Origin of the sequence: Actinocrinis sp. (assembly GCF_035650855.1) — a bacterium.
GTDB lineage: Bacteria > Actinomycetota > Actinomycetes > Streptomycetales > Catenulisporaceae > Actinocrinis.
Window position 1 is genome coordinate 1 of sequence record NZ_DASRGV010000047.1, and the last position, 46,339, is coordinate 46,339.

Below are 46,339 nucleotides of genomic sequence, written 5' to 3' on the forward strand. Positions count from 1 at the left end.
GTCGATGGTCGAGCAGCGGTAGTCGGTGCGTCCGCCGAGAACGGTGCCGACGCCGAGCGGCGGATCGACCGGCAACTCGACCAGCCTGCTGCTTCCGTCCGGCTGGATCAGCAGCGGCGGCATATGCCCGGCGTTCGCGAAGCTGCACGTGCGCCGCGCCGGATCGACGACGGCGACGACGCAGGTCGCGGCCCGGTCGAAGGAGAGCGCGTCGGCTATCCGCTCTGCCTCGGTCAGGATGCGCTCGGGCGCGTCGCTCTGCAGGGCCAGGGTGCGCAGCAGCGAGCGGAACTCGCTCATCGCGGCCGCCGCCTCGAATCCGTGGCCCATGACGTCGCCGACGACCAGCAGCGTTTTCCCATCGGGAAGCGCGACGGTGTCGTACCAGTCGCCGCCGATCTCGATGTCCGCACCGGTCGGTAGATAGCGGCTGGCGCACTGCACATCCGGGTGCGGGGTACGCGGCCGGGCGAGCAGGGCTTGCTGCATGACCAGCGCGGTCTGGTGTTCGTGGGCGTAACGCTTGGCGTGGTTGATGCTGGTTGCCGCGCGGCGGGCCAGATCGGAGACCAAGTCCACGTCTTCCTGCGAGAACTCTGATGACTCGCCGGCGCGGATGAGGATCACCGCACCGACCAGGTCGCGGCGTGCGGTTAGCGGTACGCAGATGGCGGAATGCATGTCGAGCTTGCGGTACAACGCGACGCGGTCTGCATCAGGCGCGTCAGCCGCCAGCTCGGTATCGCTCGGCACGTTGGAGATCACCGGGCGTTGCTCGGTAAGACAGCGTGCGACCGCGGACGAGGCCTGCGGCGCGATCACGGTCCCGGCCGCGCCGAAGTACTTCGCCGCCTTTCCGAGCCGGGGCGTCGTGGTCATCGCGACCCTGCGCAGCCGCAGCGCGCCGCGGGCGGGCAGCACTCCCGGAGCGCCGTCCACGTCGAGCACGTCGACCGCTGCGATGTCGGCCAGCCTGGGCACGAACAGCCTGGCCAGCTCCTTGCAGGTGTGCTCGACGTCGAGGGTGGTGCCGATCCGGGTGGCCGCCTCGTCGAGCAGCGCGAGGCGGGTGCGGGCCGTGTCGAGCAGTTGTCGCACCCGGTAGGTCTCGGTCACCTCGATGACGACGGCGACCAGGCCGAGCACGGCGCCCGCCGAATCCTCGAGCCGGTGGTAGGCGTTGATCCACCAGCGGGTCTCGCCGGCCGGATCGGCGGGAGTGCGGCCGGTGGCGGTGGCGAACTGCGGCCGGCCGCTGGCCAGCACGTGCCGCAGCACCTTCTCCATCGGCTCGTAGTCCAGGTCGGGCAGCACTTCGGGCACACGCTTGCCGAGGTGTTCGGCGGCCGGAACGCCGTTGAGCGTGGCTAGCGCCTCGTTGACATAGAGGTAGCGCAGGTTCGGATCGAGGACGCCGATCCCGGCCCCCGAGCCGTCGAGGATGGCGCGCGTGACCCGGTAGTCGTCGAGGACGGACGGCAGCAGCGCCGCCGCGCCGATCCCGCCGGCCAGCAAACCGTTGACCAGCTCGCGCGCCCGGTCGTGGCTGAGCACCGGGCCCTCTGTCGGCTGCGCGACCTGCACGGCCGGCCCTCCTGGGTCATCGAGACACAGCACAGTGCGATGTGATTCTGAGACTGACATATCGGATGATTCAGCTCAACCTGGATGCGTGAGGGAGCGAGTGTCGACCTCTGGTGAGTCCCCTGTCACTGACCCGAACGGGTGAAGTCGGCGGCGGGTTCAGTCCCCTCGCGCGTGTCCCCCCGGTTGAAGTGACCGTGAGCAAAAGCTTCGTGGTCAGGGCGGGAGCAACCTGCGCGGCGAGCATCATCCCGGGGATCCTCGCGGCCGGCCCGGCTGCTGCCGGGACCGAATATTCGGGCACGCTTCGTGCGGTGTTTGTCGCGTCCGGAGCCGCTGAAGCCACGCTGCTGGCCGAGAATCAGCTCCGCAGTGCAGACAGTGCACGCAGTACAGGTCGTGCAGGCAGTTTCGATATTGGAAGTGGTGGCCGAGGCGGCGGCGGAAGTTTCGCCTGCGTCGCCAGCCCTCTGCCCATGCTGAGCACACCACCCTCGTCTCCGAGCGCCTCGCCAAGCCGCACCGCACCCACTCCGGCCAGCCCGACCTCCCCGGCTTCCACCCCCCACATCTCCCCACTGACCGTTCTCCCCGCCATCCCAGTCGGTCGCGTCGAGCCCTTCTCCGCCTCCCCACCCGCCACGACCCCCTCCGCTGCCATCGCCCCGATTCCTCCGCCCGCGTCTGCCCCTGCCGCCACCGAGAAGTCTCGTGCACTGTTGCCGTTGATGGCACGTCACATGCGCCGCCACCTGCCGCTCTTGCTCATCCTGCTGCTGGTCGCGGTCATTCCGGCGGTGCTCGCCGCCACTCGTCGGGCTGGCTCGGCAAGCTCGCGCTGAACTTGCGCGGCAGGAATTATTGCGCGACACGCAAGTTTTGGATATCGTCGAATACATGAACGAACAAGAGGGGGGCTCGGGCGTCGGTCCGCCGGATCGGCCCGAAGCCGAGTCGCCACGGTGGCACGGGGATGCGAAACCGGGGTTGCGCGAGCGCAAGAAGCTGGCGACCCGAGAGGCGCTGACGGCCGCCGCCATGCGGCTGGCACTCGAACGCGGCTTCGACAACCTTCGTGTCGAGGACATCGCCGAGGCCGCGGGTGTGTCGCCGCGCACCTTCAACAACTACTTCCCCAGCCGGGAGGCGGCGATCTGCGCCGCCCGCGTCGGTCACATGCAGCGGCTCGCCGCCGCAGTGCGTGCCCGACCGGCCGAGGAGGCCCTGCTCGACGCGATCATCAACACGGTGAGCGAGAACCCGCGCGAACCGAACCGCGCCGAGTTCCTGATGATCCATTGCAATCCATCATTGCGCGCAGAGTTTCTGCGCACCGTCGCCGAGACCGAGTCGCCCCTGATCGAGGCGATCGCCGAACGCACCGGAACGGAACCGGGGCACCTGTTGCCCCAGGTCGCCGCCGCGGCAGTGTTCGGCGCTCTGCGCGCCGCCCTCCAGCAGTGGCTGCGCAACGAGCAGTCGCCGCCGTACCACCTCCTGCTGTCCGACGCGCTTAATCAGTTGCGCGTGCTGTCCACTCCGCCGCAGGCTTCTGCCTCGGAGCGTGCTGCTCCCGTCGAGACTTCCCCCGCCGACCCCGCCTCGGGACCTGAGCCGAACGCTGTCAGTCCTGTCAGCGGCGCGTCAGCGGAGCAGGCCACCATGAGTGGCCGAGCAGCCTGACCATCCCACCGGGAGCGGCCGCCGCCGTGCCCGCCACGAACTGAGAGTGTCCGCGTGCTGATCAAAATTCTGCGCGCCTTCCTGCGCCCGTACGGAAGGCCACTGGCGCTGATCGTCGTGCTTCAGCTCGCGTCGACGATCGCGACGCTCTACCTGCCCACCTTGAACGCCGACATCATCGACAACGGCGTGGTCAAGGGGGACACCGGCTACATCATGACCGCGGGTGGCGTCATGCTCGCCATCTCCCTCGGCCAGATCTGCTGCTCGATCGGCGCGGTGTATTTCAGCGCCCGCACCTCGATGGCCGTCGGCCGCGACCTGCGCGCCGCCGTGTTCACCCGGGTGCAGGACTTCTCCGCCCGCGAGGTGGGCAGGTTCGGCGCGCCGTCGCTGATCACCCGCACCACCAACGACGTGCAGCAGGTCCAGATGCTCACGCTGATGTCGTTCACGCTGATGGTCACCGCGCCGATCATGTGTGTCGGCGGGATCATCATGGCGCTGAATCAGGACGTCCCGCTGTCCGCGTTGTTGCTGGTCATCGTCCCGGTGCTGGCCATCGCAGTCTCACTGATCATCTCCCGGATGCGGCCGCTGTTCCGGTCCATGCAGACCCGGATCGACAGCGTGAACCGCATCCTGCGCGAGCAGATCAGCGGCATCCGCGTGGTGCGCGCCTTCGTCCGCGACACCGCCGAGCGCAACCGCTTCGACGGAGCCAACACCGAGCTGCGCGACGTCTCGCTCGGCGTCGGCCGGCTGATGTCGATGATGTTCCCGACCGTGATGCTGGTGATGAACCTCTCCAGCGTGGCCGTGATGTGGTTCGGCGGACACCGGATCGCCAGCGGCGGCATGCAGATCGGCGCGCTGACCGCGTTCCTCAGCTACCTGATGCAGATCCTCATGTCGGTGATGATGGCCACCTTCATGTTCATGATGGTGCCGCGCGCCGAGGTCTCCGCGGAGCGCATCAACGAAGTCTTGGGTACCGACAGCAGCGTGGTGCTGGCCGGCAGCCCGGTCCCGATCGGCGACCGGCGCGGCTATCTGGAACTGCGCGATGTCGAGTTCCGCTACCCGGGTGCCGAGGAACCGGTGCTCAAGGGCATCGACCTGGCGGCCAGGCCCGGCGAGATCACCGCGGTCATCGGCGGTACCGGAAGCGGGAAGACGACACTGCTCAACCTCATCCCGCGGCTGTTCGACGCGACCGGGGGCACGGTCCGCGTCGACGGGATCGACGTTCGGGATCTGGACGCCACCGCGCTGTCGGAGGCGGTCGCGCTCGTACCGCAGAAGCCGTACTTGTTCAGCGGAACGGTGGCCTCGAACCTGCGCTACGGAAAGCCGGAGGCGACCGACGAAGAGCTCTGGCACGCGCTGGAGGTCGCACAGGCCCGGGACTTCGTCGAGGCGATGCCGGAGGGCCTGGACGCGCCGATCGCTCAGGGCGGTACGAACGTATCCGGCGGCCAGCGCCAGCGCCTCGCGATCGCCCGCGCGCTGGTGCGCCGCCCGGACATCTACCTGTTCGACGACTCGTTCTCAGCGCTCGACTACGCCACGGACGCGGCGCTGCGCAGAGCGCTGGCCCGGGAGACCGCGGACGCGACCGTGGTGATCGTGGCGCAGCGGGTCAACACCATCCGGCACGCGGACCGGATCATCGTGCTCGACGACGGCCGCGTGGTCGGCGTCGGCACCCACCAGGAATTGATGCAGGACGTGGACGGAACGTACCGGGAGATCGTGCTCTCCCAGCTGACCGAGCAGGAGGCGGCGGCGTGAGCGGCCAAGCGGGGAACACCGCAGGAGGCGGCGAGAATGAGCGCCGCGCCTCCGGGGGCGGCGGGAACGGGACCGGCCCTGGAGGTCCGGGCAGTCCGGGCGGGCCCGGCGACACGGTGGGTTCGGCTTCGGCCAACGGCTCAAGTGCGCCAGCGGGTTCCGAGAGTTCCGGCATCACCGACGCTCGTCCGGTGACCGCCTCCGGCGCGCCGGGGCCAGTCAACGGCTCAATCGGCGCCAACGGTTCCGGCGGCGCCAACGGCTCCGGCGCGGCCGCGGGCACCGGCGAACGCGCCGTACCTAAGCGCGGCCCCGGCCCCGCTCCCGGCGGATTCCGCGGCGGACCCGCGGCGTTCATGGGCGGCCGGTCCACCGAGAAGTCGCTCGACTTCAAGAACTCGAGCCTGCGCCTGCTGCGCACCATGCGGCCCGAACGGGCGCTGATCGTGCTCGGCCTGCTGATCGGGGTTTTCTCGGTCGGGCTCAGCGTGCTCGGCCCGAAGGTGCTCGGCCACGCGACCGACCTGATCTTCGCGGGCGTCATCAGCAAGCAGATTCCGCCCGGCGTCACCCAGGCGCAGACGGTCGCCCGGCTGCGCGCGGAGGGCCAGAACAACCTGGCCGACCTGATCAACTCGCTGAGCCTGACCCCTGGCAGGGGCATCGACTTCACGCACGTGGGGCAGGTGCTCGGCGTCGTCGCGCTGATCTACGTCGGGGCCTCGCTGCTGATGTGGTTGCAGGGCCGGCTGACCACCACGATCGTGCAGCGCGCGATCTACCGGCTGCGTGAGCAGGCCGAGGCGAAGCTGGCCCGGCTGCCGCTGAGCTACTTCGACCGCCAGCCGCGCGGCGAGGTGCTCAGCCGGGTCACCAACGACATCGACAACATCGCGCAGAGCATGCAGCAGACGCTCAGCCAGGTGATCATCTCGCTGCTGACCATCGTGGGCGTGCTGAGCATGATGTTCTCGATCTCCTGGCTGCTCGCGCTGATCGCGCTGGTCACGGTGCCGATCTCGGTGTTCATCGCGGCCCGGCTCGGCAAGCGGGCGCAGCCGCAGTTCATCAAGCAGTGGGCGACCACCGGCAAGCTCAACGGCCACATCGAGGAGATGTACACCGGGCACTCGCTGGTCAAGGTCTTCGGCCGTCGCGCCGAGGCCGAGGAGCGCTTCCGCGAGCACAATGAGGAACTGTTCCAGTCCAGCTACCGCGCGCAGTTCGTCTCCGGGTTGATCCAGCCTGCGATGTTCTTCATCGGGAACATCAACTACGTGCTGGTCGCGGTGGTCGGCGCGCTGCGCGTGGCCTCCGGGGCGCTGTCGATCGGCGACGTGCAGGCGTTCATCCAATACTCGCGCCAGTTCACCCAGCCACTGACCCAGGTGGCCAGCATGGCGAACCTGATGCAGTCCGGGGTGGCCTCGGCCGAGCGGATCTTCGCGCTGCTCGACGCCGAGGAGCAGAGCCCGGAGCCGACCGCGCTGCGCCTGCCCGCGCAGGTGACCGGCCGGGTGAGCTTCGAGCACGTCTCGTTCCGCTACGAGCCGGACAAGCCGCTGATCGAGGACCTGTCGCTGAGCGTCGAGCCCGGCCACACGGTCGCCATCGTCGGCCCGACCGGAGCGGGCAAGACCACGCTGGTCAACCTACTGATGCGGTTCTACGAGGTGACCGGCGGCAGGATCACCCTCGACGGGATCGACATCGCGGAGGTCTCGCGGGAGGACCTGCGCTCGAAGACCGGCATGGTCCTGCAGGACGCCTGGCTGTTCGGCGGCACGATCGCGGAGAACATCGCCTACGGCGCGGACGACCCGTCGATGGAGCGGATCATCGATGCGGCAAAGGCGACGCACGTGGACCGCTTCGTCAGGACCCTGCCGGACGGCTACGACACGGTCCTCGACGACGAGGGCGGCAACGTCAGCGCGGGCGAGAAGCAGCTGATCACGATCGCGCGGGCCTTCCTCGCCGAGCCGGCGATCCTGATCCTCGACGAGGCGACCAGCTCGGTCGACACCCGCACCGAGGTGCTGATCCAGCGAGCGATGAACAAGCTGCGCGCGGGCCGCACCAGCTTCGTCATCGCGCACCGCCTCTCCACTATCCGTGACGCCGACCTGATCCTCGTTATGGAGGCGGGCCAGATCGTTGAGCACGGCACCCACGACGAATTGCTGGCCATAGACGGCGCGTACGCGCGGCTCTACGCGGCACAGTTCGCGCAGGCCGTGGCGGAGGTCGACTGACAAGAGCGGACTCGCGGTCGCGGACGTTCGCTGACAGACGTCCGCTGACAGAAGCGAATCCGACTCCGGCGCCGAGCCGGGGCGGCGCACGGATCGGCTGCGGCCTCCTCGAATTCGAGGAGGCCGCAGCCGAATGTGTTGGGGTTCTGGCGGCCCGCCAGCCGAATCAGCTCTTGCCGATTGACTTCGTGACGGTCAGCTGTCGCCGACCGACTCCGGGGCGGTCAGCTGTCGCCGACCGTATTCGTGACGGTCAGCTGCGGCCGATCGACTACGCCGAATCAGCTGTCGCTGATGGACTCCGTGACGATCACCTCGAACTCCTCGACGCTGCGGACCGTCGAGTGCGCCTTGCCGACCGCCTCGTCGCGCAGTTGGGCCACCGGGCCGCGCGACTGCGCGAGGGCAGTGCGGTCCTGGTAGATCACACCGATCGAGGAGCGGCCCGCCGAGCGGTTCATGAACATCGCCACGCCGATCACCCCGGGGATCGCCTTCAACCGGTCCATGACCATGCCGCGCATGGTCTCGGCCGCCAGGTCGGCGTCCATCGGGTCGAACTCCATGCGGCTCATCCGCATGCATGCACCGGAGGGCAGCTGTTCCGGCCGCTGGGCGGCGATCACCTCCCAGTTGTCGATCGTCATCGCCGTGGCGAATGCGTGCAGGATCTCCGCGCGCCGGGTCCGCAGCGCGTCGTCGCTGTCCTGCCTGGCCTTCTCGCTGTCCCACCACGTGCCGATGGAGAGCTTGCCGAGCTCCCGGTCCGCGAATAGCCCCATGCCTCGGTAGCCGGGTTGCGCGGCCAGCAACATGCGGCCCTCGTCCTTGAGCGCTTCGATGGCCGCGTCGATCTTCTGCGGATCGCCCACCGCATAGACAGTGCGCACGAACATGGCGCCTCCTGAGGGGAATGCGGCACCCTGCCGGCAGAGTGCCGACGAAACCTCGCCAACACCGCAAGGGTCGTTGGCGGGTGGACAGCACGCAGTCTTGTCAACGCCATGAGGGGCGACAATAGGCTATTCAGGTGGCCCGCGGGCACGTTCGGTTACCATCGAGCCCTGATTCTTCGGTGCCTCGAGTGGGCGTGTGGGGCGCGCCGCCGGGCTGGGCCGAGGTTGGGTTGGCTTCGGCCAGGCGGCGCGTCTCGTGTGTGCGCGCCTCGTGCGTGTACGGCTTGTGTTGCGCGCGGCTTGTACTCGCGGTGCGCTTGGTGCCGTTCGGGATGGCGCAGTAATCGCTCTGCGCTTACTGCGCCATCAAGATTGTGCGCGGATCAGGGTCCTTACGGCAGGCTCCACTGTTGGTTGGCACCGCCGGCGCAGGACCAGATTTGCACCTGCGTACCCGACCCGCCCCAGCCGGTGTCGTCGAGACACTTGCCGGATTGCGGGTTCACGTACTCGCCATTCGACTGATGCTGCCAGACCTGCGCTCCGGTGCCATTGCACGTGTAGAGCTGCACGAGCGTTCCGTTGGCTGTCCCGCCACCGGAGACATCAAGGCACTTACCCAGCGACTGCAGCTGGTTGCCGGAAGTCAGCGTCCACGACTGCGCGCTGGTCCCGTTGCAGGTGTAGACCTGGACCGGGGTGCCGTCCGCGTTGTTCGCGCTGCGCACATCCAGGCAAAGCCCCTGATATCCCGTCACCGAGCCGGGGCCGGTACCGCCGCCCCCGCCACCACCGTTGCCGCTGCCCTGCGTGCCGCTCCACGTGAACGTCGCGGAGGTCGCGCTCGGCAGCGAGTAGCTGAAGGACTCGTTGCCCCAGTTGACCACCAGCTGCTGGGTGCTGCCGCTCCCGTTGTACGCGACCAGCGCCTTCGAGCCGTCCGGGTTGATCCACGCCACGTTGGGCACCGTCGAGCTGGCCGTGGAGTCGATCCGGTACGCGCCGGGCTTCACGAACTTCGTGAGCTGACCCATGTCGTAGTACTCGACCGTGTAGTCGACCTGCCCGCTGAGGCTGTCGCCGTTGTGGACCGTGATCAGGCCGGTGCACGTTCCGCAGCCGCCGTTGTGCGGACCCATGTTCTGGTCCACCGCCAGGCTCCACTTGACCACCGACTGACCCCAGTTGCGGGTGTAGTCGATGATGTTGTTCATATCCTCGTTCTGCTGGTTGGAGATCCAGGTGCCGCCTGAGTGCTCGGTGTCGAACTGACCGATGTTCGGATACTGATTGTGCACCGTGGTCTGTTCGCCGGCGCTGCCTTCGTCGTAGCCGTGCCAGGCGACCCCGCCGAACAGCGAGTCGTTGCGGACGGTCGCGTCGTCGACCTCCTGCTGCGCGTAGCTGCCGTAATTGCTCCAGTTCCAGTCCAGTGCCAGGTCCTTGGTGCCGGTGATGCCGGCCTGGTGAAGCGCGGGGAGCAGGTCGGTGGCGGTGAAGTAGTCCAGGCCGTTGCCGTTCCAGTTCATGGTCGGGTACGTCGAGCCGTCGCAGCAGCCCGGCTCGTTCTGCGCGGACACGTAGTCCACGTGCACGCCCTGGGCCTGATACGCCTGGATGGTCTTGACGAAGTACTGCGCGTAGGCCGCGTAGTACTGCGACTGCAGGTAGCTGTGGCTGGTGAAGTTGTCATCCGACTTCATCCAGGCCGGGGCGCTCCACGGCACCATCATCAGCTTGAGGTTCGGGTTCAGCTGCTCGGCCTGCTTCGTCAGCGGCAGGATGTCCGTCAGGTCGTGGCTGATGGAGAAGTTGTTCAGGTTCGAGTCGGTCTGACCGGCTGGCATGTCATCGTACGAATAGTTGTAGCGGGCCAGGTCGGAGGCGCCCATCGGGTTGCGCAGGAAGTCCAGGCCGATGCCGTTGTTCGGGTCGAACAGCTTCGTCATCACGGCGCTGCGCGTGGCGGAGGTCAGCGCGCCGCTGCTGCCGAGCAGGTAGCCGGCGGTGTCGGTCATCGACGCGCCGGCGCCGACGAACTGCTGGTACTTGGTGTTCTCGTTGACCGTGACGGTGACCGCTCCGCTGGCGTTTCCGGAGCCGAACGAGATCGGGGACTGCTGCTGGAGGCCGCGCGTGACGTTGCGGCCGCCGGAGTCGTTGGTCGTGGTCAGCCAGATGTTGACGGTCTCGCCGGCGGCATGCGCCGGGGTGGCCAGCAGCAGTCCGCCGGCCGCGAGCGTGCCGGCGGCGCCGGCGATGATCAGGGTGCGCAGCCCGGCAGCGCGGCCGAGCGGTAGGTTCGGTGGGGCCATGAGCTCTCGCCTTCCGGCCGCTGCGCCAGGCGGCCCGCAGGTGCGGGTGTCGGTGGGTGAAGTTGTGATCGAACGGCGTCGCGATGACCGGGCGCCGCCCTTAATTCGCGCTGTGATTTAACTCGTACGCCATACTTTCGTCAAGGGATGCGGCAGCCTGTGCAGGGATGCTGGAGAAAGGCGGGAAGGAACGGATGGGCGAGCGCGTCATGCGGACCGTGCGCGACCTACGGCGGTCGAACCGGTCGCTGCTGTTGCGGCGCCTCTACTTCGACGGCCCGCTCAGCCGCCAGGACCTGATCGACACCACCACGCTGAGCGCCGCCTCGGTCAGCAACGTCATCGGCGACCTGATCAACGACGGCCTGGTCGCCGAGGTCGGCTCGGTCGGATCGGACGGCGGCCGGCCCCGCATCCTGCTACAGGTCGACGGCTCACGCTGGCACGCCATCGGCGTGGACGTCGGGGAGACCCGGGTCCTGGTCGAGCTCTTCACGCTGGACCTCGCCGTGCTGGCGCGCGCCGAGTATCCGCTGCCGGGCGGCTGCGGCGATGTGACAGCGGTGGTCGAACGCATCGACGCCGGGCTGCGCGGCGTGCTCAAGGAGAGCGGGATCGATCAGGCGAGCGTGGCCGGTGTCGGGGTCGGGGTCCCCGGTGTCGTCGAGCGCGGCGGGGAGAACAGCGGCCGGGACGGCGTGGTGGTGCACGGCCAGACGATCGGCTGGGACGCGGTTCCGCTCGAGCGGCTGCTGCGCGAGGCCGGAAGCGTGCGCGCCGACATGCCGCTCTTCATCGACAACGGCGCGAACACCCTCGGCCAAGCGGAGATGTGGTTCGGAGCCGGAGCGGGCGCCCGGGACGCGGTCATCGCGCTGATCGGGTCCGGAGTCGGCGCCTGCGTCGTCACCGACGGATCTCCGTATCGCGGCACGGGACGCAGCGCGGGGGAGTGGGGCCACACGACGGTCCAGGTCGGCGGGCGGGCGTGCCGGTGCGGGGCGCGCGGCTGCCTGGAGGCGTACGTGGGCGCCGAGGCGGTGATAGAGCGGTATCGCGAGGCGGCGGCTGATGCGACGTCAGAGGGCGCTCGACCGCAGCCGGAAAGCGAGGAGAGCGCGCTGGCGGCGATCCTGGCGGCCGATGAACGCGGCGACGAGGCGGCGCGCGCCGTGCTCGAGGAGACCGCCGTGTACTTGGGCGTCGGCGTCGCGAACCTGATCAACCTGTTCAACCCGGAGCGGATCGCTCTGGGCGGGTGGGCCGGGCTGCTGCTCGGGGCGCGCCTGCTGCCCCGGGTGCGGGAGATCGCCGGTGAGTACGCGCTTCGGCACGCGTTCGCGACGGTGGATCTGAGCCTGTGCCAGCTGGGTCCGGACGCCGTGGCCCGCGGGGCGGCCACGCTTCCGGTCGCGGGTTTCCTGAGCGCTGCTTCGGTGCAGGGACCGGACGTTGGCGCGATCGGCGCGCCGAGACTGAACATCCGCTGACCCTGGAGGCCGGCGTGGGAACGCGCCGGCCTCCAAGGTCCATGGGAATCGGGAATCCGCAGAGGGATTCGGGTTCAGTGCAGCCTTAGGTTCAGCTACGGCTTGACGACAGCTGCTTGATTGAGGGTGACGTTGCCCGTCCAGGTTCCGTAGGTGCCGGGGTACCCGGAGAGGTCGCCGACCGCTCCCCACACGCTGTTCGCGAACGTGTTGTTTTCGACGGCGACGTTGATGCCGGTCTGGTTGCGCAGGTTGAACGCGCCGCCGTTGAGGTAGTTGCCGATGATCGAGATGCCGGTGTCCGTGGATCCGCGGTCCTGGATGAAGATCGCGGCCGTGGTGTCGCTGCGGACGGGAACGTCCACGTAGTTGCCCTCGATCTTGATGTTGCCGCCGCCCTGGCTGAAGATGCCGTCCAGGTGCGTCGGGCTGCTCGCGGTGCCGTTCTGCACCAGGCCGTGGATCCAGTTGTCCTGGATGACCGAGTTGGCGGTGGGGTCAATGCCCTGCGACATGCCGGACAGGTCGTCGCGGATGGCGATCTGCGCCTGGTTGCCATAAGCGGTCCAGATCGGCGCCACGTCCTCGCCGGCGGGCATCGTCTTTCCGGGCAGCCAGCCCACGGTCGAGTCGGTCACCTTGATCGTCGAGTTGATCGCCCCGGAGGTCGAAGGGTGCCCGAGGATCGCGTACCAGGAGGTACCGGTTCCGCCCTGGACGATCGACTGAGAGATCGTCAGATTGCCGGTGCCCGTCCAGTAGAAGCTGCCCTTGATCCACACGTGGTCGAGGGTCAGGTCCGTCTGGTCGCACCGAAGGCCGTAGGACTGCCAGGAACAACCGCTCGGAGCCGCACCGCCGGGCTCGTAGACCGTCAGGGCTGAGGTGCTGCCCAGGTAGCCCACGGTGCCGGGCTGGACGTAGCCGCTGGTCGATGCGGCCGTGGTGGTGACCGAGGCGGGCGTCGAGCTAGCGACGGAGGAAGGCGAGGAGGTCGCCGAAGGCGCGGTCGAGGCGGTTTGGCTCTGCGACGGCGACGGGCTGCTTGAGGCCGAGGTCGAGGTCGGCACCGGAGAGGAAGCCGTCGTGGTCGAGGGCTGGAACAGCACGTCGACCCAGTAGTTGGTCAGGCTCTTCGAGCTGGTAGCCGGGAAGGCCGTCGCGCCGGAGTACGTGTAGACGCCGTTGCCAGACAGCGAAGTCGCCTGCTCCGCCACCAGGTTTCCGCTCTGCCGAGCGGCGCCGAAGTAGTTGTAGTCGTAGGCATAGTGACCGCGCGGAGCGAGGTAGGACGCGTCATACGTGGTGAACGCCGCGATGTTGATCGGCGTCGCGAAGTGCGCGACCTGCCAACCCGTCGTCGTCTCGTTCGAGAAGGTGACGTTCCCCAGCTGCTTGCCCGCGGACGTCCACAGCGATCCGACGTGGGTTCCGGTGTTGCCGGGGCCCTTGTAGAAGCGGATACCGAGGATCTGGCCCGGCACCGAGGAATGGAACCTCAGGCCGACATTGACGCTGTTGGGGTCCGACGCGTCCGCGTGGGCCGGGACGGTGCTGGTGGACCAGAGGCTCTGCACGCTCGGCGCTGCGGAGGCGTTCCAGCTGAGGAAGAAGCCAAGCAGCGCGACGGCCAAGGCAAAGGGAACGGAGAGTAGAGCGGCTTTCTTCACAAACTTGTCCTTCAAAGGGCGGCGGTCAGGCCGGCAGGGCGGCGCGAGACAGCCAGGGGAAATCCGCCGCGGCAGCGCAGTGCCGAGGCGGGTGACGGGGAGTCAGGTTGATTACGGGCGCGCGAAAGCCAAGCGGCCGGGATGTTGTTGCGGCGTTTTGCCGACTCAGTGAGTCGCGCCCGAGCCCTGAGACGTCGACAGCCACGGTCAGGACCGGCCGAACCGATCGTCAGCGCAGGCTGTCGCCGGGGTTGGTCAGCGAGTTTCGCGTATGCGCTCGCGCTCGGCCCGGCACGAGGGTGCGTTCGGGCCGGTGGCCGGACTCGTCACGGAGACGGCCGCGGTGACGGCTATCGGAGCCGAAGCCGATGCTGGTGCCGTGGGTTCTAGATGTGCGCCCATAGGGGTCGTGTCGTGCCTCTCCTCCGGCCGCCTACCGGGTTAGCTGACGGGTTCGGGCGGGGGGAGTCTTGTCGCCCTACGGCGCGGTGCGCGGCTGCAGCGGCGATACTCGCGGCGGCAACACGGCACTGCGCACCGATTCACCCCAGGGACGCCGTCGTACGACGAAGGTGGGTCCCCGGCTCCACGGCGCGCCGGACCGCGAGCAGGCCGGCCCGGTAGCTCGAAGGCCTCGAACGCCTCGAAGGCTGCCGTGGGGGCACGCGGTCCGCCGTGCCACACGTGGACTCGGCGGGTGCGCGGGTGCCGTCTTCGACAGCGCTAGCCTGCGCACGCGCTCGACCCTACGAGGTCGCCCCGCGCCGTGTCACCCTCTTCGGGCAAGTTTGTGAAATTCGCTACTTGTCGCCACCCAATCGCTCGCTATGTGCCATGGTTTGGTGGCTCTATGTCGCATATTGGGCGCAGATGTGTCGCCTGCCTCACCGTCGGTAGCCGCGAACTGAGGCGGCGTCAGATCCCTTCTGTGCGCGGGAGATTACGGCACGTAGCCCACGGGCGCGCGCTTCACGGTCGAGACGACCGGCCTATCAGTGCTCTGGCGTCCACACGTAGGGAGTCGTCGTGGTCACCGCGTGCAGGCCGAGCCGCTGCAGAATCGGCCTGCTGTTCTCGGAGGCGTCCACTTGGAGGTACTTCACTCCGCGCGCCGCCGCCAGCTGCGCGCGGCGGGCCACCATCGCCTTGTAGATACCGCGCCCACGCCACTCGGCGAGCGTCGAGCCACCCCAAAGCCCTGCAAAGCCCTCGCCTTCCCGCAGCGCCAGCCACGCCGCGCAGACCACCTCGGGGCCGGACGGGGTCTGCGCCTCGGCGACGAACACCGCGAAATCCTCGCCCCCGGTGGCGATCCGGCCGGCCAGGTCGTCCACGAGGTAGCTGTGATCCGCGCCCCACACGCGGCCGTGCATCTGCGCGATCCGGCGCAGATCGTCGCTCAGTCCCTCGCCCTCGGTGACCTGACGCAACGTCACGCCCTCCGGCATGACCGGCTCGAACGCGAGGTCGGCGGCCTCGCCGATCACCACGGTCTCCCGGTCCTCCGGCTCGAACCCGGCGGCCAGCAGCCGTTCGGTCAGGTCCGCCGGCAGGTCGTGCCCGCGCGTCTTCCATTCCACGGCCTCGCCCCGGGCCGCGAAGTAGTCGCGCTGGCGGGCGATCAGGGCGTCGAGTTCGGCGCCGCGCACTCCCGGATCCCGCGGCGTCTCGACAAAGCCCCGATGCATGCCGACCGTGCGCAGCAGCGCGCCGTCCCACTCGTAGCTGATCCCCGCGGGACGGGGTTCGTGGATGACGGCACGGGTGTTCTCGTCGTACGCGGCGAGCAGCGCGGCGGTATCAGTCACACGATGGAGCCTAAGCAGGCCCGCAACCGGTTATCGGCTGCTGGGAGCCTCGCGACGCTGCTCGGCGAGCCGGTCCACCAACAGCGAGAGGGCCGGCAGCGCGGCGTCGATCGCGGCCTGTTCCTGCGGCCCGAGTTCGCCGAGCGCGGCGGCGATCCGCTCGCGGTGCGCGGCGTGCCAGTCGGCCAACTGGCGGCGGCCGTGCTCGCTCAGCTCCACCACCGCGACCCGCCGGTCGGCCGGATCGGTGCCGCGCTCCACCAGGCCGGCGGTCATCATCTGGCTGATCAGGCCGCTGACGGTGGAGGGGGCGAGCCGCAGCCTGGTAGCCAGGTCGCCGACCCGCGCCGGAGCCGCGTCGGCGAGCGACTGGAGCAGTTCGACCTGCGCCATGGGCAGCGACTCCCACGGGTAGTCGGCCCGGATGCTCGCGCGCAGCACCCGACGCAGTCGCGCGACCACGTCGGTGAGTGTGTACGCGCTGGCGGGATATGACGGCGCGGACTTCGAATCGGACGCGGGGTTCGCATGGGACGCGAGGTTCGCATGGGATACCGCGTCGGAAACGGCCACGGGTGGCGTGGCGTTCGCTTCCTCGGCCCTCGCCGCGCCACTCCCGGTCACGCAGACACTGTACCGGTACTGTCGTTCGATCCGTGTAGGCGATCGAACTGCGGACTCACCCGAAGCGGCCGGTGATGTAGTCCTCGGTGGCCCGCTGGGCCGGGTTGGCGAAGATCCGGGCGGTGTCGTCGATCTCGATCAGCTTGCCGGGCTGGCCGGTGCCGGCGATGTTGAAGAAGGCCGTGCGGTCCGAGACGCGCGCCGCCTGCTGCATGTTGTGCGTGACGATCACGATCGTGTACTCGGACTTGAGCTGTGCGATCAGGTCCTCGATGGCGAGCGTGGAGATCGGGTCCAGCGCCGAGCAGGGCTCGTCCATCAGCAGCACGTCGGGCGAGACCGCGATGGCGCGGGCGATGCACAGGCGCTGCTGCTGTCCGCCGGACAGGCCCGCGCCCGGCTTGCCGAGCCTGTCCTTGACCTCTTCCCACAGGTTCGCGCCGCGCAGCGAGTGCTCGACCAGGTCGTTCAGGTCGCCCTTGCTCTTGAGGCCGTTCAGGCGCAGCCCGGCGGCCACGTTGTCGTAGATCGACATGGTGGGGAAGGGGTTGGGCCGCTGGAAGACCATGCCGACGGTGCGGCGCACCGCGACCGGGTCGATGGAGGGGCCGTAGAGGTCCACGTCGTCGAGCAGCACCTTGCCCTCGACCCGCGCGCCCGGGATCACCTCGTGCATGCGGTTGAGCGTGCGCAGCACGGTGGACTTGCCGCAGCCGGACGGGCCGATGAACGCGGTCACCGTGCGGGGCTCGACCGTGAGGCTGATCTCGTCGATCGCCTTGAAGCCGCCGTAGTACGCGGACATCCCGGAGACATCGATCCGCTTTGCCATCGTGAGTTTCTTCCTTCTCGTTCCGGTTGTCAGTCCGCTAGTCGCCGATGTCGAACACATAGCCGAGGCCGCGCACGGTGCGCATCCTCGCGTAGGCGTCCGGGTCGATCTCCAGGTGCCGGCGCAGCCGCCGGATGTGCACGTCGAGCGTCTTGTTGCGGTCCGGGTAGCCCTCGCCCCAGACCGCGTCCAGCAGTTGCCTGCGGGTGAGCAGCCGGCCGGCGTTCTCCATCAGCACGGCCAGCAGCTCGAACTCCTTCGGTGCCATGTGCACGCTGCGCCCGGCGACCCGTACCGCCATGCCGTCGAGGTTCAGCTCGACCGGGCCGACCGTCAACAGCCGTAGCCGGCCGAGGGTCTGCGGGCTCACCGCGACGTACGCGTCGTGGCGGGCGAGGCCGGTCTGGGTGTGCGAGCGCGTGGTCATCAGACGCGTCCCGGCTTCTTCCACCAGGCCAGCAGCCGGGCGGCCAGGTTGAGGATCATGATGATCAGGATCAGCGTCAGCGCTCCGGCCCAGGCCCGGTCGATCGCGGGCTGGTAGGGCTGGGTGGCCTCGTTGAAGATGAACGCCGGCAGGGAGCCCTGCGCGCCGCTGAACGGGTTCTGGTTGATCGAGGAGGTGAAGCCGACCACCAGCAGCACCGGCGCGGTCTCACCCATGATACGGGCGATACCGAGCATGATGCCGGTGACGATGCCGGGCAGCGCGGTGGGCACCACGACCCGCAGCACGGTGCGCCACTTGGGCACCCCGAGCGCGTAGGAGGCCTCCCGCAGCGAGTGCGGCACCAGCTTGAGCATCTCCTCGCTGGAGCGGATCACCAGCGGCAGCATCAGGATCATCAGCGCCAGCGAGCCGGCGAACCCGGAGCTCTTGAACCCGAAGGCCAGGATCCACAGCGACAGGATGAACAGACCGGCCACGATCGAGGGCAGGCCCATCATCACGTCCACGATGAAGGTCACCGCCTTGGCCAGCGCGCCGCGGCCGTACTCCACCAGGTAGATCGCGACCATCACGCCGATCGGGACCGCGATCAGCGCGGCCAGGCCGGCCTGCTCCAGAGTGCCCAGGATCGCGTGGTACGCGCCGCCGCCGGGGTCGGACTCGGCGATGTTGCGCATCGAGTGGTAGAGGAAGGCGCCGTTGAAGGACTTGGCCCCGTTGCTGATCACCAGCACCAGGATCGAGGCCAGCGGCAGCACCGCGAGCAGGAAGGCGATCGCGACCGAGCTGCTGGCGAACAGGTTCGCCAGGCGGCGTCCGGCAGCCACCGAGCTGAGCGCGGTGGCCGAGAAGCCGAGGTCCTGGTGCGCGTCGTTCGGGTCGATCGTGCGGTGGAACGTGCTGCGCCGGAAGTTCTCCACCGGGCTCGCCTCGCCGCCGGCCGCCGCGACCGCGACCTCGGGGGCCTGCGCCACGGTCGGAGTGGCGCCGGAATCCTCCTTGATGACGCCGCGCTGGGCGATCCACCGGGCCAGGTAGTTCACCAGCAGGGTCATCACGAACAGCACGAGGCCGGAGGCGATCAGCGCGCCGCGCCCGATGTCGAAGGCGTTCTTGAACTGCACCGCGATGTTCGCCGCGATGGTGTTGCCGCCCGGCTCGAGGAACCGGGTGAAGAAGGTGCCGGTCTGCGAGAGCACCATGGCCACCGCGATGGTCTCGCCCAGCGCGCGGCCGAAGCCGAGCACGATCGCGCTGATCACCCCGGAGCGGCCGTAGGGCAGCACGGCGAGGCGGATCATCTCCCACTTGGTCGCGCCCAGCGCGTAGGCGGCCTCGATGTTCTCGCGCGGGGTCTGCAGGAACACCTCGCGGGAGATCGCCGCCACGATCGGCAGGATCATGATGGCCAGCACCACGCCGGCCGCGAACACCGAGCGCGGCGCCGGCGCGCCGTCGTAGTGGAAGATCGGGATCCAGCCGAGTACGTCGGAGACGACCTGGGAGACCCCGCCCATGTGCGGGACCAGGAAGATGATGCCCCACAGGCCGTAGACCACCGAGGGCACCGCGGCCAAAAGGTCGACCACGTAGCCCAGCGCCTGCGCCAGGCGCCGCGGGGCGTACTGGGAGATGAACAGCGCCGCGCCCACCGCGATGGGGGCGCCGATCACCAGCGCGAACAGCGAGGTGATCAGGGTGCCCCAGGCCACCAGGGCCACGCCCCACACCGAGGGGTCGTCGTCCGGGTTCCACTCGAAGGCGGTCAGGAAGTTGACCGAGTCGGCGCTGATCGCGTGGATCGCCTGGGTGATCAGGAACGCCACGATCGCGCCCATCAGCACCAGCAGGAACCAGGCGCTGCCCCGCGCCCCGCCCGCGAACAGGCTGTCGCCGCGGCGCGAATGGCCGGTCAGCCCGGCGCCCGGACCACGCCGCGAACGACGCGGCTCGGAAGGGGGGCCGGCCGGGGCGTACTCGGCCTCGCCGAGCCGTTCATCGCTCAAATGTGAGGGGCCGGAGTCGGTCACGGCCGGCGGCTCGCCGCTCATCGTTCTCCTGACAGTGCAGTGCGGGCGTAGGTGCGGTCGGGTAGGTGAGGGTGCGGTGCGGTCCGGCGTCGGGTGCGGGGCCGGAAGGGCCTCGGCTGCCGCCGCGGCATGCAGGTCGCGGCGACAGCCTCAGGATCCTTCGGGCGGGGTCCGTACGAGCCGGACGCCGGTTGCGCGGTGGGCGATTAGCCCAGGTTGCCGACCGCGGTCGCGACCAGGCCCTGGATGTTGCTCGGCAGGTTGACGTAACCGGCCGTCGGCAGCTCGGCCTGCGCCGTGGCGCTGGCCATGTAGCTCAGGAAGCCCTTGATCAGCGGCAGCTGCGCCGGGTCGTTGCCCTTGTCGCAGGCGATCTCGTAGGTGACCAGGACGGCCGGGTAGGCGTTCGGGTCCGAGTAGGTGTAGTCGAACGCCAGCTGGATGTCGTTGCCGCTCTGGTTCACCTTGGCCTTGCCGATGAACGCGGACGCGTTGGCGGTGGTCGCCTCGACGAACTGGCCCTGCGCGTTGCCGACCTTGGCGGTCTGCAGGTTGTTCGCGCTGGCGTAGGAGAGCTCGGCGTAGCCGATGCCGCCGGAGGTGCTCTTCACGGCCTGGGCGACGCCGGAGGAGCCGTTCTCACCCTGGCCGCCGGTGCCCGGCCACTGCTTGTTGGCCTTCGCCGGGAAGTCGGCCGCGTCGGTCCCGTTCAGGTAGTTCGAGAAGTTGTACGAGGTGCCGGACTTGTCCGAGCGGTGGAAGGTGGTGATCTTCGTGCTCGGCAGCGTCACGCCGGAGTTGTCCTTGGCGATCGCCGGGTCGTTCCAGGTGGTGATCTTGCCGTTGAAGATCTTCGCCAGGGTCTGCGCCGACAGGTTCAGCGGGGCGGTCACACCCGAGACGTTGTACATGACCGCGATGGCGCCGGGGACCATCGGCAGGTCGACGGCCTTGCCGCCGGTGCAGCGCGCGTTGGCCTTGGCCACGTCGGTGCCGGAGAGCGGGAAGTCGGAGCCGGCGAAGTCGACCTGCTTCTGCTCGAAGGAGGTGACGCCCGCGCCGGAGCCGCTCGGGTTGTAGTTGATCGTCGCGCCCGAGCAGGCGGCCTGGTAGTCCTTGGTGAACTTGTCGATCGCGTTCTTCTGGGCGCTGGACCCGGCCAGGGTCAGGGTGCCGCTGCCGCAGGAGATGCCGCCGGAGGCCGAGGCCGAGCTGCTCGCGCCGCCACCCGCGGAGGAGCTGCTCGCCGCCGGGCTGTTGTTGTTGGAACCACACGCGGCGAGCGTGGCGGTGGCGATGAGGCCGGCGCCCGCGACGGCGACGTACCGCTGGAGCTTCACGGGGAAGTCCCTTCCGTTCGAAGCCGGATCCGTCTCCCCGAGGGGGCGGCTCTCCGGCCGTCATGAGCCTGTTTCGTGCTGACGTCTGCGAACGTAGGGACGTGAGGTGAATCGATGAACCGGGCAAGGTGAACGCCAGGTATACAGTGCGGGACTTTTGGGCGGACGCCCGAAGCGCGCGGTTTGGTCCGGCTTCCTGCGCTCTGACCTGCGAGAAGATCGCATTGTAGCGCAGTGGCCGATGGTCCGTTCACCAAACGGACACGCTGTTCACCGGAATTTCGTCACATCCGCACTGGACCGGTGCGCCAGCTAGTTCGCGCTCGCCGGCATCGTGCGGATCTCGACCAGGCCCTTGTAGGCGATGCCGCGCACGTGGACGGCCGGCCCGTCGGCGGGCCAGGCGTCGGACGCGGCGTCTTCGGCGTTGGTCACGCCGATGCCCGAGAACTCGACGCGCATTCCAGGTGGGACGAGGACCTGCACTCGGCACTTGTAAGCGACGGCGCGGATCGTGGTCACGGCGCTGGTCAGCTCGGCGGCGCGCAGGTCGATGACAGTGCCGCCGCCCTTGTACGAGACGGCCGTGAACTTCGCCGGCACGCGCCACCGGCCTCCCCGCCGAAGCGACGTCTTGTACGCGAGCGAGAGCTTTCCGGGCTTGTGCGTGCTGGCCGGGGTGAGGGAGGTCGCTGGAGTGAGGGAGGTGGCCGGGACGAGTGCCGACGTGCGTACCGACTCGGCCGGCAAGTCAGTGGCGATCGCATCAAGCTGGCTACGCGTCTTGGCGGCCAGCGCGCTACGCACCCGCGTGTCGAACTCCTCGTCGTCGAGACGCCCCTCGGCGAAAGCGACTTGGAGTCGGGTGACCATCTCCTCGCGCTCCCGGTCGGAAACCCGTAGATCGACTTCCTCGGACACCGCAGACTCCCTCCGTACGCCTTCGGCAACTCGCGATATAGCGTAACTTGCCAAGGAGTCTTGCGGAAGCGCGGGAGCGATATGCAGCGTCGCTTCGCTATCGGACGGGAGCCGTCAGATGGCGTCCCAGGGCGCGTGGGCGTAGAGGTCGAGCAGGCGGGACAGCAGCGGAGCCTGGAGCGGAATGTCGAGTTCGTCGACGCGGCGGACGGTCGCGACTCCTCGGGAGTTCGTCACGAATGCGCCGTCGAAGGAGGCCAGATCGTCCAGCCGCACGCGACGATGCCGTTGCGGTACGCCGGCCGCCGCGAGTTCCCGCTGCAAGACCTGCATGCCGATGCCCAGGAGCATGGGTGCCTGCGGCCAGATGACCGCGTCGTCCTCGATGAACCCGATGTTCGTGATCGCGCCCTCGGCGACCAAGCCGCCCTCGCCGACGAGTAAGGGCTCGTCGAAGCCGCGGCGTTCGACCAGCTTGATGTAATGGCCCTGCGCAAAGCCGCCGACGTGCTTGATGTGCGCGAACGGTCGCTGATAGGGCACGGAGGACAGGCTCAGCGGCCCGGCCGGCATCTCGTGCGGCGGCCGCACTGTCACCAGGACACTGATGTCGGGATCGACACCCGGTGCGGGCTCGACGGAGCCGTCCGGACTGAACACGTTGATCCGTACCGAGGCGTCCTGGATGCCGTCCGCGAGCGCGTGCCGCAGGTGTTCGAGGACCCGTTCGCCGCTCAATCCGGCGCCGAACAGCTCCTTGGTCGCCGCGTCCAGGCGCGCCAGGTGGAAGTCCAGGCCGCGCACTCTGCCGCCGCGCACCTGCATCGCGGTGAAGTGCCCGTAGCCGCCGAGCGCGGGATAAAGCTCCATGCCCGTGACCGCCTGGCCGTTGAGTTCGAGGCGCGGGGTATCGGTGATCCGGGTGGTGGTCTGCGTCGAGGACTCGCTCACGCGGTCACCCTAACGCGGGCGCCATAAGGCGGAGGCGCTCGTCAGTCGCCGTGGTCGGTGTCGTCTCCGCGTGGGATCGCGAACTCGGTAAGCAGTGCGGCGCCCGGTACCAGGTCCGCCCACTCGCCGCGCAGGCTGAACAACGCGATGCCCGAGGTCGGGTACTTCTCGCGGGCGCGACTCAGCGGCGCGCCGGAGTCCTCGTCGGCGAGTGTCACCGCGAGGTGTTGCATGCCGGGGTTGTGGCCGACGAGCACCAGCCCGCGGACGCGCGCCGGTGTCTCGCGCAGCACGGTGTACAGCGTGGACGTCGTCGCGGCGTACACCCTGCCGTCGAAGATCGGCGCCGGTGGGTCGTCCAGTTCCTCGGCGACCAGGTCCCAGGTCTCGCGGGTGCGCCGGGCGGGGGAGCACACGACCCGGTCGATGGCGAAGCCGTCGAGCCGCTGCCCGGTTTCGCGCAGCCAGCGACCCGCGGCGGGGGCGTCACGCCGCCCGCGCTCGGCGAGCGGCCGTTGCCGGTCCTCGACATCCGGCCAGGCGGCCTTCGCGTGTCGCAGGACGATCAGATGCCTGGTGGTGACAGGTGCGGTCACCCGTACAGCTTTGCAGAGCGAGTCAAGCCCGGCATTCCAGGGACGCGCCGGAAGCATCAGATACCGGGGAGGGGTATGCGAAGATACCCCACAGGGGTATGCTGGAGTCATGGAGGGACACGGGTACACCGCGCACAAGCAGGATTACTTGAAGCGGCTGCGCCGGATAGAAGGCCAGGTCCGCGGCTTGCAGCGGATGGTCGAAGAGGACAGCTACTGCATTGACATCCTCACCCAGGTCTCCGCGGCTACGAAGGCTTTGCAGTCGGTGGCGATCGGCCTGCTCGAGGAGCATCTCGCGCACTGCGTCGCGGCTGCCGTGGCCGAGGGCGGGGACACCGCCGACGCGAAGGTGAAAGAGGCCGCCGACGCCATCGCCCGGCTGGTTCGTTCGTGAAAGAGGAGTGGAGCAAAGCAATGAGCACCAACACGGACAAGAGCATCGTCACCGACTACACCGTCAGCGGCATGACCTGCGGGCACTGCGTCGCGTCGGTGACCGAGGAGGTCGGCGCGCTCGACGGCGTCTCCGCGGTGGACGTGGACCTGGCCTCGGGCCGGGTCACGGTGACCAGCGAGCGGCCGCTGCCGGTCGCCGAGGTCCAGGCGGCCGTGGATGAGGCCGGTTACCAGCTGGTCTCCTGACCGGCCGAGGGCGGCTGACGGGGCGGCGAACGACCGAGTGGCGATGGAAGCGATGACTACCGAGACCGACAACGCGCGGGTGCAGCTGGACATCGCCGGCATGACCTGCGCGTCCTGTGCGACGCGGATCGAGCGCAAGCTCAACCGGCTCGACGGAGTCACGGCGACGGTGAACTACGCCACCGAACAAGCCAGCGTCGAGTATCCGCGGGCACTGAGTCCGCGGGACCTCGTCGCCGTCGTCGAAGCCGCCGGGTACCAGGCGACCGTGCCCGCCCCGCGCACGGCCCCCGACGCCGCGAATGAGGGCTCGACGACAGCGCCGGAACAGGCCACTGATGGGGCGGATGCTGATGACTCCGCGGGCTCGGCGAACTCCGCGGATTCGGCCACCGAAGCCGCCGCTGCCCTGCTGCGGCGCCTGACGACGTCCGCGGCTCTCGCGCTGCCGGTCCTGCTGATGGCGATGATCCCGGCGCTGCAGTTCCGCAACTGGCAGTGGCTCTCGCTGACGCTCGCCGCCCCGGTCGTGGTGTGGGGCGGCTGGCCGTTCCACCGCGCCGCGTTCACGAACCTGCGTCACGGCGCGGCGACGATGGACACGCTGATCTCCCTCGGCACGCTCGCCGCCTTCGCCTGGTCGCTGTACGCGCTCTTCTTCGGCGACGCCGGGCGACCCGGCATGCGGATGCCCTTCGAGCTGATCGCGAGCGGCTCCGGGACCGACGCGATCTACCTCGAGGTGGCCTCGGCGGTGATCGTCTTCATCCTGGCCGGCCGCTACTTCGAGGCGAGGGCGAAGCGCCGGTCCGGGGCCGCTCTCAGAGCTCTGCTGCACCTCGGGGCGAAGGACGTGGCCGTGCTGCGGGACGGCCGCGAGACCCGCGTCCCGATCGGGCAGCTGGCGCGCGGCGACCGGTTCGTGGTGCGGCCGGGGGAGAAGGTCGCCACCGACGGCGTGGTCGTCGAGGGACGCTGCGCGATCGACGCCAGCCTGCTGACCGGCGAGTCCGTGCCGGTCGAGGTCGGCCCCGGCGACGCGGTGACCGGCGCGACCGTCAACGCGGGCGGGCGGATCGTGGTGCGCGCCACGCGGATCGGCGCCGAGACGCAGCTGGCCCAGATCGCGCGGCTGGTGGTGGAGGCGCAGACCGGAAAGGCCGCGGTCCAGCGGCTCGCCGACCGCGTCTCAGCGGTCTTCGTCCCGATCGTGATCGTGCTTTCGCTCGCGACCCTGGCCGGCTGGCTGCTCGCGGGCGAGGGCGCCGCGCGGGCCTTCACCTCCGCCGTCGCCGTGCTGATCATCGCCTGCCCTTGCGCTCTCGGCCTCGCGACGCCCACCGCGCTGCTCGTCGGCACCGGACGCGGCGCGCAACTCGGCATCCTGATCAAAGGCCCCGAGGTGCTGGAATCCACCCGGCGCGTCGACACGATCGTGCTCGACAAGACCGGGACGGTGACCACCGGCGAGATGACACTGCTGCGGACCATCACCGCGTCAGCCTCCGACGACAGGGTCGACAGGCTCGATGGGCTCGGCAGGATCGACGAGACGCAGGTCCTCCGGTTCGCCGGCGCCGTCGAATCCGCCTCGGAGCACCCGATCGCGCGCGCCGTAGCCAAGGCCGCGACGCACCGCCTCGGCACGCTGCCGCGCGTCGATCGGTTCTCGAACACGGACGGCCTCGGCGTCGAAGGGCTCGTCGAAGGTCGCGAGGTGCTGGTCGGACGCCCGCGGCTGCTGGCCGAGCGCGGCATCGAACTTCCGGCGGACTTGGACGAAGCGCGGGTCGTCGCGGAGGCGGAAGGAGCGACTGCCGTCGCAGTGGCCTGGGACGGAGCGGCGCGTGCGGTCCTCGTCGTCGGCGACGTGGTCAAGCCCGGATCGGCCGACGCAGTGGCCAGGCTGCGCGCCCTCGGCCTGACTCCGATCCTGCTCACCGGCGACAACGCGCGGGCCGCGCGCCGCATCGCCGAGCAGGTCGGCATCGACGAAGGCGACGTGATCGCTGAGGTGCTGCCGGCGGAGAAGGCGGAGCACGTGAAGCGGCTGCAGGCAGAGGGCCGCACGGTCGCCATGGTCGGCGACGGAGTCAACGACGCGGCCGCGCTCGCGCAAGCAGACCTCGGCCTGGCGATGGGCACCGGAGCCGACGCGGCGATCGAGGCCGCGGACCTGACGCTGGTGGGCGGAGATCCGCGCAGCCTGCCCGACGCGATCCGGCTCTCCCGCCGGACCCTGGCCACTATCAAGGGCAACCTGTTCTGGGCCTTCGCCTACAACGTCGCCGCGCTGCCGCTGGCCGCCGCCGGACTGCTCGGCCCGCTGATCGCGGGCGCGGCGATGGCGGGCTCGTCCGTCTTCGTGGTCTCCAACAGCCTGCGACTGCGCCGGTTCAGCTGAGGGGCAAGCCGCATCAGGATTGCGTGTCCCGCTGAACTGGACAGCGTGGTTGAGGTGACGTCAGTTGTCCCGCTCAGCTGGACAGTTCCTCGGCTACCGCGGCGCCGAACGCGTCGATGTCCGCCTCGGTCGTGTCGAAGGACGCCATCCAGCGCACCTCGCCGGTGCGCTCGTTCCACGTGTAGAACCGGAACCGCTTCTGCAGCCGCTCGGTCACGTCCCGCGGCAGGATCGCGAACACCGCGTTCGCCTGCACCTCCTGCGTGATCTGCAGGCCCGGCAGGTCACGCACCTCGTCGGCCAGCCGGCGAGCCATCGCGTTCGCGTGGCTCGCGTTGCGCAGCCACAGGTCACCGCCGAGCAGCGCCTCGAACTGCACCGACACGAAGCGCATCTTGGAGGCCAGCTGCATTGCCGCCTTGCGCAGGAACTGCATGCCGCGCACCGCGTCCGGGTTCAGCACGACGACCGCCTCACCGAGCAGCATGCCGTTCTTCGTGCCGCCGAAGGACAGCACGTCGACGCCGACGTCCGTGGTGAACGCGCGCAGCGGCAGGTTCAGCGTCGCCGCGGCGTTGGCCAGGCGCGCCCCGTCGACGTGCACCTTCATGCCGTGTCCGTGCGCCTGCTCGCAGATCGCTGCGATCTCCTCGGGTGAGTAGCAGGTGCCCAGCTCGGTCGTCTGCGCGATCGAGACGATGCGCGGCTGCGCCCGGTGCTCATCGCCCCAACCCCAGGCGTGCCGCGCGATCAGGTCCGGCGTCAGCTTGCCGTCCGGCGTGGGCAGTGTCAGCAGCTTGAGACCGGCGACCTTCTCCGGCGCGCCGCACTCGTCCACGTTGATGTGCGCGGTCTCCGCGCAGACGACCGATTCCCAGCGCTCGGTCATCGCCTGCAGCCCGACGACGTTGGCGCCGGTGCCGTTGAACACCGGATACGCGGTGGCCTGCTCGCCGAAGTGCCGCCGGAACACCTCCTGCAGATGCTCGGTGTAGGCGTCCTCGCCGTAGCTGACCTGATGGCCGCCGTTGGCGACGGCGAGCGCGTCGAGGATCTCCGGGTGCACGCCGGCGTAGTTGTCGCTGGCGAAACCGCGGGAGTCCGGGTCGTGTCGTCGCTCTACCGTCATCAGATCCGCTCGCTGTTCGTCGCCGTGCCGCTGCTTGTTCTCGCCGCTGCTTGTTCTCACTGAGCCTAAGCGGTCTACGCCGCGTGCCCTCCGGTGATCCCCTTCGTCGAGGCCACCACGTCGCGCAGCTTCTTCTCCAGCGCCTCGTAGAACATGCTGAGCGGGAACTCGTCCGGCAGCACCTGGTTGACCAGCTCCTTGGGCGGGCCGTCCAGCGGCAGCACCTCGGCCCACGGCTGGCTCAGACCGCGCGCCCAGGTCGAGGCCGGGTTCGGCGTGACGTACTCGGCGACCAGCTCGTAGGCGGCGATCCAGTGCGCGGTCTTCGGCCGGTCGATGCCGTCGCGGTACAGCTTCTCGACCCGCTCGCACAGCGCGATCACCGCCGGGGCTACCCGCTGCCAGTCGATGGTCAGCCGGTTGTCGGTCCAGCGCAGCACGTCGTTCTTGTGCAGGTAGGCGAAGAGCAGCTGCCCGCCGAGGCCGTCGTAGTTGCGGATCCGGTTGCCGGTGATCGGGAAGCGAAAGAGCCGGTCGAACAGGATGGCGTGCTGCACGGCGCGGCCCTGCTCGAGGCCGTCGGCCTCCAGCCGCACCGCCTCGCGGAAGGTGTTCAGGTCGCAGCGCAGCTCTTCGAGCGAGTACAACCAGTACGGCATCCGCTGCTTGATCATGAAGGGGTCGAAGGGCAGGTCGCCGTGGCTGTGGGTGCGGTCGTGGACCATGTCCCAGAGCACGAAGGCGTCCTGGGCGCGCTGCTGCGAGCCGATCAGCTCGGCCGCCTCTGCGGGCAGCTCGAGCCGCACGGTCTCGGCGGCAGCCTTGGTCACCACGCGGAAGCGGGCGGACTCGCGGTCGCAGAAGATCGCGCCCCAGGTGTACACCGGCACCTCGCGCACGGCGACGGTCTCGGGGAAGAGCACGGCCGAGTTGGTGTCGTAGCCGGCGGTGAAGGCGGTGAACGCGACCGGCACGAACATCGGGTTGTCGTAGCGGCTGTGCTCCAGCTCGGCCAGCCAATCCGGCCAGACCACGCGCAACAGCACGGCCTCGACGTTGCGGTCCGGGTTGCCGTTCTGGGTGTACATCGGAAAGACGACGAGGTGCTCAAGACCGTCGACCCGCTGCCGCTCGGGCCGGAAGGCGAGCAGCGAGTCGAGGAAGTCCGGCACGCCGAACCCGCCGTCCGCCCATCGCGCGAAGTCGGCGCGCAAGGCGGCGTGGTACTCGGCGTCATGCGGGAACAGCGGCGCGAGCGCGTCGAGCGCGTCCAGCAGCGCGCCCACCGCGGCCCGGGCGTCCGCCAGGTCGTGGGCCTCGGGATCGATCGAGCCGTCCTTCGCCTGCAGCGGCCGGATCTCCTCCACCGCGGCGACGAGCCGGTGCCAGGCGGGATGCCGCTGCGCCCCCGACTCGGCGGGCCGTCCGGCCGGATGGTCGAGGATCACACCTATCTCCGTCATAGCCCGCTCCGTCAGAAGAATTTACGCTGATCAAGCCTTGATCTTGTAAGAATTGTCGCCGATGGCGTGAATGAGTGCAAGACCTGAGGTGGGCAGGCGGAACTGCCCAGCCGCAGGAGCGCGGCCGGGCAGCGGTGAGGGAGCGGTAAGGCAGCGGTAAGGCAGCGGAGCGAGGGTAAGCGGCGGGTCAGTGCGCGGAGGCGGTCGCCGTGTGGAACGCCGTCGGAACCAGCCAGTGCCCGCCGAGCACCACCGAGCCCAGCGCGACCACCACGAAAAGGAACACCCACAGCCCGGCCGGAAGCTTGGTGAGCTTGCCCAGCTGGTCCGCGTCCGAGTCCGGGGCGCGGCCGCCGCGGCGCTGCCACTGCAGCTCGAAGACCGGGCGCACCCCGCCGAGCAGCAGGAACCAGACCGCCAGGTACGCGAACCCGGCCTGCACCTTCGGATCGGCGTACCAGGACACGATGAAGGCCAGCGCCCCGGTGACGACGACCGCGAGCAGGCCGAAGAAGTTGCGCAGCATCAGCAGCATGAGGGCGAGCAGCCCGACGCACACCCACAGCAACGCCGTGATATGCCCGCGGCCGAGCAGCGCCGCGCCGCCGAGACCGAAGAGCGAGGGCGCGATGTAGCCGGACAGCGCCGTGAGCACCATGCCGAAGCCGTACGGCTTCCCGTACGAGACGGTGACGCCCGAAGTGTCCGCGTGTAACCGGATTCCGCTCAGTTTGCGGCCGGTGAGCAGCGCGGCGACCGCGTGGCCGCCCTCGTGCGCGATCGTCACCGCGTTGCGGGCCACCCGCCAGACCGGCCGGTAAGCGACGGTCGCCAGCGCCAACGACGCCGCGGTGAGCACGAGCCAGCGCGGCGCGGCGGGCTGCGCGGCGGTGATCTCGTGCCACAGCTCGTTGAGATTCGACACGGCCATGTCGGCAAGGATGCTAGATCCGATACGGTCCGGTCCAGCCACCATCCTGAGCCGTGTAATAAATCGGCGGCGCGGAGAACTCGTCGAGCACGAATACGTCGAGTTCGTTCGCCCCCGCGCGGTACCCGGTCGCGATCGCTGCGCCCGGCGGGAGACCGACACCGTTCGGTACCACGCCGACCGACCACATACCGTCCGGCTCCTGCGCGTATTGACGAAGCCGGCCGTTTTCATCGACGACGAAGACGAGCAACTGACGCCCGCCATTCTGATAACCCGTCGCGAGCGCGGACGGCGCGTGCAACCCACCGCCCGGCAGTACTTGCGCGTCCCAGCCGAACCGTTCCCGCCGAAACGCACAAAGGCGACCCTGCACATCCACGGTGAACAGGGTCAGCTCACCTCCGCCGCCCGGATAGCCGGTGGCGAGCGGCGCCCCCGGCGGCAGTTCGAAGTCCTGCGCCAGTTGCAGGTGCGGCGACTCGACGTCCCACGCGCCGTCCGCCGTCTCCGAAACCGCCTGCAACTGGCCGGCGCGGTCGATCGCGAACAGGGTCAGCTTCATGCCGCTGTTCTGATATCCGGTCGACAGATTCGCCCCGTGCGGCAGCGGCGTCTCCAGCGGAACCCGGCGCGGGTACCAGCGCCCGTCATCAGTCCCCTGAAAGATGAGCGGTTCGCCGGAACGCCCGACCACGAACACGTCGAGCACCGAGCCGCCGCCCTGATAGCCGGTGGCGATACACGCGCCGGGCGGAATGCCCACAGCTTCCGGCACGACGTCGGCTTCCCACGCGCGTCCCCCGGGCGTGAGATAGATACGCAGCATTCCGTCGCGGTCGACGGCGAACACGTCGAGCTGTGCGCCCCGGGCCTGGTAACCGGTCATCAGGGCGCCGGGAGGGTGCAGGTCGGTGCCGAAGGGTAGGCCGTCGGCTTGAGGCAGCGTGACGCCCGCCCACGTCGTGCCGTCCTGGACGGCGCAGCGCAGAACGCCGCTGGAGTCGATGTGGAAGACGTGCAAGCGGTCAGGTGCGCGCCGTAGGCCGGTCGCAAGCTGCCCCCCGACGCGGCTCACGAGTGAACTCCTCCCCCTTCTGTCTGATGTGCGTCCATGGTGGGACATGAAGGGCTCGGACGGTACGGTTTTCGTAAAGATTTCATGTTCTGAACGTAGAACCGCGCCGCTGATCATTTCGGAGATCATTTCCGGGCACGGCGCAGCGGTTTCCGTACCGGCGTGATCCTGCCGACGTGCTTGACTGAAGCCCTGGTCAGCTCGTCGCGTTGACCAGGGCCTGATACGTCGCCGTGTCGCAGGCGCCGTCGGGCGTGGCCTGACCTTGATCGTGTTGCAGATAGTCGTATTTGAACGCGCGAATAGCCGACGTGGTGGCGTTCTGGTAAAAGCCGACGTCGTCAGTCGGGCTCCACCACCGATTGCCGGTGTCAGCCATCGTGCGCCCGGTCAGGCCGTACTGCGACGCGTCGCGACTCAGGGCCAGATAACGCAGCTTCGCGAGCCGGCTTTGAATGTCGGCGACCAGCGGTTGATAGTCGCTCGTCCACCTGATCGGCTCGAAACTCGCCACGGCGCTCGGGTGCGGCGAAGGCTTGGCGGGGCTGGGCGACGGGGCCGGGCTGTGGCCGGGGGAGTGGCTCGGCGAAAGAGTCGGGCTCGGCCGGTGCGACGTCGCGGCCGGCGGCACCGGATGCGCGGCGCTCGCGGTGGCCGACTTGGTCGGCATGGCGGTGGGCGCCAGCGGCCCGCTGGAGTGACCCGCGGCTATCACCACCAGCGCGATCGCGGCGATCGCACCCAGCAGTACCGAAACGCCGATGGTGGCCGGCAGCCGCGACGGCTTGCCGCTGCCGCCGCTGTGCCGCGGCGAGTGGTCGTGTTCCGGGTCGGGCGGCGGCGGGACCGGCGCGATGTACCCGCCTGCGCCTGCGCTCTGCGCGCCGACCGACTTCGGAGTCGGCGTGGCGATCGTGGTCGGGCCGCGCAGGTCGGGCACGGACACCGTCGGCACGACTACGGCCGGCCCGCTCGGCGAGGGCGGCATTCCCGGAACCGGGGGCAGCGGCGGGGGCGTCTCAGTGATCGTAGTCGGGGCGGCGGACTCCCCGGCCAGCGCCTCCCGCAGGGCTTTGACATCGATCGGCCGGGTCAGGTCGTGCGGTCCGACCGGAACCAGGGCCGTGGTCGCGTCGGAGGACTCGACCTGCGCGTCGAGCGCGCGACGGAACGCGGAAGCCTGGCCGGGCGGCTGCCCGCCGGCTGTGGGTGCCGACGACTCGGCGCCGGGTAACTGGGGAGCGTCCACTGATCCTCTACCTGGGATGGGTGTTGGGGACACACCGTTAGTCGCCCGGACGCTACCGCATCACGGTCACCTTCCGTAAGGCATGCGAGCTCTCACACCGATAACGACGCAGTGTCGAGCAGGACATTGCCGACCATGCCGACCACGAGCGTGTCACCTGGACTGCCCGGTCGCGGTGGTACCCTGTTCCCGTGCACGCAGTACGCCTGCTCCTTACCGGGCCGCGCTGAGAGCGAAAGAGCCCCGATCCCGGGCTCCTCAGCGTGGCGACCCCTCCTGCGCGAGGGGTTTTCGCATTTCTGGCGCCAGTGTCGTTCGGCTCGGCAGAGCGGGCCCGCACCGGCCGGCGCCATCGAACCGGTAGTAGACGGACAGACACCCTGAGGGGACCTCATGAGCGAGAGCACCAAGCCGCCGGCTTCGGACGAGCCCGCCTTCCGGTACACCGCGGCGATGGCGGGCGAGATCGAGGCGCGCTGGCAGGCGTACTGGGCACAGCACGGCACGTTCGAGGCGCCGAACCCGTCCGGGCCGCTGGCCACGGACACCCCCGTGCCGGGCAAGAAGTACTTCGTCCTGGACATGTTCCCGTACCCGTCGGGCTCGGGCCTGCACGTCGGCCACCCGCTGGGCTTCATCGCCACCGACGTGTTCGGGCGCTATCAGCGGATGCTGGGCTACAACGTGCTGCACGCGATGGGCTTCGACGCCTTCGGCCTGCCTGCCGAGCAGTACGCCGTGCAGACCGGCACGCATCCGCGGGTCACCACAGAGAAGAACATCGAGCGCTACCGGGCCCAGATCAACCGGATCGGCCTGGCGCACGACAAGCGCCGCGGCGTCGCGACCACCGACGTCTCGTTCTACCGCTGGACCCAGTGGATCTTCCTGCAGATTTTCAACTCCTGGTACGACCGCGACGCGCGCAGGGCCAGGCCGATCAGCGAGCTGACCGCGCAGTTCGAGGCGGGCACCCGGGCCACGCCGGACGGCCGCGCCTGGTCCGGGCTGACGCCCGCCGAGCGCGCCGACGTGATCGACGGCTACCGGCTGGCCTACATCTCCGAGGCTCCGGTCAACTGGTGCCCCGGCCTGGGCACCGTGCTGGCCAACGAGGAGGTCACCGCGGACGGCCGCTCCGAGCGCGGCAACTACCCGGTGTTCAAGCGCAACCTGCGCCAGTGGATGATGCGCATCACCGCCTACGGCGACCGGCTGCTGGAGGACCTGGACCGGCTGGACTGGCCCGAGCCGATCAAGCTGATGCAGCGCAACTGGATCGGCCGCTCCGAGGGCGCCCGGGTCCGGTTCCCGATCGCCGCCGAGGACTGCGGCGAGATCGAGGTCTTCACCACCCGCCCGGACACCCTGTTCGGCGCGACCTACATGGTCCTGGCCCCCGAGCACCCGCTGGTCGACCAGATCGTGCCGGCTGCGTGGCCGGACGGGACGCGGGAAGCGTGGACCGGCGGCGCCGCGACCCCGACCGAGGCCGTCACCGCGTACAAGGCGCAGGCCGCCGCGAAGACCGAGGTCGAGCGGCAGACCGAGGGCCGGCAGAAGACCGGCGTCTTCACCGGCGCCTACGCGATCAACCCGGTCAACGGCGAGCGCGTCCCGGTGTTCGTTGCGGACTACGTGCTGTGGGGCTACGGCACCGGCGCGATCATGGCTGTCCCCGCGCACGACCAGCGCGACTTCGAGTTCGCCCGGGCCTTCGACCTGCCGATGCGGATCGTGGTCTCGCCGGGCGAGGGCGTGTCGCAGGACGTTGACGAGTGGACCGAGGCCTTCGACTCCTACGAGGCGCAGTCGGTCAACTCGGCCAACGCGGAGGTCTCGCTGGACGGCCTGGTGGTCGTCGAGGCCAAGAAGCGGATCATCGCCTGGCTGGAGGAGAAGGGCTACGGCACCGGCACGGTGACCTACCGGCTGCGCGACTGGCTGTTCTCCCGGCAGCGCTACTGGGGCGAGCCGTTCCCGATCGTGTACGACGCCGAAGACCCGATGCACGCGATCGCGCTGCCCGAGAGCATGCTGCCGCTGGAGCTGCCGGAGATCGCCGACTACGCGCCGCAGGCCTTCGACCCGGACGACGCGACCTCCGAGCCCGCGCCGCCGCTGGCCCGCGCGAACGAGTGGGTCGAGGTGGAACTGGACCTGGGCGACGGCCGCGGCGTGCGCAGGTACCGCCGGGAGACCAACACCATGCCGCAGTGGGCCGGCTCCTGCTGGTACCCGCTGCGCTACCTGGACCCGACCAACGAGGACCGGTTCGTCGGCGTCGAGGTCGAGAAGTATTGGATGGGACCGCGCGACGCCGAGGACGTCGGCGGCGTGGACCTGTACGTCGGCGGTGCGGAGCACGCGGTGCTGCACCTGCTGTACTCCCGGTTCTGGCACAAGGTGCTGTACGACCTGGGGCACGTGTCGTCGGCCGAACCGTTCCGCAAGCTGTTCAACCAGGGCTACATCCAGGCATACGCATACACGGACGAGCGCGGCGTGTACGTACCGGCTGAGGAAGTGGAGGAAGTCGACGGCGTCTACTACTTCCACGGCCAGAAGGTGAACCGCGAATACGGCAAGATGGGCAAGTCGCTGAAGAACTCGGTCACCCCCGACGAGTTCTGCGACACCTTCGGCGCCGACACGCTGCGCGTCTATGAGATGTCGATGGGCCCGCTGGAAGTCTCGCGGCCCTGGGAGACCAAGGCGGTCGCGGGCTCGTTCCGCTTCCTGCAGCGGGTCTGGCGCAACATCGTGGACGAGGGCACCGGCGCCGTCCGGGTCGCCGACACCGAGCCGGACCTGCCGACGCTGCGCGCGCTGCACGCGGCGATCGCGGGCGTCCGCGAGGACCTGGACCACCTGCGCTTCAACACGGCCATCGCGAAGCTGATCGTGCTGAACAACCACCTGACCAAGCTGCCCGAGGTGCCGCGCAGCGTGGCGGAGGCGCTGGTCGTGATGGTCGCGCCGATCGCGCCGCACATGGCCGAGGAGCTGTGGGACAAGCTGGGCCACGAGGGCACGGTCACCTACACGCCGTTCCCGGTGGCCGACCCGCAGTACCTGGTCGCGGACGAGGTCACCTGCGTGGTCCAGGTCGCCGGCAAGCTGCGCGACAAGCTGCAGGTCCCGCCGGACATCAGCGAGGACGCGCTGCGCGAGCTGGCGCTGGCGGCGGAAGGCGTGCGCCGCGCGCTGGACGGCCGCGGCGTGCGGACGGTGATCGTGCGCGCGCCGAAGCTGGTGAACGTCGTCCCGGCGTAACGCGGCAGCGAAGCGAAGGGACGCCTCGGGCTGGAATTCCATCCAGCCCGGGGCGTTGTGCATCCTCGCGTCCGCCTGTCCCCACAAGTTGTGCGGTTCGCCTGGTGTGATCAACGGCGGCCGATAGAGTCACCGAGGTGACGCACGCGAACCTCAGCCTGACGACGCCCGCCCTCGTGGTGAGCATCGTCGTGTACGTACTCTTTGCCGCAGGCAGCATCGTGCTTGCAGTCATCGACGCGCGCACCCAGTTGCTGCCGAATCGCATCGTCTTCCCGCTCTACGGCATCGGCCTTGCGGGCTTCGGCCTGATCACGGCGCTACTGCACGACCATGCGGCGGTAACGCACCTGGTGACGGCGCTGGCCGCGATGGCCGTGCTGTTCGGGATCTTCTACGCCATCGCGATGTTCGGGCCGATGGGCTACGGCGACGTGAAGCTCGCCGGCGTCATCGGCCTCTACCTCGGCTGGCTCGCGGTCCCGGTCGTCTTCGCCGGAATCCTGCTCGGCACGGTGGTCGCTGCTCTCGTCGCGATCGGCACCGCCGCGTGGCGCTCCGTGCGACGCCGACCCTGGCGCCGCATGGAGATCGCGTACGGCCCCTATCTCCTGCTCGGCGCCTGGGTCGCCATCCTGCTTAACTTCTGGGGCTGACTCGGTCGGGTCGATGTGCGACTAGTGCCCGACGACCGTTTGGATCTCCTGGACGATGACCGGGCCGAACGTCTGCCTGACCGGACCGATCGGCTTCGTCCAGCCGGGTTCGCCGGTAACGGGATCGCCGGTCCAGGTCACATTCCACATGCTGCTCTCAACCAGCGTGTAGCCAGTGGTGGTCGATTTGAGGAAGGTGACCTGGCAGCCGGACTGCAAGCTGCCGTCGGCGTTGAAGTAGCAGGTAACCGAGGGCGGCGACATGACGCCGGGTTCTTGGGCACTGAACGTCACCGAGACGGGGTTCGCGTTGACCGTGCTGCTTTGGCCGGTGGTCGGCAGCGTCGCGGTCGCCGTGTACGTGTGGAAGCCGTTCGCCCCCGGCGCGTTGGTGATCAGTGTGGCCAAGTTCACGGTCTGCGTCGCGTTCAGCTTCGGGCTGAAGGTTGGCCAACCAGGGATGACCTTCGTATTGGCCGCGGCGTACTCGGCGAGCAGGTTCGGGTCCATGACCGGCACTCCGGGCGGCGGGGCGCCGTCGGCGAGCCAGAACCATTCCTCGTATTGGTTGGCCACGCCGAGGCTTGACTGCAGGGCGACGTAATCGCCATAGCCTGCGTCGGGAGTGCAGGCGATCGCGTACCACTTGCCGCCGCTCAAGCCCTGGTTATACGGCGGCGCACTTAGCCCGACAGCTGAATCGACGCCCTTTCCGTCGTGGTAAATCGCGTAGAACGCGTTCCTGATGGCGTCTTCCTGCGCGTGCAGGTAGAAGGCGTAGACCTGTGCCATATAGGCCGCGAAGCCGTCCGGCGTGTAAGCCGGATCGACGCCGTAGCCCGAGTTGAGCTCGAGCCAGCACTTGGGCGGCGTCCAGCCGTCCGGCGAGTACGGTGAGCCGCCGCCCGAGTACACGCTGCCGCTCAACTCGACATGCGTGGCGATCCAGAATCCTCCGGAGCCGCCCGTGTCCGCCCGCGCGCCGGAGCCGGCCGCGCCGGAGAGGCCGAGCCCGGCCAGCAGCGCCACGGAGGCCACCCACCTGGTCATCCGCGTCCTGGCCGTCTTCGTCACATGCACGACTGCCTCCCCACCTGAGCCGACGCGTACACGATGGCCCACGCTCCGCCGGAGTTCTTCTCGAACGCGGTGTCCCACCACGAGAAGGCCGCCGTGCCGGTCGCGGCCGCGCCCTTCTTCTGTCCGGTCTTGAAGCTGACCGGCACCACCTTCGACGTGTCCTGGCAGAAGAACACGTCCGCCACCTTCCCGGTGAACTTCACGTTGAACCCGTAAAAGCGCACGGAACCGGTGGGGCGCTCGCCGGCCTGAGCGAAGGTGTTGATCATCGAGTACAGGTTCCCGCGCGCGAACGACGTGGTAAGGCTCTGATAGAGCGCGTCATTCGGCGCGTTGCGGGAAACCGCCTGCTCATACGCCATGAGCATGGCTCGGGTCTGACTCATCAGGGCGTCCTGCGTCGCGTCCCCGGTCGGGTTGATCTCGACGTCCACCTTGTAGTCCGCCGGAATCTGCCCCGCGACGCTCGCGGTCGCGGTCACCGCCGCGTTCGCCGAGTCCTGCGCGGCGCCGACCCCGGGCAGGGCCGCCGGCGGCTGCGAGGCGGAGGCGCCGCAACCGGACAGCATCGCCGCAGCCGTCACGGCCGCCACGGCGCCGGCGGCGAAGGGTGCGAAGCGGGCGAAAACGCCGTGATTGCGACGGAGCATGGGATCCCGTCCCCAGGGCCGGCCCGGAGTGCTGAACTGACTGCTCGTCGGCCCGTGGCGCGATGTTGACAAGTCGGCTACGGATCGTACCGGCCGCAGTAGGCTGCCGGTAGTCGCAGAAGCCGGATTTAACCGAATCTTTTTCTACCGAACCGTCGGAAACCCGGCGGGACGGACGCGTGAGGTCGCAGTTTCGCCGATCTTGGCCCCGAGGTCTGTTCTTCAGCGTCACCGCGTGAGTACTATCAGCTTCCGACCCGGGCCGGGAGCCCGGCTTCCAGCGCAAACTCCAATAACAACCCTGACTCGAAGCTTCCGCGTACCCTGACGAACCGATTGGCCGGGGGGCCTGAACACCGTGATGAACAACGACAACGGCGCACCGCCGGCCGGCGGGGGGTGGAAGCCGTCCGCGTCCCCATCCCCGTCCACGGCGACCATCGCCGGCCGGTCCGTGCCGGGCGGGCCTCCCCCGTCGAACGTCCGGCCGCCCTCCGCGCCGCGCAACCGCAAGCCCGCGCTGGCCGCCCTCGGCCTGCTGCTCGTCCTGGTCGGCGCGCTGGCCTCGGTTTATCTCCAGCAGCGGGCGGGGAATCGAGTCGGTGTCGTCGAGATCGTCAAGCGGGTGCCGCAGGGACAGGCCATCACCACCGACTCGATCGGCGAGGTGATGGTCGCGGTGGACTCGAACATCAGTTACGTCACCTGGGCACAGGCCCGGGCTGGTGTGCTGCACGGGTACACCGCGCGTACCGACCTGCTGCCAGGCACCCTGCTGGTCGGCCAGATGCTGACCACCGTGCAGCCGCTGTCGCAGGGGCAGGAGGTGGTCGGACTCTCGCTCAAAGACGGCCAGTATCCAATCGGCATCCAGGTGGGGGACACGGTGAGCGCGTACTACGTCTCGAACAAGAACGATGACAAAACCGGACAGGCTTACCTCACCGACGGATTCACCACACCGCCGATCGTCGCGAGCGTGCGGGTGTACGACGTGGGCACGGCGGCCACCAACGGCGTGCTCGACGTCTCGCTGGTGCTGAGCCAGCAGAGCGCGAACGCCGTCACACAGGCCGCCTCCGGCGGCAACCTCGTGCTCGTCTTCGACAAGCACACCCAGTAGCGGGCTGTAGTCATGGCATTGATCGTCGTCGCCGGCGACAAGGGCTCACCCGGGGTCACCACCGCCTCGGTGGCGCTGGCGGCTTCGTGGCCGCGCCGCGCGCTGATGGCCGAGTGCGATCCGCACGGCGGGGACCTGGTCTACCGGCTGGCCGCGGACCACGGCGGCCCGCTGGACCCGAACCGCGGCCTGCTCTCCATCGCGATCGCCGCGCGGCGCGGTTTCGAGGCCTCCGCGCTGCCGCAGCACGTGCAGCGGATCACCGGCGGGCTCGAGGTGATCGTCGGCCTCGGTACCGCCGAACAGTCCGCCGCGGTGTCGGGGCACTGGCCGCAGCTCGGCCGCTGCTTCGACCACTACGCCGCGATCCCGCACGGCGCGGACGTCATCGCGGACTGCGGCCGCGTCGGCCCCGACTCGCCGACGCTGGAGCTGATGCCGTACGCCGCGCTGGTGCTGCTGATCGCCCGCGCCGACGCCGAGCAGGTGGCGCACGTGCGCGACCGCGTCAACGGCTTGTCTAACCGGCTGCACGGCAACCAGGGCTCCTCCGCCTCGGTCGCCCGTCCGCCGATCGGCGTGGTGCTGATCGCCCCGCCGAAGGAGGCCAGACGGGCCGCCGGCCAGGTCGGCGAACTGCTCTCGGTCACCGCGGGCGGCGGCGAGGTGCTCGGCGTGATCGCCGACGACCCGGACGGCGCGGCGGCGCTCAACGGCCGCGGCCGGGCCCGCGTCGACAAGTCGCTGCTCATCCGCTCCGCGCGCGACGTGGCCCTCTCGGTGACGCGGCGGTACGGCCTGCTGAACGTCACGTCGCAGGCGCCCGCTCAGGCGCCGGGGCTCAGCCAGGGGCAAGGGCAGGGCCACAGCCAGGGCCAGGCGTTCGGCCAGGCGGTGGGTGCCTGATGGACCACGGGCTCGTCAAGCGGCTGCGCCAGGAGGTCGGCGACCGGATCGCGGAGCAGCGCCGGCTCGACCAGATCTCCGGCCTGCCGCCGATGACCGGCGAGGACGAGCGGCAGTACGCGCGCGCCGTGATCGGGCAGGTGCTGGACGAGCACACGCGCAGCGAGGTCACCCTCGGCCGCACCCCGCCGAACGCCGAGGAGGAGGAGGCGCTGGCCTCCGGCATCCACGCGGCGCTGTTCGGCGTCGGGCGGCTCCAGCCGCTGCTGGACGATCCGGAGATCGAGAACATCGACATCAACGGCTGCGACCGGGTGTTCCTCTCCTACGCCGACGGCCGCGAGGTCATGGGCGAACCGGTGGCCGAGTCCGACGACGAACTCACCGAGCTGATACAGGTGCTCGGCGCGTACTCCGGCCTGTCCTCGCGTCCGTTCGACTCGGCCAATCCGCAGCTGGACCTGCGCCTGCCAGACGGCTCGCGGCTGTCCGCGGTGATGGACGTCACCCGCCGGCCCGCGGTCTCGATCCGCCGCGCCAGGCTCGGCAAGGTGTTCCTCTCCGACCTGGTCGGCAACGGCACGCTGGTGCCCGAGCTCGGCTCGTTCCTGTCCGCCGCGGTCGCCGCCCGCAAGAACCTGATGATCGCCGGCTCGACCAACGCCGGGAAGACCACCCTGCTGCGCGCGATGGCCAACGAGATCCCGTCGCACGAGCGCCTGATCACCGTGGAGCGTGCGCTCGAGCTCGGTCTCGACCAGTTCCCCGAGCTGCACCCGAACGCGGTCGCCTTCGAGGAGCGGCTGCCGAACTCGGAGGGCCTCGGCGCGATCTCGATGGCCGAGCTGGTGCGCCGCTCGCTGCGCATGAACCCCTCCCGGGTGATCGTCGGCGAGGTGCTCGGCGACGAGATCGTCACGATGCTCAACGCCATGTCGCAGGGCAACGACGGCTCGCTGTCCACGATCCACGCCAACTCCTCGCTGGAAGTCTTCAACCGCATCTCCACCTATGCGCTGCAGGCCGTGGAGCGGCTCCCGGTCGAGGCCTCGCACATGCTGATCGCGGGCGCCATCGACTTCGTGGTCTTCATCGAGAAACGCAACGACTACGCGCGCGGCGGCACGCTGCGCCGCTTCGTCTCCTCGGTGCGCGAGGTCAACGGCGTGGACGGCCGGGTGCTCTCGTCGGAAGTGTTCGCGCCGGGGCTGGACGGGCGCGCCGTGCCGCATTCGCCGATCTCCTGCCTGGAAGAGCTGGTCGCGAACGGCTACGTGCCCAGCGGGTTGTGGCGGTGATCTGGTGACGAACCGAGGTGTGGCGCCGTGAACCCGTCCGAGCTGCTTACCCAGGACACCATGCTCGCGCTGGTGGTCGGCGTCGCGGCCGGGCTCGGGCTCGCGCTCCTCGTCGCCGGGCTGATCGGCTGGCCGGGCAAGCCCAGGGACGCGAAGGCGACCTCCGACGCCGACCGGATGCGCAAGCTCGGCCAGCGCCTGGTGATCGCGCTGGCCATCGGCCTGGTCGTGGGCCTGGCGAGCCAGTGGCCGGTGCTCGGACTCGGCACGATCGCGTTGGTGCTGTTCTGGAACCAGCTGTTCGGCGGCGCGGCCGCGGAGAAGCTGGCGATGCGCCGGGTCGAGGCGCTGGCGATGTGGACCGAGGCGCTGCGCGACACGATCGCCGGCGCGGTGGGCCTCGAGCAGGCGATCCCGTCCTCGGCCCGCGGTGCGGACCCGGTGCTGCGCGACAATCTCAACGCCCTGCTGGACCGGCTGCGCGGGCGGATGCCGCTGTCCGAGGCCTTGCAGCACCTGGCCGACGACCTGAACGACCCGTCGGCGGACCTGGTGATCGCGGCGCTGATCCTCAACTCCAAGCTGCGCGGTCCCGGACTGCGCGAGGTGCTGACCGCGCTCGGCAAATCAGCCCGCGAAGAAGTCGACATGCGCCAGCGGGTCATCGCGCAGCGCGCCGGAACCCGCCGCTCGGTGCAGATCATCGTCACCGTCGTGGTCGTGTTCGTGCTCGGCATGGCGATCTTCAACCGGCACTTCGTCGAGCCGTTCGGCACGCCGGTCGGCCAGCTGGTGCTCGCCGTCGTGCTCGGACTTTTCGCGGCCGGATTCATCTGGCTGCGGCGCCTGGCCAGGGTGGAGTCGCCGAGCCGGTTCCTGCTGCGGCACGCCGCGCCCGCGCAGCCCCAAGCATCGCTGGGCGGCCAGCTGGCCGTGGCCGACCCGGCCGGGCTCTCGTTCCAGCCGGGGATGTCGCCGCCCGGACCGCGACCGGGCGGAGGCCGCTGATGCTTACCGAAGTCGTCGTCGGGGCGCTGTGCGGGCTGGGCCTCTTCGTGGTCATCAGAGCCCTCATTCCGTCGCGGCCGGGCGCGGCCGCGCAGGTCGCGCAGATCGACGCCTTGCGCGCCCGCGGCCAGTTCGGCGCCCCTTCGCCCGCCGAGGAGTCGATTCGCGGGCGCATCGGCTTCCGCGTCGCGCAGTTCTACGCCAGGCAGGGCTGGCAGCAGCGCTCGGTCCGCGCCGACCTCGCCCTGCTGGAGCGCTCCTGGCAGGAGTTCCTGGTCACCAAGCTGGGGCTGGCGGCGCTCGGCTTCGTCTTCGGCCCGGTGCTCTTCGTGCTGCTGTGGTTCGCCGGGCTGCACCTGACCCCGATCATCCCGATCTGGCTGGCGCTGGCCTTCGGCGGGCTCTGCTTCATCCTGCCCGACCTCGAAGTGCGCCGGGACGCCTCCGCCAAGCGCGACGACTTCCGCAGGGTGGTGGCCGCGTACCTGGACCTGGTGTCGATGAACCTGGCCGGCGGCCGCGGACTGCCCGAGGCGCTGATGACGGCGGCCGAGGTCAGCGACGGCTGGGCGCTGCGCCGGGTGCGCGACTGCCTGACCGACGCCCGGCTCTCCGGCGTGCCGCAGTGGAGCGCGCTCGGCGACCTCGGCACCGAGATCGGCATCAAGGAACTGACCGACCTGGGGGCCGCGCTCAACCTGGTGGCCGACGACGGCGCCAAGGTGCGCGCCTCGCTGGCCTCCCGCGCCGAGACGATGCGGCGCCGGGAGCTCGCGGAAATGGAAGGCAAGGCCGGCGCGCGCTCCCAGTCGATGCTGGTGGCGCAGATCCTGCTGGCCGCCGGATTCCTGATCTTCATCGTATATCCGGCCGCGGTCCGAATCTTTCAGCTGCAGTGACCGCGGCACTACCGAAGGAGGGAACTGGGATGGGCACAGTGTTCGGCGGCCCAGCGCTGCAGTACGCGTGGGTGAGCCTGCGCGCCCGAATCGCGCAGGTCCGCTCCGGTGAGAGGGAGCGGGGCGCGTCGGCGGTCGAGTGGGTGGTGATCTCGATGATCGTGGTCGGCATCTGCGTCGCGGTCGGCGTCCTGCTGTCCACCGCCCTCACCACGAAGGCGACGGACGTGGGCAACTGCATCGCCGGCGCGAACAACGCGGGCGGCTGCGGCTCAGGCACCAACGGCGGAGGCAAGTGAGCGTCAGGTGAAGCAGCGCAGCGGGGGAACCCGAACGCGCCGAGACGCCGCAGGAAAGCGCGGCCGCGACCGCGAACGCGGCGTCTCGGCGATCGAGTTCGTCCTGCTGACCCCGCTGCTGTTCTTCCTGATCTTCGCCACCGTGCAGTTCGCGATCTACTTCTACGCCCGGCATGTCGCGATCGCGGCGGCGCAGGAGGGCGATCGGGTGGCGCGCGAGGAGCGGGCCAATCCGAACGAAAACTGGTCCGGCGACGCGGTGCAGAAGACGCACGACTGGGTCAACCAGTTGGCATCGGGCATGGTGGACAACCTGCGGGTGCCGCCGCCCGGCGAGTCGGGGACGCCCGGCGCGGCCTCGTGGACCGTGTCGGTCACCGTCACCGCCACCGTCCACTCCCTGTGGGGCGACATGAACGTCACCGAGACCAGCGCCGGTCCGGTTGAGCAGTTCATCCAGGACACCGGCCGCTGAGCGGGCCGGCGATGAACGCGACGATGAATGAGGCGAGGAGCGTGATGAGGAGACCGCGGCGGGACGGCGGGCGCGAGGCCGGCATGTCCGTCCTCGAAGTCGTGCTGCTCGCGCCGCTGGTCATCGGGTTCATCATGATCCTGGTCGTGTTCGGAGTGCTGGTGAACGCGCGCGGCAACGTCCAGGGCGCGGCCCGCGACGCGGCGCGGATCGGGTCCCTGCAACGCGACGACACGAGCGCTCAAGGCGCGGCCCAGAACACGGCCGCCACGGAACTCGCGCGTACCTGCCCCGGGGCGGTCGTCACGCAGGTGAACCCGAACGACACCGCGCAGAACTCCCAGGACTTCACGGCCGGCGGGCTGTTCACCATCAAGGTCAGCTGCACCATTCCGCTCACCGGCCTGGACTGGTTCAGCCTCGGCGCGAAGACGATCACCGCCTACTCGACCGCGCCGCTCGACACGTTCCGCAGGACCGGCTGATGCGTGCCCGGTTCGGTATCAGGAAGCCGATTCGCCGACGGCCGTCCGGCGAACGGGGATCCTTCACGTTCGCCGTGATCTTCTGGGCCCTGATGGCGATGATGCTGGCCGGGCTGGTGGTGGACGGCGGCCTCGCGCTCACCGAACGCCAGCGCGCCGGGGACATCGCCGAGCAGGCGGCCCGCGCCGCGGCCAACGACCTCGACCAGAACGCGCTCCGCAACGGTCAATACGTACTCGCCGGCGACGCCTGTCAGCGAGCGGAGCTCGTCGGTTCCGCGGCGGGAGGCGCAAAGGCCGTGGTCACCTGCGGCGCAGTTGGATCGCTGACATTGCCCAACGGGCTGGTTGTGCCCACCATGACGGTAAACGTCGAGATCACCTACGATCCGATCCTTCTCGGCATGGTCATGAAAGGGCCCGTGTTCGCCAACGCGAGTGCCACCGCCCATCCCCAGCCGGGACCTTGAGCCGGAGAGAGAGGAACGCCATGAACCCGCCGACGAGCGCGCCCTCCCGGTCCGGCCAGCCCGGCCAAGCGCAGTCATACTCGGGGCTTGGGCCTGCATCGCAGGGCTCGCATCCGGGTGGTTGGGATCCGCAGCCGCAGCGCATCAAGCACCGCCGCACCGGCGGCGACGTGCTCAAGGGCCTCGGCGCGTTCATCGCGCTGGTGGTCCTGCTCGGCGCGATCCCGCTCGCGCTCGTGCTCTTCATCGGCTGGCCGTTGCCGCACCACATGCCGACCGCGGACATGTTCAACCGGCCGATCACGCCGCACGTACTGCTCGACGCCTTGGCGGTCATCGTCTGGCTGGCGTGGGCGCAGTTCGCGGCCTGCGTGATCGTCGAGTTCGTCGCGGCGAAGCGCGGAATCGGCCTGCCGGCGCACATACCCGGCGCCGGTCCGAGCCAGTTCCTCGCCCGTCAACTGGTCGCGGCGCTGCTGATGATCACGGCCTCGGCCGCCTCGTTCGTGCCCAACCTCGCACACCTCGGCTCGCATCCCGCCCCGTCAGCGGCGAGCCCCACGGTGGCCACTGCGGGCCGGCTCCCTGCGGCCAATCAGCACGCTGCGATCACCGTCACCGCGGCATCGCATACTTCCCTCCAAGCTGCCTACACCGGCAACCTGCCGGCGCTTCGCGGTGAATCAGGGCTGCGCGTCGCGGACAACGCCACCGTTGCCTCACTCAGTGCCACCAAGCTGTACCGTGTCCAGCCGCCGCACGGCAGGCACCACGACTCGCTCTGGGAGATCGCGCAGCGGCACCTCGGCGACGGCCGCAGGTACAAGGAGATCTTCGAGCTCAACAAGGACCGCGTGCAGCCGGATGGTTCGCGGCTGACCCACGCGGCTCTGATCCGGCCCGGCTGGATCCTGATGATGCCGGCCGACGCCACCGGCGGTGACCTCGTCGTCGAACCGGCGCCGATCTCCCCGAACAATCTCAGCCCGGCCCAGACCGGCGGCATCCAACTCAACCCCGGACAGTCGGATACGACGCAGCCGGGCCAGCAACAGGGCACGAATACGCAGGGCGCTCCGTCCGGTGTCCATTCGTCCCACGCGATTCCGTCACAGACGGCTTTCTCGCTCGGCAGCGGTAGTGGTAACGGTGGTACCGGCGGCCAGACCGCGTCGTCCGCGTTGACACCGGTTCCCTCGACGCCGCCTCCGACGATCACCGGAGCGACCCCTTCCGGCCAGCAGCCCGAGAACCCGCAAGCCGCACCAAGCACCGCGGATTCGCAGCCTTCTGCGGACGACTCCAACTCGGGTACCTCGGCCGAGAACCAGCGGAATCATGCGACTCAGGACTCGCAGAAAGCCACCATCGCCCAGTCCGCCGAGGAGATCGCGAAGCTCGCCAGCGCCGCCGCGGAAGCCGCGGCCAGCGCGCCGAACGCCGCCGCCCCTCCCGCCGGCACATCCCCCGCCGCCATGTCCCCGGTAGCTGGCCCCGCCGCCGCCCCTCCCGCTGCCGGGCCCCCGGCCATTGCCCCGGCCGCCGCCTCTCCTGCCGCCGCCCCTCCCGCCGCCG

At 69.5% G+C, this 46,339-nt stretch carries 39 protein-coding genes, 1 pseudogene and 1 riboswitch; of the genes and pseudogenes, 19 read left to right on the top strand and 21 right to left on the bottom strand.

All coding sequences use genetic code 11. The features are described from left to right. A partial coding sequence (locus tag VFB40_RS03675) for a SpoIIE family protein phosphatase (RefSeq protein ID WP_324847834.1) occupies window positions 1-1,584 on the bottom strand: 1,584 nt, incomplete at its 3' end. An 879-nt stretch (window positions 1,585-2,463) separates the two neighbouring features. Between VFB40_RS03675 and VFB40_RS03680 the strand changes: the two genes are divergently transcribed. From VFB40_RS03680 to VFB40_RS03690, 3 genes are all read left to right on the top strand, one after another. Next, window positions 2,464-3,267 (top strand): acyl-CoA-like ligand-binding transcription factor, encoded by an 804-nt coding sequence (locus VFB40_RS03680; protein WP_324847835.1) that lies wholly within the window; start codon window positions 2,464-2,466, stop codon window positions 3,265-3,267. Window positions 3,268-3,321: 54 nt separating this feature from the next. Continuing rightward, window positions 3,322-5,061: an ABC transporter ATP-binding protein gene (locus VFB40_RS03685; RefSeq protein WP_324847836.1), complete on the top strand. Its 1,740-nt coding sequence runs from the start codon at window positions 3,322-3,324 to the stop codon at window positions 5,059-5,061. A gap of 356 nt (window positions 5,062-5,417) precedes the next feature. Further along, window positions 5,418-7,316 (top strand): ABC transporter ATP-binding protein, encoded by a 1,899-nt coding sequence (locus VFB40_RS03690; RefSeq protein ID WP_414642024.1) that lies wholly within the window; start codon window positions 5,418-5,420, stop codon window positions 7,314-7,316. 281 nt (window positions 7,317-7,597) lie between these two features. On the opposite strand, the gene VFB40_RS03695 is transcribed toward VFB40_RS03690, so the two are convergent. Together VFB40_RS03695 and VFB40_RS03700 are read right to left on the bottom strand one after the other, a co-directional pair. Further along, a complete protein-coding gene (locus VFB40_RS03695) occupies window positions 7,598-8,212 on the bottom strand; it encodes a hypothetical protein (RefSeq protein WP_324847838.1) in 615 nt (204 codons plus the stop codon). Between the two features lie 392 nt (window positions 8,213-8,604). After that, window positions 8,605-10,527: a ricin-type beta-trefoil lectin domain protein gene (locus VFB40_RS03700; RefSeq protein ID WP_324847839.1), complete on the bottom strand. Its 1,923-nt coding sequence runs from the start codon at window positions 10,525-10,527 to the stop codon at window positions 8,605-8,607. 194 nt (window positions 10,528-10,721) lie between these two features. On the opposite strand from VFB40_RS03700, the gene VFB40_RS03705 reads away from it, so the two are divergent. Next, window positions 10,722-12,017: an ROK family transcriptional regulator gene (locus tag VFB40_RS03705; RefSeq protein WP_324847840.1), complete on the top strand. Its 1,296-nt coding sequence runs from the start codon at window positions 10,722-10,724 to the stop codon at window positions 12,015-12,017. Between the two features lie 95 nt (window positions 12,018-12,112). Here VFB40_RS03705 and VFB40_RS03710 read toward each other — a convergent pair whose 3' ends face one another. The 11 genes and pseudogenes from VFB40_RS03710 to VFB40_RS03755 form a co-directional block, all read right to left on the bottom strand. Beyond that, a complete protein-coding gene (locus tag VFB40_RS03710; protein ID WP_324847841.1) occupies window positions 12,113-13,687 on the bottom strand; it encodes a DUF4082 domain-containing protein in 1,575 nt (524 codons plus the stop codon). Between the two features lie 415 nt (window positions 13,688-14,102). After that, a riboswitch (cyclic di-AMP (ydaO/yuaA leader) is annotated at window positions 14,103-14,291 on the bottom strand. 388 nt (window positions 14,292-14,679) lie between these two features. Continuing rightward, window positions 14,680-15,495 carry a GNAT family N-acetyltransferase gene (locus VFB40_RS03715; protein ID WP_324847842.1) on the bottom strand — a complete coding sequence of 272 codons (816 nt, stop codon included), beginning with the start codon at window positions 15,493-15,495 and terminating at the stop codon, window positions 14,680-14,682. 30 nt (window positions 15,496-15,525) lie between these two features. Beyond that, entirely contained in the window at window positions 15,526-16,119 is a 594-nt protein-coding gene (locus tag VFB40_RS03720; protein WP_324847843.1) for a MarR family winged helix-turn-helix transcriptional regulator, read from the bottom strand. Window positions 16,120-16,174: 55 nt separating this feature from the next. Then, entirely contained in the window at window positions 16,175-16,951 is a 777-nt protein-coding gene (pstB, locus tag VFB40_RS03725) for a phosphate ABC transporter ATP-binding protein PstB (RefSeq protein WP_324847844.1), read from the bottom strand. Between the two features lie 37 nt (window positions 16,952-16,988). Next, the gene (locus VFB40_RS03730) at window positions 16,989-17,378 is read right to left on the bottom strand and encodes a winged helix-turn-helix domain-containing protein (RefSeq protein ID WP_324847845.1); all 390 of its coding nucleotides are present in this window, start codon (window positions 17,376-17,378) and stop codon (window positions 16,989-16,991) included. Further along, complete coding sequence (gene pstA / locus VFB40_RS28745) at window positions 17,378-18,376, bottom strand: phosphate ABC transporter permease PstA (protein WP_414642025.1); 999 nt, start codon at window positions 18,374-18,376, stop codon at window positions 17,378-17,380. Before pstA ends, VFB40_RS03730 begins: the two co-directional genes overlap by 1 nt. Before the next feature lie 9 nt (window positions 18,377-18,385). Then, window positions 18,386-19,408, bottom strand: a pseudogene (pstC, locus tag VFB40_RS28750) (phosphate ABC transporter permease subunit PstC); the annotation flags it as partial. A gap of 230 nt (window positions 19,409-19,638) precedes the next feature. After that, window positions 19,639-20,772 carry a phosphate ABC transporter substrate-binding protein PstS gene (pstS, locus tag VFB40_RS03740; protein ID WP_324847847.1) on the bottom strand — a complete coding sequence of 378 codons (1,134 nt, stop codon included), beginning with the start codon at window positions 20,770-20,772 and terminating at the stop codon, window positions 19,639-19,641. A 312-nt stretch (window positions 20,773-21,084) separates the two neighbouring features. Then, window positions 21,085-21,693, bottom strand: a complete 609-nt coding sequence (locus tag VFB40_RS03745) for a DUF1707 SHOCT-like domain-containing protein (protein ID WP_324847848.1) — start codon at window positions 21,691-21,693, stop codon at window positions 21,085-21,087. A gap of 114 nt (window positions 21,694-21,807) precedes the next feature. Beyond that, window positions 21,808-22,644: an aminotransferase class IV family protein gene (locus VFB40_RS03750; protein WP_324847849.1), complete on the bottom strand. Its 837-nt coding sequence runs from the start codon at window positions 22,642-22,644 to the stop codon at window positions 21,808-21,810. A 41-nt stretch (window positions 22,645-22,685) separates the two neighbouring features. Then, window positions 22,686-23,240: a SixA phosphatase family protein gene (locus VFB40_RS03755; RefSeq protein ID WP_324847850.1), complete on the bottom strand. Its 555-nt coding sequence runs from the start codon at window positions 23,238-23,240 to the stop codon at window positions 22,686-22,688. A 109-nt stretch (window positions 23,241-23,349) separates the two neighbouring features. Between VFB40_RS03755 and VFB40_RS03760 the strand changes: the two genes are divergently transcribed. Genes VFB40_RS03760 through VFB40_RS03770 form a run of 3 tightly spaced genes read left to right on the top strand, consistent with a single transcriptional unit; the run spans window position 23,350 to window position 26,289 of the window. Continuing rightward, window positions 23,350-23,637, top strand: coding sequence for a metal-sensitive transcriptional regulator (locus tag VFB40_RS03760; protein WP_324847851.1), 288 nt, complete (start codon window positions 23,350-23,352; stop codon window positions 23,635-23,637). A 20-nt stretch (window positions 23,638-23,657) separates the two neighbouring features. Beyond that, complete coding sequence (locus VFB40_RS03765) at window positions 23,658-23,885, top strand: heavy-metal-associated domain-containing protein (protein ID WP_324847852.1); 228 nt, start codon at window positions 23,658-23,660, stop codon at window positions 23,883-23,885. A gap of 52 nt (window positions 23,886-23,937) precedes the next feature. Beyond that, on the top strand, window positions 23,938-26,289 hold the full coding sequence (locus VFB40_RS03770; RefSeq protein WP_324847853.1) for a heavy metal translocating P-type ATPase: 2,352 nt from the start codon (window positions 23,938-23,940) through the stop codon (window positions 26,287-26,289). Between the two features lie 73 nt (window positions 26,290-26,362). Here the strand turns inward: VFB40_RS03770 and VFB40_RS03775 are convergent, their stop codons facing one another. The 5 genes from VFB40_RS03775 to VFB40_RS03795 form a co-directional block, all read right to left on the bottom strand. Next, a complete protein-coding gene (locus VFB40_RS03775; RefSeq protein ID WP_349261332.1) occupies window positions 26,363-27,418 on the bottom strand; it encodes a threonine aldolase family protein in 1,056 nt (351 codons plus the stop codon). Window positions 27,419-27,492: 74 nt separating this feature from the next. Next, complete coding sequence (locus VFB40_RS03780) at window positions 27,493-28,881, bottom strand: DUF6421 family protein (RefSeq protein ID WP_324847855.1); 1,389 nt, start codon at window positions 28,879-28,881, stop codon at window positions 27,493-27,495. Window positions 28,882-29,068: 187 nt separating this feature from the next. Further along, a complete protein-coding gene (locus tag VFB40_RS03785; protein ID WP_324847856.1) occupies window positions 29,069-29,812 on the bottom strand; it encodes a M50 family metallopeptidase in 744 nt (247 codons plus the stop codon). A gap of 13 nt (window positions 29,813-29,825) precedes the next feature. Continuing rightward, window positions 29,826-31,007 (bottom strand): beta propeller lectin, encoded by a 1,182-nt coding sequence (locus VFB40_RS03790; protein WP_324847857.1) that lies wholly within the window; start codon window positions 31,005-31,007, stop codon window positions 29,826-29,828. 79 nt (window positions 31,008-31,086) lie between these two features. Continuing rightward, window positions 31,087-32,139, bottom strand: a complete 1,053-nt coding sequence (locus VFB40_RS03795) for a hypothetical protein (protein WP_324847858.1) — start codon at window positions 32,137-32,139, stop codon at window positions 31,087-31,089. 393 nt (window positions 32,140-32,532) lie between these two features. Here VFB40_RS03795 and leuS point away from each other — a divergent pair, with 393 nt between their 5' ends. Next, complete coding sequence (gene leuS, locus VFB40_RS03800; RefSeq protein ID WP_324847859.1) at window positions 32,533-35,415, top strand: leucine--tRNA ligase; 2,883 nt, start codon at window positions 32,533-32,535, stop codon at window positions 35,413-35,415. 137 nt (window positions 35,416-35,552) lie between these two features. Next, window positions 35,553-36,071 (top strand): prepilin peptidase, encoded by a 519-nt coding sequence (locus tag VFB40_RS03805; RefSeq protein ID WP_324847860.1) that lies wholly within the window; start codon window positions 35,553-35,555, stop codon window positions 36,069-36,071. Window positions 36,072-36,092: 21 nt separating this feature from the next. Here VFB40_RS03805 and VFB40_RS03810 read toward each other — a convergent pair whose 3' ends face one another. Together VFB40_RS03810 and VFB40_RS03815 are read right to left on the bottom strand one after the other, a co-directional pair. Beyond that, complete coding sequence (locus VFB40_RS03810) at window positions 36,093-37,151, bottom strand: hypothetical protein (protein WP_324847861.1); 1,059 nt, start codon at window positions 37,149-37,151, stop codon at window positions 36,093-36,095. Beyond that, window positions 37,142-37,801 carry a hypothetical protein gene (locus tag VFB40_RS03815; protein ID WP_324847862.1) on the bottom strand — a complete coding sequence of 220 codons (660 nt, stop codon included), beginning with the start codon at window positions 37,799-37,801 and terminating at the stop codon, window positions 37,142-37,144. The genes VFB40_RS03810 and VFB40_RS03815 overlap by 10 nt, the downstream gene beginning before the upstream one ends. Window positions 37,802-38,162: 361 nt before the next feature. Here VFB40_RS03815 and VFB40_RS03820 point away from each other — a divergent pair, with 361 nt between their 5' ends. The 10 genes from VFB40_RS03820 to VFB40_RS03865 all read left to right on the top strand — a co-directional run. After that, window positions 38,163-38,924 carry a hypothetical protein gene (locus tag VFB40_RS03820; RefSeq protein WP_324847863.1) on the top strand — a complete coding sequence of 254 codons (762 nt, stop codon included), beginning with the start codon at window positions 38,163-38,165 and terminating at the stop codon, window positions 38,922-38,924. 12 nt (window positions 38,925-38,936) lie between these two features. After that, complete coding sequence (locus tag VFB40_RS03825) at window positions 38,937-39,830, top strand: CpaE/TadZ family protein (protein ID WP_324847864.1); 894 nt, start codon at window positions 38,937-38,939, stop codon at window positions 39,828-39,830. Then, window positions 39,830-41,128 (top strand): TadA family conjugal transfer-associated ATPase, encoded by a 1,299-nt coding sequence (locus tag VFB40_RS03830; protein ID WP_324847865.1) that lies wholly within the window; start codon window positions 39,830-39,832, stop codon window positions 41,126-41,128. Before VFB40_RS03825 ends, VFB40_RS03830 begins: the two co-directional genes overlap by 1 nt. Before the next feature lie 60 nt (window positions 41,129-41,188). Beyond that, complete coding sequence (locus VFB40_RS03835; protein ID WP_349261333.1) at window positions 41,189-42,136, top strand: type II secretion system F family protein; 948 nt, start codon at window positions 41,189-41,191, stop codon at window positions 42,134-42,136. Then, the gene (locus VFB40_RS03840; RefSeq protein WP_324847867.1) at window positions 42,136-43,035 is read left to right on the top strand and encodes a type II secretion system F family protein; all 900 of its coding nucleotides are present in this window, start codon (window positions 42,136-42,138) and stop codon (window positions 43,033-43,035) included. Before VFB40_RS03835 ends, VFB40_RS03840 begins: the two co-directional genes overlap by 1 nt. 29 nt (window positions 43,036-43,064) lie before the next feature. Next, the gene (locus VFB40_RS03845) at window positions 43,065-43,334 is read left to right on the top strand and encodes a Flp family type IVb pilin (protein ID WP_324847868.1); all 270 of its coding nucleotides are present in this window, start codon (window positions 43,065-43,067) and stop codon (window positions 43,332-43,334) included. Between the two features lie 7 nt (window positions 43,335-43,341). After that, entirely contained in the window at window positions 43,342-43,809 is a 468-nt protein-coding gene (locus tag VFB40_RS03850; protein WP_324847869.1) for a TadE family protein, read from the top strand. 44 nt (window positions 43,810-43,853) lie between these two features. Next, window positions 43,854-44,294 (top strand): TadE/TadG family type IV pilus assembly protein, encoded by a 441-nt coding sequence (locus tag VFB40_RS03855; RefSeq protein ID WP_324847870.1) that lies wholly within the window; start codon window positions 43,854-43,856, stop codon window positions 44,292-44,294. After that, entirely contained in the window at window positions 44,294-44,764 is a 471-nt protein-coding gene (locus tag VFB40_RS03860) for a pilus assembly protein TadG-related protein (protein WP_324847871.1), read from the top strand. Before VFB40_RS03855 ends, VFB40_RS03860 begins: the two co-directional genes overlap by 1 nt. A 20-nt stretch (window positions 44,765-44,784) precedes the next feature. Then, window positions 44,785-46,339: LysM peptidoglycan-binding domain-containing protein (locus tag VFB40_RS03865; protein ID WP_324847872.1), on the top strand; the 1,555-nt coding region annotated here is incomplete at its 3' end.

Coding starts and splice junctions, on each gene's coding strand:
- VFB40_RS03835 (WP_349261333.1), top strand. CDS start 41,189: ATGCTCGCGCTGGTGGTCGGCGTCGCGGCCGGGCTCGGGCTCGCGCTC.
- VFB40_RS03695 (WP_324847838.1), bottom strand. CDS start 8,212: ATGTTCGTGCGCACTGTCTATGCGGTGGGCGATCCGCAGAAGATCGAC.
- VFB40_RS03855 (WP_324847870.1), top strand. CDS start 43,854: ATGAGGAGACCGCGGCGGGACGGCGGGCGCGAGGCCGGCATGTCCGTC.
- VFB40_RS03775 (WP_349261332.1), bottom strand. CDS start 27,418: ATGACGGTAGAGCGACGACACGACCCGGACTCCCGCGGTTTCGCCAGC.
- VFB40_RS03860 (WP_324847871.1), top strand. CDS start 44,294: ATGCGTGCCCGGTTCGGTATCAGGAAGCCGATTCGCCGACGGCCGTCC.
- VFB40_RS03830 (WP_324847865.1), top strand. CDS start 39,830: ATGGACCACGGGCTCGTCAAGCGGCTGCGCCAGGAGGTCGGCGACCGG.
- VFB40_RS03780 (WP_324847855.1), bottom strand. CDS start 28,881: ATGACGGAGATAGGTGTGATCCTCGACCATCCGGCCGGACGGCCCGCC.
- VFB40_RS03765 (WP_324847852.1), top strand. CDS start 23,658: ATGAGCACCAACACGGACAAGAGCATCGTCACCGACTACACCGTCAGC.
- leuS (WP_324847859.1), top strand. CDS start 32,533: ATGAGCGAGAGCACCAAGCCGCCGGCTTCGGACGAGCCCGCCTTCCGG.
- VFB40_RS03730 (WP_324847845.1), bottom strand. CDS start 17,378: ATGACCACGCGCTCGCACACCCAGACCGGCCTCGCCCGCCACGACGCG.
- VFB40_RS03690 (WP_414642024.1), top strand. CDS start 5,418: ATGGGCGGCCGGTCCACCGAGAAGTCGCTCGACTTCAAGAACTCGAGC.
- VFB40_RS03705 (WP_324847840.1), top strand. CDS start 10,722: ATGGGCGAGCGCGTCATGCGGACCGTGCGCGACCTACGGCGGTCGAAC.
- VFB40_RS03820 (WP_324847863.1), top strand. CDS start 38,163: ATGAACAACGACAACGGCGCACCGCCGGCCGGCGGGGGGTGGAAGCCG.
- VFB40_RS03815 (WP_324847862.1), bottom strand. CDS start 37,801: ATGCTCCGTCGCAATCACGGCGTTTTCGCCCGCTTCGCACCCTTCGCC.
- pstB (WP_324847844.1), bottom strand. CDS start 16,951: ATGGCAAAGCGGATCGATGTCTCCGGGATGTCCGCGTACTACGGCGGC.
- VFB40_RS03840 (WP_324847867.1), top strand. CDS start 42,136: ATGCTTACCGAAGTCGTCGTCGGGGCGCTGTGCGGGCTGGGCCTCTTC.
- VFB40_RS03825 (WP_324847864.1), top strand. CDS start 38,937: ATGGCATTGATCGTCGTCGCCGGCGACAAGGGCTCACCCGGGGTCACC.
- VFB40_RS03760 (WP_324847851.1), top strand. CDS start 23,350: ATGGAGGGACACGGGTACACCGCGCACAAGCAGGATTACTTGAAGCGG.
- VFB40_RS03785 (WP_324847856.1), bottom strand. CDS start 29,812: ATGGCCGTGTCGAATCTCAACGAGCTGTGGCACGAGATCACCGCCGCG.
- VFB40_RS03790 (WP_324847857.1), bottom strand. CDS start 31,007: ATGATCAGCGGCGCGGTTCTACGTTCAGAACATGAAATCTTTACGAAA.
- VFB40_RS03700 (WP_324847839.1), bottom strand. CDS start 10,527: ATGGCCCCACCGAACCTACCGCTCGGCCGCGCTGCCGGGCTGCGCACC.
- VFB40_RS03770 (WP_324847853.1), top strand. CDS start 23,938: ATGACTACCGAGACCGACAACGCGCGGGTGCAGCTGGACATCGCCGGC.
- VFB40_RS03845 (WP_324847868.1), top strand. CDS start 43,065: ATGGGCACAGTGTTCGGCGGCCCAGCGCTGCAGTACGCGTGGGTGAGC.